The organism is Pseudoalteromonas sp. DSM 26666, assembly GCF_900116475.1.
Classification (GTDB): domain Bacteria; phylum Pseudomonadota; class Gammaproteobacteria; order Enterobacterales; family Alteromonadaceae; genus Pseudoalteromonas; species Pseudoalteromonas tetraodonis.
Genome location: NZ_FPAR01000001.1, coordinates 549,212 through 606,882 on the forward strand (window position 1 = coordinate 549,212; position 57,671 = coordinate 606,882).

44 protein-coding genes and 2 pseudogenes (2 of these 46 running past the window's edge) are annotated in these 57,671 nt (G+C 40.5%); 15 read left to right on the forward strand and 31 right to left on the reverse strand.

The genetic code is table 11. From position 1 onward, the window contains the following. Together BM380_RS02500 and fghA are read left to right on the forward strand one after the other, a co-directional pair. On the forward strand, window positions 1-355 hold the 3' portion of the coding sequence (locus tag BM380_RS02500) for an S-(hydroxymethyl)glutathione dehydrogenase/class III alcohol dehydrogenase (RefSeq protein ID WP_008110499.1). The gene continues 767 nt to the left of window position 1, outside the view; the window shows 355 of its 1,122 coding nt (coding positions 768-1,122); its start codon lies off the left edge, out of view; the stop codon is at window positions 353-355. A gap of 66 nt (window positions 356-421) precedes the next feature. Further along, the gene (gene fghA / locus BM380_RS02505; protein WP_090492700.1) at window positions 422-1,264 is read left to right on the forward strand and encodes an S-formylglutathione hydrolase; all 843 of its coding nucleotides are present in this window, start codon (window positions 422-424) and stop codon (window positions 1,262-1,264) included. Here the strand turns inward: fghA and BM380_RS02510 are convergent. Next, window positions 1,218-1,592, reverse strand: coding sequence for a hypothetical protein (locus BM380_RS02510; protein WP_090492702.1), 375 nt, complete (start codon window positions 1,590-1,592; stop codon window positions 1,218-1,220). The genes fghA and BM380_RS02510 overlap by 47 nt on opposite strands. Window positions 1,593-1,812: 220 nt before the next feature. On the opposite strand from BM380_RS02510, the gene BM380_RS02515 reads away from it, so the two are divergent. Beyond that, on the forward strand, window positions 1,813-2,997 hold the full coding sequence (locus BM380_RS02515; RefSeq protein ID WP_090492703.1) for an acetyltransferase domain-containing protein: 1,185 nt from the start codon (window positions 1,813-1,815) through the stop codon (window positions 2,995-2,997). Between the two features lie 69 nt (window positions 2,998-3,066). On the opposite strand, the gene BM380_RS02520 is transcribed toward BM380_RS02515, so the two are convergent. Continuing rightward, window positions 3,067-4,974, reverse strand: a complete 1,908-nt coding sequence (locus BM380_RS02520; RefSeq protein ID WP_090492705.1) for a beta-ketoacyl synthase — start codon at window positions 4,972-4,974, stop codon at window positions 3,067-3,069. A gap of 128 nt (window positions 4,975-5,102) precedes the next feature. Between BM380_RS02520 and BM380_RS02525 the strand changes: the two genes are divergently transcribed. Together BM380_RS02525 and BM380_RS02530 are read left to right on the forward strand one after the other, a co-directional pair. Beyond that, window positions 5,103-6,113 carry a GlxA family transcriptional regulator gene (locus tag BM380_RS02525; protein ID WP_090492707.1) on the forward strand — a complete coding sequence of 337 codons (1,011 nt, stop codon included), beginning with the start codon at window positions 5,103-5,105 and terminating at the stop codon, window positions 6,111-6,113. 73 nt (window positions 6,114-6,186) lie between these two features. Next, window positions 6,187-8,130 (forward strand): tetratricopeptide repeat-containing diguanylate cyclase, encoded by a 1,944-nt coding sequence (locus BM380_RS02530; protein ID WP_090492714.1) that lies wholly within the window; start codon window positions 6,187-6,189, stop codon window positions 8,128-8,130. Window positions 8,131-8,148: 18 nt separating this feature from the next. Here the strand turns inward: BM380_RS02530 and BM380_RS02535 are convergent. The 4 genes and pseudogenes from BM380_RS02535 to BM380_RS02550 all read right to left on the reverse strand — a co-directional run bounded on the left by BM380_RS02535 (window position 8,149) and on the right by BM380_RS02550 (window position 12,143). Next, window positions 8,149-8,884 (reverse strand): annotated as a pseudogene (locus tag BM380_RS02535) (RIO1 family regulatory kinase/ATPase). A 211-nt stretch (window positions 8,885-9,095) separates the two neighbouring features. Next, window positions 9,096-9,587 carry an MgtC/SapB family protein gene (locus BM380_RS02540; RefSeq protein ID WP_090492715.1) on the reverse strand — a complete coding sequence of 164 codons (492 nt, stop codon included), beginning with the start codon at window positions 9,585-9,587 and terminating at the stop codon, window positions 9,096-9,098. A gap of 16 nt (window positions 9,588-9,603) precedes the next feature. After that, on the reverse strand, window positions 9,604-10,749 hold the full coding sequence (locus BM380_RS02545) for a GNAT family N-acetyltransferase/peptidase C39 family protein (protein ID WP_024601052.1): 1,146 nt from the start codon (window positions 10,747-10,749) through the stop codon (window positions 9,604-9,606). After that, window positions 10,749-12,143 (reverse strand): RimK family protein, encoded by a 1,395-nt coding sequence (locus BM380_RS02550; RefSeq protein ID WP_028835308.1) that lies wholly within the window; start codon window positions 12,141-12,143, stop codon window positions 10,749-10,751. Before BM380_RS02550 ends, BM380_RS02545 begins: the two co-directional genes overlap by 1 nt. 315 nt (window positions 12,144-12,458) lie before the next feature. Here BM380_RS02550 and BM380_RS02555 point away from each other — a divergent pair, with 315 nt between their 5' ends. Next, the gene (locus BM380_RS02555; protein ID WP_013464836.1) at window positions 12,459-12,794 is read left to right on the forward strand and encodes a zinc ribbon domain-containing protein YjdM; all 336 of its coding nucleotides are present in this window, start codon (window positions 12,459-12,461) and stop codon (window positions 12,792-12,794) included. A gap of 148 nt (window positions 12,795-12,942) precedes the next feature. On the opposite strand, the gene BM380_RS18385 is transcribed toward BM380_RS02555, so the two are convergent. From BM380_RS18385 to BM380_RS02585, 6 genes are all read right to left on the reverse strand, one after another. Continuing rightward, window positions 12,943-13,284 carry a hypothetical protein gene (locus BM380_RS18385; RefSeq protein WP_231485830.1) on the reverse strand — a complete coding sequence of 114 codons (342 nt, stop codon included), beginning with the start codon at window positions 13,282-13,284 and terminating at the stop codon, window positions 12,943-12,945. A gap of 154 nt (window positions 13,285-13,438) precedes the next feature. Continuing rightward, the gene (locus BM380_RS02565) at window positions 13,439-13,987 is read right to left on the reverse strand and encodes a dienelactone hydrolase family protein (protein WP_090492716.1); all 549 of its coding nucleotides are present in this window, start codon (window positions 13,985-13,987) and stop codon (window positions 13,439-13,441) included. 104 nt (window positions 13,988-14,091) lie between these two features. Then, window positions 14,092-14,568 (reverse strand): GreA/GreB family elongation factor, encoded by a 477-nt coding sequence (locus tag BM380_RS02570; RefSeq protein ID WP_090493052.1) that lies wholly within the window; start codon window positions 14,566-14,568, stop codon window positions 14,092-14,094. A gap of 102 nt (window positions 14,569-14,670) precedes the next feature. Next, window positions 14,671-15,600, reverse strand: coding sequence for a protein translocase subunit SecF (secF, locus tag BM380_RS02575; RefSeq protein WP_090492717.1), 930 nt, complete (start codon window positions 15,598-15,600; stop codon window positions 14,671-14,673). Continuing rightward, window positions 15,593-17,431: a protein translocase subunit SecD gene (secD, locus tag BM380_RS02580; RefSeq protein ID WP_090492718.1), complete on the reverse strand. Its 1,839-nt coding sequence runs from the start codon at window positions 17,429-17,431 to the stop codon at window positions 15,593-15,595. The genes secF and secD overlap by 8 nt, the downstream gene beginning before the upstream one ends. 107 nt (window positions 17,432-17,538) lie before the next feature. Next, a complete protein-coding gene (locus tag BM380_RS02585; RefSeq protein WP_090492721.1) occupies window positions 17,539-18,000 on the reverse strand; it encodes a hypothetical protein in 462 nt (153 codons plus the stop codon). Between the two features lie 113 nt (window positions 18,001-18,113). On the opposite strand from BM380_RS02585, the gene BM380_RS02590 reads away from it, so the two are divergent. The 4 genes from BM380_RS02590 to BM380_RS02605 all read left to right on the forward strand — a co-directional run bounded on the left by BM380_RS02590 (window position 18,114) and on the right by BM380_RS02605 (window position 24,442). Next, complete coding sequence (locus BM380_RS02590; RefSeq protein ID WP_028835312.1) at window positions 18,114-19,904, forward strand: ABCB family ABC transporter ATP-binding protein/permease; 1,791 nt, start codon at window positions 18,114-18,116, stop codon at window positions 19,902-19,904. A 195-nt stretch (window positions 19,905-20,099) separates the two neighbouring features. Further along, the gene (locus tag BM380_RS02595; RefSeq protein ID WP_090492723.1) at window positions 20,100-22,178 is read left to right on the forward strand and encodes a M13 family metallopeptidase; all 2,079 of its coding nucleotides are present in this window, start codon (window positions 20,100-20,102) and stop codon (window positions 22,176-22,178) included. A 199-nt stretch (window positions 22,179-22,377) separates the two neighbouring features. Then, entirely contained in the window at window positions 22,378-23,091 is a 714-nt protein-coding gene (locus BM380_RS02600; protein ID WP_013464827.1) for a YebC/PmpR family DNA-binding transcriptional regulator, read from the forward strand. A 73-nt stretch (window positions 23,092-23,164) separates the two neighbouring features. Beyond that, window positions 23,165-24,442 (forward strand): protein kinase, encoded by a 1,278-nt coding sequence (locus BM380_RS02605; protein WP_090492725.1) that lies wholly within the window; start codon window positions 23,165-23,167, stop codon window positions 24,440-24,442. 45 nt (window positions 24,443-24,487) lie between these two features. On the opposite strand, the pseudogene BM380_RS02610 reads toward BM380_RS02605, so the two are convergent. The 6 genes and pseudogenes from BM380_RS02610 to glk form a co-directional block, all read right to left on the reverse strand. Then, window positions 24,488-25,612, reverse strand: a pseudogene (locus BM380_RS02610) (sterol desaturase family protein). A gap of 134 nt (window positions 25,613-25,746) precedes the next feature. Continuing rightward, a complete protein-coding gene (gene gap, locus BM380_RS02615; RefSeq protein WP_013464824.1) occupies window positions 25,747-26,751 on the reverse strand; it encodes a type I glyceraldehyde-3-phosphate dehydrogenase in 1,005 nt (334 codons plus the stop codon). Then, window positions 26,748-27,380 carry a bifunctional 4-hydroxy-2-oxoglutarate aldolase/2-dehydro-3-deoxy-phosphogluconate aldolase gene (gene eda / locus BM380_RS02620; RefSeq protein ID WP_090492727.1) on the reverse strand — a complete coding sequence of 211 codons (633 nt, stop codon included), beginning with the start codon at window positions 27,378-27,380 and terminating at the stop codon, window positions 26,748-26,750. The genes gap and eda overlap by 4 nt, the downstream gene beginning before the upstream one ends. Window positions 27,381-27,413: 33 nt before the next feature. Then, window positions 27,414-29,264: a phosphogluconate dehydratase gene (gene edd / locus BM380_RS02625; RefSeq protein WP_029609981.1), complete on the reverse strand. Its 1,851-nt coding sequence runs from the start codon at window positions 29,262-29,264 to the stop codon at window positions 27,414-27,416. 340 nt (window positions 29,265-29,604) lie between these two features. Then, window positions 29,605-30,618: a LacI family DNA-binding transcriptional regulator gene (locus tag BM380_RS02630; RefSeq protein ID WP_008110549.1), complete on the reverse strand. Its 1,014-nt coding sequence runs from the start codon at window positions 30,616-30,618 to the stop codon at window positions 29,605-29,607. Between the two features lie 29 nt (window positions 30,619-30,647). Continuing rightward, complete coding sequence (glk, locus tag BM380_RS02635; protein WP_016899969.1) at window positions 30,648-31,646, reverse strand: glucokinase; 999 nt, start codon at window positions 31,644-31,646, stop codon at window positions 30,648-30,650. A 291-nt stretch (window positions 31,647-31,937) separates the two neighbouring features. Between glk and BM380_RS02640 the strand changes: the two genes are divergently transcribed. Both BM380_RS02640 and BM380_RS02645 read left to right on the forward strand, forming a co-directional pair. After that, window positions 31,938-32,954: a LacI family DNA-binding transcriptional regulator gene (locus tag BM380_RS02640; RefSeq protein WP_013464820.1), complete on the forward strand. Its 1,017-nt coding sequence runs from the start codon at window positions 31,938-31,940 to the stop codon at window positions 32,952-32,954. 285 nt (window positions 32,955-33,239) lie between these two features. Then, window positions 33,240-33,872 carry a trimeric intracellular cation channel family protein gene (locus BM380_RS02645; protein WP_090492729.1) on the forward strand — a complete coding sequence of 211 codons (633 nt, stop codon included), beginning with the start codon at window positions 33,240-33,242 and terminating at the stop codon, window positions 33,870-33,872. A 9-nt stretch (window positions 33,873-33,881) separates the two neighbouring features. Here the strand turns inward: BM380_RS02645 and BM380_RS02650 are convergent, their stop codons facing one another. From BM380_RS02650 to BM380_RS02660, 3 genes are all read right to left on the reverse strand, one after another. Further along, window positions 33,882-34,121 (reverse strand): DUF3955 domain-containing protein, encoded by a 240-nt coding sequence (locus BM380_RS02650; protein ID WP_064663744.1) that lies wholly within the window; start codon window positions 34,119-34,121, stop codon window positions 33,882-33,884. 109 nt (window positions 34,122-34,230) lie between these two features. Further along, window positions 34,231-34,656 carry a GNAT family N-acetyltransferase gene (locus BM380_RS02655; protein ID WP_090492731.1) on the reverse strand — a complete coding sequence of 142 codons (426 nt, stop codon included), beginning with the start codon at window positions 34,654-34,656 and terminating at the stop codon, window positions 34,231-34,233. 27 nt (window positions 34,657-34,683) lie between these two features. Then, a complete protein-coding gene (locus BM380_RS02660) occupies window positions 34,684-35,331 on the reverse strand; it encodes a YidC/Oxa1 family membrane protein insertase (RefSeq protein ID WP_090492733.1) in 648 nt (215 codons plus the stop codon). A gap of 405 nt (window positions 35,332-35,736) precedes the next feature. Here BM380_RS02660 and BM380_RS02665 point away from each other — a divergent pair, with 405 nt between their 5' ends. Then, window positions 35,737-36,690 carry an IS110 family RNA-guided transposase gene (locus BM380_RS02665; RefSeq protein WP_090492735.1) on the forward strand — a complete coding sequence of 318 codons (954 nt, stop codon included), beginning with the start codon at window positions 35,737-35,739 and terminating at the stop codon, window positions 36,688-36,690. 37 nt (window positions 36,691-36,727) lie between these two features. On the opposite strand, the gene BM380_RS02670 is transcribed toward BM380_RS02665, so the two are convergent. The 7 genes from BM380_RS02670 to BM380_RS02710 form a co-directional block, all read right to left on the reverse strand. Continuing rightward, window positions 36,728-36,994: a DUF4177 domain-containing protein gene (locus BM380_RS02670; protein ID WP_058154532.1), complete on the reverse strand. Its 267-nt coding sequence runs from the start codon at window positions 36,992-36,994 to the stop codon at window positions 36,728-36,730. 982 nt (window positions 36,995-37,976) lie between these two features. Next, complete coding sequence (locus tag BM380_RS02685; RefSeq protein ID WP_090492739.1) at window positions 37,977-39,689, reverse strand: alpha-amylase family glycosyl hydrolase; 1,713 nt, start codon at window positions 39,687-39,689, stop codon at window positions 37,977-37,979. A gap of 86 nt (window positions 39,690-39,775) precedes the next feature. Further along, complete coding sequence (locus tag BM380_RS02690) at window positions 39,776-42,181, reverse strand: glycoside hydrolase family 15 protein (protein ID WP_090492746.1); 2,406 nt, start codon at window positions 42,179-42,181, stop codon at window positions 39,776-39,778. A gap of 14 nt (window positions 42,182-42,195) precedes the next feature. Then, window positions 42,196-43,683 (reverse strand): MFS transporter, encoded by a 1,488-nt coding sequence (locus tag BM380_RS02695; RefSeq protein ID WP_090492748.1) that lies wholly within the window; start codon window positions 43,681-43,683, stop codon window positions 42,196-42,198. Beyond that, the gene (locus tag BM380_RS02700) at window positions 43,673-45,532 is read right to left on the reverse strand and encodes an alpha-amylase family protein (RefSeq protein ID WP_090493054.1); all 1,860 of its coding nucleotides are present in this window, start codon (window positions 45,530-45,532) and stop codon (window positions 43,673-43,675) included. The genes BM380_RS02695 and BM380_RS02700 overlap by 11 nt, the downstream gene beginning before the upstream one ends. Before the next feature lie 149 nt (window positions 45,533-45,681). Continuing rightward, window positions 45,682-47,175, reverse strand: a complete 1,494-nt coding sequence (locus BM380_RS02705; RefSeq protein WP_090492751.1) for a tryptophan halogenase family protein — start codon at window positions 47,173-47,175, stop codon at window positions 45,682-45,684. A gap of 114 nt (window positions 47,176-47,289) precedes the next feature. Continuing rightward, complete coding sequence (locus tag BM380_RS02710; protein ID WP_090492753.1) at window positions 47,290-50,085, reverse strand: TonB-dependent receptor; 2,796 nt, start codon at window positions 50,083-50,085, stop codon at window positions 47,290-47,292. Between the two features lie 658 nt (window positions 50,086-50,743). Here BM380_RS02710 and BM380_RS02715 point away from each other — a divergent pair. Further along, window positions 50,744-52,384: an alpha-glucosidase family protein gene (locus BM380_RS02715; protein WP_090492755.1), complete on the forward strand. Its 1,641-nt coding sequence runs from the start codon at window positions 50,744-50,746 to the stop codon at window positions 52,382-52,384. A gap of 53 nt (window positions 52,385-52,437) precedes the next feature. Here the strand turns inward: BM380_RS02715 and BM380_RS02720 are convergent, their stop codons facing one another. Beyond that, window positions 52,438-52,992 (reverse strand): TIGR00645 family protein, encoded by a 555-nt coding sequence (locus BM380_RS02720; protein ID WP_090492757.1) that lies wholly within the window; start codon window positions 52,990-52,992, stop codon window positions 52,438-52,440. Window positions 52,993-53,235: 243 nt separating this feature from the next. Here BM380_RS02720 and BM380_RS02725 point away from each other — a divergent pair, with 243 nt between their 5' ends. Beyond that, window positions 53,236-53,478 carry a hypothetical protein gene (locus tag BM380_RS02725; protein ID WP_016899532.1) on the forward strand — a complete coding sequence of 81 codons (243 nt, stop codon included), beginning with the start codon at window positions 53,236-53,238 and terminating at the stop codon, window positions 53,476-53,478. A 166-nt stretch (window positions 53,479-53,644) separates the two neighbouring features. Here the strand turns inward: BM380_RS02725 and topA are convergent, their stop codons facing one another. Then, entirely contained in the window at window positions 53,645-56,353 is a 2,709-nt protein-coding gene (gene topA, locus BM380_RS02730) for a type I DNA topoisomerase (protein WP_090492759.1), read from the reverse strand. Between the two features lie 253 nt (window positions 56,354-56,606). Next, a protein-coding gene (locus BM380_RS02735; RefSeq protein ID WP_090492766.1) for an autotransporter outer membrane beta-barrel domain-containing protein crosses the window boundary here: on the reverse strand, window positions 56,607-57,671 show its 3' end. It continues 1,647 nt past the right edge of the window; the window shows 1,065 of its 2,712 coding nt (coding positions 1,648-2,712); the start codon falls outside the window, past its right edge — the gene reads right to left on this strand; its stop codon occupies window positions 56,607-56,609.

Here is a 57,671-nt window from a genome sequence, read left to right on the forward strand (position 1 = left end):
GACCGATGGCGGTGTTGATTACTCATTTGAATGTATTGGTAATGTTGATGTGATGCGCTCTGCGCTTGAGTGTTGTCATAAGGGTTGGGGAGAGTCTGTGATTATTGGTGTAGCCGGTGCTGGCCAAGAAATTTCAACTCGTCCGTTCCAACTTGTTACTGGCCGTGTATGGCGTGGTAGCGCATTTGGTGGTGTTAAAGGCCGCTCACAACTTCCTGAAATTGTAGAGCGTTACATGGCGGGTGAATTTGCGCTAAACGACTTTATCACTCATACCATGAGCCTAGAAGAAATTAACGATGCCTTTGATTTAATGCATGAAGGTAAAAGTATTCGTACTGTAATTCATTACTAATACGCTCATTTCACTTAATTACCATCACAAGCCGTTGCTATTAAGTAACGGCTTTTAAGGATTGTTATGTTAGAAAATATTTCAACCGCTAAAGTAACTGGCGGATGGCATAAGCAATACAGCCATAGCGCCTCAAGCACTCGTTGTACTATGCGTTTTGCAGTTTTTTTACCGCCAGGCGCCAGTGAAACCAATAAGGTGCCGGTACTGTACTGGTTATCAGGTTTAACCTGTACCGATGAAAACTTTATGCAAAAAGCAGGCGCATTTAAAAAAGCAGCGGAGCTGGGTATCGCCATTGTAGCGCCAGATACGAGCCCACGTGGTGATAACGTGCCAAACGAAGACAGCTATGATTTTGCACAAGGTGCTGGGTTTTACCTTAATGCCACAAAAGCGCCCTACAACACCCATTTTAATATGTATGATTACGTTGTTAATGAGTTACCGGCACTAATTGAGCAACACTTTCCTGTTACAGATAAAAAAGCAATTAGTGGTCATTCAATGGGCGGGCACGGCGCATTGATGATTGCACTTAAAAACCCACAATCGTACACCAGCGCTTCGGCATTTAGTCCTATTGTTAATCCTATGGCGTGTCCGTGGGGTGTAAAAGCATTTACAGGCTACTTAGGCGACGACAAAACAACGTGGGCACACTACGATACTTGCGAATTAATGCAACAAGCCGAGCAAGCTAACTATTTACCTATGCTGGTAAGCCAAGGTGATGCTGATAACTTTTTAGAAGAGCAGCTTAAGCCGCAAAATTTGGTCGATATCGCTAATAAAAAAGCGTATCCGCTGCAGCTCGAAATGCACGCTGGCTACGATCATAGTTACTTTTTTATTAGTAGCTTTATAGACCAACACTTATTATTTCATCATCAGTTTTTATCGGCTTAGATTCATTACTGTGTAGAGTAGATTTATCTACTTCTACACATTCTTTAAGATTTTTTGTGATCTGTCGGCATTTTCTAATGGTGCCGTCATCTCCTTTTACTAAATCAAATACTGCAGAGTCTATTTTTAAACCAAGCTCGGTAAAAGAAAATCCCTCTTTGTTTACAGGAACAGGCTCTAGTGGGTTTTTATAAGGAGTGGAACGAGCAGGATTATTCATGCTTTGGTTATCATCCGCATTTGAAACAGCTTGCCCATCCAATACAGCACCAAAAAAGGTACAACCATTGAGCATAGTTAATACCGATAAAATGAGTATTTTTTGCATTTTTAGCCTTTTAATACTGTGTACATCATTACGTTCTTGATGTGCTGTTCTGTAAGTGAATATAGTAACCTATCAAAAAAACTAAACTGTAAAAATATGTTAGCAACCGAAATTATAAACAGTGATAGCTCACGCAAAATTACTGCCTTAACATCCTCGCAAATTGATATAATATAACATATAATCAAGTTCATTTTTTCATTCTTGTTAATTGTATTTTATGTCATTATCTTTATCGCAAAGTCGCTTGCATCATATTGATCTATTACGCGGCATTATCATCATATTTATGGTGATAGATCACGGCATGTATTATTGTCTAAATTATTCAGTAACTGATCCCATGACCATACCCGGAACAGATGCGCTTACTTTTTTCACACGCTTCATATCGCATTTTTGTGCGCCATTATTTGTATTTTTAGCAGGCCTCTCTGCCGCTATTACAGAGCATAAATACGCGTGTACTCGTCAGTTTGCTAACGCTTTAATAGTTCGAGGCTTAGTGCTTATTTTATTTGAGTTTACAATTGTGTCATGGTCATGGAGTTTTAATCCTCTTTTCCCGATGTTATATGCTCAAGTAATTTGGGCGATTGGCTGGGGCTTTGTGGTGCTTGGCTTGCTTCGCTTAATAGGTATATACCCTGTATTTATAGCTGGGTTATTACTGGTATTTGGTCATAACTTATTAGATGGTATTACCTTTGAAAGTAACACCATCGCGCATACACTGTGGTCTATCGTTCATCAAAAAAATGTATTAGCACTGCCGTTTGGTTTTTCTATTAGAACGACCTACCCCGTTGCGCCTATTGTTGGACTCATGTGTTTGGCTTATTGTGCAGGTGTATATTATAAATCTCACCATTATAGTAAAAAAGTGATGAATTACGCGTTTATTATGGGTATGAGCTGCCTAGCACTTTATTCAATACTACGCGGCTTTAATTTATACGGTGATATGTCACAGTTTTCTACACATACAGATCCACTGCTGACTATTATGTCGTTTTTAAATCCGACTAAATATCCGTTGTCGTTACAATTTATGTTACTTACTGTAGGGCTTGGTTTAATTGCGCTAAAACTGTTGAGCCACTTAAAGGCTAGTTTTTCGCAAAATTTTCTGCAAGTACTAGGTAAAACCAGCATGTTTTCCTACCTCACTCACTTGTATTTGCTGCATGCTATCAGTTGGCTTTTAATACCTGCTCTTGGATTTAACTTTAGTGATATGACCTATGGTGAAACCCTTGTTGGCTTACCATCAGGGTATGGTATGAGTTATATTGCAACCATGGCGATGATAGCTGTAGTGGTTGTGCTTACCGCCTTACTCGCTAAGCGCTACTTAAACTGGAAATATCGTAATAAAAACAGCCTGATTGCTAAATATATTTAGTTATTACGCTGTTGTTTTTAGTCATTAAAAAAGGCGCTTAAAAAGCGCCTTGCTAACAAGTATGTGTGCTTAGAACATATCTTGATAGGAATTTGTTGTATTGAATATAATTGCTTTTTCAAAGCCTGGCAGCTGAATGCTGTGCTCATCAATAACAATGTCATTTTCATCAATCAGCCCATCACCAAAACGATAAACTAGCGCGTATTGACCTAAATCTGCTTGTTGTTGATAGTGCTGTTGTGCTTCTTTTACCGCTGCATGTTTGCTGGTATAGAGCCCCATCATTTCATCGCCATGACGCTTAGCAAGCATCTGCATCGTTACTTTTGCTGAAAGCACTGTGGCTGTTGCATTATTACCACCAAACCCTTTAGAATTTATAAATGCAATATCCATATCACCACAATCATAGTGACTGTTACGAATATCTAAATGATCTGCATAAACATCATCAGCCACTTTATCTATAGTGGTAATACCCGGCATAATATTATGACTAAATACACCTAAGGCAATGGCAAGCTGATCGCCACTGGCAGGTGCTATAGTATGGCCAACATACGCTTTAGGGGCGGTTACTTTCCAATTATCTATTGCAAATGTTTGCGCTACTTTATGATAAATTAACGACTCAGTTACGCGGTTTTGTGGTGTGCTTGAACCATGGGCTAAAATAAAGCTACGTTGCTGTAATGCCTCTTTACCTAGTAAGCTACTGGCAAGTGCAGCCGATTTTGCCATGGTAATGTAGTTACCAGGCCCAGGTGAAGTAATTGATTTTTTTACTCCATCGGCGTTAACAAATACATCAGGCACACAGCCCATAATGTCTGCACCTAGTTCAAGTGCCAGCGCATCATCCATTAATATAGCCACTTGTGCGCCTTCACCTAAAGTAAAGCCACAGTTTTCGCCAAATGGGCGGCTGCTTCTACGATAATCAGGTTCATCGTCATTACTTAAATCATCTAAGCGGCGCAAACCTTCAATATTAGCCAGCGCACTCATATTGCCAAAGCCTTCAACCACTTCAGGGGTAATCGCACATTCTACACTTGCCACAATTGCAACACGTGTGCGTCCTGCTTGTATATCATTTACTGCTGCGCGCAAGTTATATAAAAAAGTAGCACACGCACCCGATGTAGAAAAAGTAGTCCCTACATTGCCCGTAACATAGGCATTGATAAAATCGGTCGACATTGTATTTAAACCCAGTGCTAGCTGCTTAGTGCTGACGCGATCACCCTGCTGGCGCGCTTTGACTAACCCACCTAATCCTTTATCGTCCATTTGGCCAATAACCGATGCTGAATAGGTACCAATTTTATCAGGCTCAACACTATTCATAATGTATTGCCATTCAAGTCCGGTTGATTTTATTGCATCGGTGGCAGCAAAAATAGTTGCTTGTAAACCACGAGGTTGGTAGCGGCTATTGTACATAATTGACGGATCAAACCCTGTGGGTAGTTGCCCAGCAGATTTAATTGGGTTATCACGAGTAGAATCATGTTTAATATCAAATTGAGCAGCAATAGTTACTTTCACTTTTTTATTTTCAAGCTCTTCTACGTGCCAACTTTCAGGAACTGGCGAAGGTAAATCACGACGGCGTGTTTCAAACACAATCGCATTTTCATCCGATGCGGTTAACGTCATTTTTTGCTGCCATGGTGTGGCATCTACATCAAAATGTTGTTTTTCAATTTTGCGAATTAATGTACCTGCAATAATTTGCTCACCAAAACGTGCTTCTATGTCGCTTTGCTCAACATTATTGCCTTGCATGTCTTGTAGTTGTCCATTCACAACACTCACTAAATTCATTAATGTGGCGAGGCCTAAAAATGTTTCTTGGCGAGCTTGAGACTCTAAGCTATCTAACACGATACGACGATAACCTTGATGAAAAGAAGTACGGCCAGCGGCATTAATGCCTCCCATGCCGACAATGACGGGTAATGCGGTCATAATTTACCTTTAAAAAAACGTGTTATAAGAATATGGAGTCAGTTTAAATGGATTACGCACACGACTTTGTGCTTTAATAGCCAAATATTAAGCATAAAAGGCCAAAAACAACTGGTCGGAGCATTTGAATGAGCAATAACCCAACAAATCCACCATTAAATATAGCTATTGCTGTTTACTCGCATCTACTGGTAACTAGTTTAACCTTGCCAATTGAAATGCTCAGAGCAGGTGAAGCGTTTGCCAAGGGGCACACTAGTAAGCAACACTTTAGAGCGCTGAATATTCATTTAATTGCTAAAAATATGGCTCCTATTGCAACCAGAACAGGTTTAGCCATCGTGCCTGATTGCAGCAGTGATAACGCTCCCTATTGCGATTTAATCATTGTTCCGGGTATTTGGCGTAATCCACGCCCAGTTGTTAAAACGAATCAACCAATAGTTAATTGGCTCAATGAGAGTTTTACCATGGGAAGCCATATTATTGGTGTTGGTACCGGCAATTGTTTACTCGCAGAAGCCGGTTTACTTGATGGTCACCCTGCAACCACTCACTGGCATTATGCCAAGCAATTTTCTCAAGATTATCCAAACGTTAGCTTAAAACCTGATTTTTTTATTACCCAATCAGAGCGCCTGTATACGGTAGCCAGTTTAAATGCCTTAGCTGACGTTATTGTTCATATTATTAGCCAATACTATGGTAAAGAAGCGGCGCAGCATGTTGAGCGGAACTTTTCACATGAAATACGTAAACCCTACGAAGATCAACGCTATTTAGAAGGCGCCGTTAACCGACATGCTGATGAACTTATTGCACAAATACAATTTTGGTTAAAAACTAATTTATCTAGTGAGTTAGATTTACAAGAAGTCGCGGCACAATTTAGCTTAAGTTACCGCACGTTTACACGCAGGTTTCGACTCGCTACAAATCAAAACCCTATAGAGTACTGGCAGCAGCTACGGGTTGAAGGTGCAAAAGAATTACTAGCTTCATCGAATTTATCAATTCAGGAAGTCGCGTTAGAAGTTGGCTATAACGATCAAGGACATTTAACCCGTGTGTTTAAAAAGATATTAAGTCAAACCCCGAGTGAATACAGAAAAGTAGTCAGACGAAAGCTATTTAGTTGAATTAAACCAGACTATTGACACTTTACGACACTCAACTACACTAACTAATAAGTTGTGAATATGAAAATTATATATGCTAACAGCAAAAAAATTCTGTTTATCTGGGTTGCTTTTATTACTTATTATCGTTTCTTGTTATGCTTTTTCTACTGATTCTCGCGGCTTTTATTATACAGACTTTGAAAAAGCAGTGGATCAGGCTATTTTCAATAATACTTCCGTTGCTAAGCAAATAGCTGAATTAACGACTTTAAGGTTGCGATCAGATTACCAACATCTAGGCAACAGTGCATACCTACTTTACAAACATTGTCTCATTACAGAAAAGAACAAAGAGGATGATGCCGCAATAATACAACAACATCTGGCAAGTCAGGCAACCGAAAATAATAGCCATGATCTTCGCGTCGCTAATTTTTTATGCTTAATGCAAGGGAATATAAGAGCGGATGATAGCGAAGATTTTTATAAAGAATTTCACAGCATATACAGTGCGAAAAACCAACTTCATTCGGCTAAGCTATTTTATCTTCTTAGCCATGATTATGCCTATTTCTTAATGGAAAAAGGTTTTTTCAACGAAGCCGTCGCCGTAATCAATGAAGCAATTGACATTACCATATTAAATCAAGATCACGAAGAGCACAACAACAGCCTAGCCACCTTAGCCTTGCTCTATAATGATTTAAATCAAACCGAAATGGCTTTAAAAATAAATCAGCAGGCAATTAATAATGCAGTTAGCGACTATCAAAAAGTAAACTTCTTGCTGGAGCGAGGTTACATACTTATCAATGCTCAATTATATTCACAGGCAATTGATGTTTATCAACAAATAAAGCAGATATCAGCTATCGATAGTCAGCTTGATATTATTATAAGTACAAATTTATCAAATATTTACTTCGAAACACAAGCAATAAGTGAGAATTTAGCGATTACAGCGCACCTATTAGCGGTTGCCGAGAAGTCACAGTTATCACAGCATATTGCCTATGCGAAGGTTGCCCGTGCTTTCGCTTTACTAAGCAGTGGTGAAGCAGCACAAGTAGAAATAGCGAAGACACTGTTCAAAGAGGGATACCAGTGGTTTGAAAGCACAGCTTATGATCCCACGAATGATCCTATTAGATTGATTGGTTGGGCTGAATTACTGAAGCAGCAGGGATTTGTTAGGGAAGCGTATGACTACCTCATTAAAGGTAGTAAACTTAAAGATAAAATAGAAAATAAAGCATTAAAAGACAACGCGCTGTATCTAAATAGTGTACTTGAAAAAGAGCGCTCTGAAAAGCAACTGTTAGAAACCAAGTTACAACTCGACATTAAAGATGCCTATGCTAAAAGCTTAAATGTGCAAAAACAATTTTGGTTTCTAGCTGCCCTAGCACTGGTAGTGCTCATTGTAGTAACAACATTGACAGCAATAAGTATTAAACGGCTGAATAGAGAACTTAAAGAAAAGAACAACGCATTAGAGTATGAGAGTAACCACGATCCTTTAACACAAGCAAAAAACCGTCGTTATTTTTATAATTATTTATCAAACCGACAAACCGTCGATAATTCAAATAAATACACTTTATTAGCTCTTCTTGATATCGACTTTTTTAAAAAGATTAATGACGTACATGGCCACGATGCCGGTGATAAGGTACTGCAAATAATAGTACAAAGAATAAAAGAAAACCTCAGAGCCTGTGATCAGCTTGTTCGGTGGGGCGGCGAAGAATTTTTATTGCACATAAATACGACTCCTGATCAGCAACAAAATCGAGCTATTATCCAGCGTATTCTTTGTGATATAGAAAGAACCCCAATCAAGATCAATGACACAGAGATCACAGTTTCTGTCTCTATTGGTTTTGCAACGCTCGTTGCGACCAATGATCTGGAGCAACATATTAAAGTAATCGATAATTACCTTTACCAAGCCAAAGAGCAAGGCCGCAAAAGAGCAATTGGTTCGCTTAACACGACATGCTCAGAGGCCGTTATTCTACACTCTGAGCTGTAACTAAGTGATTATTACGATCTAAAATACACATTTTTCATGCTGATCTTCTTCTTTCGCGGCTTGAATTTCATCAAGTACCGAATCAACATCAGACAGTTTACTACTGTCTTCAAATAAACCAGTCAACGAGGTGTTTACTGTTAAGTGAACACTTTCAAATAATGCCCACATTTCTTAATCATACTGTGAGGCTAATAAAGCTGGAGCAAATTCACCATAGTAACGGCGCATAATATTAACAACAGGGGTAAACATCGCTTCAGCATTATTATTTGCAGCCACACTGACAGCTGAGAAAATCAATAATAACGGTCCCTTTATCATCAACTAATACATTAAATTCATATAAATCACCGTGAATAACGCCTGCACACAGCATAAGATAAATGTTACCCATCATTTGCCCATACTGTTCAATTGCTTGGTTTTCAAAGGGCGTTACATTAGCTAGTTGAGGAGCAATATTGTCATTGCCATCAGACACCAACCCCATAAGTAAAACCCCATCCATACAGCCATAAGTTGTTGGTACTCTGAGACCGTAACGAGCCTAGTGTCCACCACGAGCTTTTCGTCCTTATTGATATTCGCGGCCTTTTTGAAACTGAGTTTACTAGCTTCTTAATATATCTTTGCACAACGAAACTGCTAACCACATCTAACAATAAACACGTCAGCTTCTTTGCCGCTCATCAGTCGAATAACTACTTCATCAGTTAGGCCATAAAAAGTGTATCCGTTTTGGTATTTTCACTGGTAATCTACTAAGTAAACTTGTTTATCAATCATTGTCATTAAGTACGTTTTATATAATTTTATAAATTATTCCGCACAGCATACCATTTTTATATGCTTACAGTGTTACTGAATTGATTGCTTGCTATATCCAGTTTTTTTAGGTTAATACTATACCTAAAACACTTTACTTCGGTTAAAGTTCTTAATACCACCCTGACGTTAGTCGACTATTTATTTCTATAATAGCGTTTATGATAACTTTTCACTTTAGCATGCACACCTTTACTTAAGCTTTTAAACTTAGCTTCTAGCACGTCAACGCCGTATAAAATACCCACCACAAGCACCGAGAGCTTAATAGCAGCCCCGAGGTTTTCGGTTGCTATCATCACGCCAATGGAGGCCAGTACCCAAATGGTGGCAGCAGAGGTAACCCCGACTACCGCACCGTCTTTTGCGAGCATTACGCCTGCGCCTAAAAAGCCGATGCCGGTAATTATTTGCCCGACTACGCGAGAATGATCAATCACATCCCCTTGTAAATTAAACGCAGTCGATAAAAACAAGTAAGTACCTAAGGTGATCAGTGCAGAAGTACGGATCCCTACAGGTTTGCCACGCAATTGCCGTTCTATACCAATAATAGCCCCACAAAAAGCCGCCGTACCAATAGCTGCCCACGAGTATGGGGCTACATCGATAAAATCTAAAAATGTCACTTAAAATCCTAATCTATTATTTTTTACCAATAGCAACTGCCGTTCTAAGCCTTTGACTACCAAAAGCCGACATTTTACTAAAATCGCTGCGTGCAATTGGCACATATTGACAGTCAATCGCTAATTGATTGTCGTTACCTGGTTCGCAAAACGGGTCATGTACGTACACACAGTGCGCATCTAAATGAGTAACACATACCCAATGCGGTGATTTTTTTCCATCAAACCGATAAGTGCTTATTAGCAGTAACACACTAAAACCTTGGTTTAACCACGTTTCTATATCGGTTAGTTCAACATCTTTATAGGTAACAGGAATATTAGCCGAGGCTATGCCTTCAACAAATTGCTGATGTACTGTCGCCAGCACCGTTTTTTTATTATCACTGCGTACCCCATCTAAAAATAATGGCTCTGAGGTATTAACAATGACCTCACTTTTAAATCCCCGTTTATTTGCAGCCAGTGCCAAACCAAACGGATGACAACCGCCATGTCCCGAGGTCATAAAAATGGTGGTGCCTTCACGCCATAAAGCTAATTCGTGTGACTGACTCAGCTCTGTGCTGTTATCAAGCGAGCCCATTGCCATTAATAATGCCGCAGGCCCACAGGTAAACTCGGTAGTTTGCTGATACCATGGCGTTAAACGCTCAACTTGCAACTCGCTGGTTTGACGGATGTTTTTTTGCATGCGCAAGGCATCACTGTGATCATCGTAATAATCACTGTACTGACCAAAAACACGATACCCTACACTTTTATAAAGCCCTATGGCGCTGTCGTTATTTACTGCCACTTCTAAACGCAAATAAATACGCCCACGCTCACTAGTGGCTTTTTCAAGGGCTTTAAGCAGCGTTTTAGCGATTCCTTTGCCCTGCATCGTCGGTAATACGGCTAACGAATACAAACGCGCTAACCGCGTGCCTTTGTGGCACCACACCAAACCGTAACCACATAATTGCGCATTGTGCTCGGCAACTAATAAAATCCCATGTTTAGCACTAAGCCAGCGCTTTAAACTTCGCGCACTAAGCTTATCGTTACTAAAGCAAGCATTTTCAAGCGCCACTAAGGCGTTTAAATCACTCGCGCTTGCAGGGCGAATACTAATATCCGCCCCTGCAAAAATCGTTATATCAGACAATGCGTTAAGCATTAGCCGCGACCTCGTGCTTCAAGGCGCTGTTTAAACTCATCCATAATGATCATGTATAACTCATCACCTAAGTAACCATCTTCTACTTTGTGATCAATACTTGGGTTATCGTTTACTTCCAACACATACGCACGGCCTTGATGCTCTTTTACATCCACACCGTATAAACCCTTACCCACGGTTTTACATGCTTTTAAAGCAGCATCCAGTACAGCTTTAGGTAATTCAAACGTAGGTAATGTTTCAAAGCCACCCGAGAAAAACCGTTTCGCGTCATGGTTATATATTTGCCAATGGTTACGCGCCATTAAATAACGACACGCATAAATAGCACGACCATTAAGTACCCCTACACGCCAATCGTATTCTGTGTACATGTACTCTTGCGCCAGAACTAACGCACTTAAAGCAAATAATTCACTAAGCTTAGCTTCTAATTCATCACGATTAGCAACTTTATACACGCCTTTTGAAAACGACCCTTCTGGCATTTTTAATACCAGCGGATAAGTAAACGACGCTTCTAGTTGCTCAATTGTGTCTTTTGATTGATCTGCCACCACCACGGTTTTTAAACTCGGTACTTTTTGATAATTGAATGCATCATGTAAGTACACTTTATTACAGCATCGTAAAATAGACTCCGCATCATCAATCACCACTAAACCTAAGCTTTGCGCTTTACTTGCAAGACGGTAGGTTGGGTGATCAATCGCTGTTGTTTGGCGAATAAACAACGCATCAAATTGGGCAATATTGTCTATTTCCTCAAAGCTGAGTGCTTTTGCGTTAATACCATGTTTCGCTGCTGCTTTTATAAAACGGGCTATTGCATCTTTATCACTTGGCGGTACTTTTTCGTTATGATCAACCAATATCGCCATATCCCAACGAAAACGGCGCTCTACTTTACCAATACGCCATTGCGTTTGGGTAAACTCATTTAGCTTTTCAATAAACGCAGCATATTGCTGCTCGCTTAGGGACGCTAATGATCCTTGTTGTAATAGGCCTTGCTCATCAACAAATAAAATAGGTGCCGGATATTGTTTAAATACCGATTTAGCGGCTTTAGCTTGTTGATCATTTCCCGCATGACCAAAATAAACAGCACCATCAATATGCCCAATATTTTGTAATGACGCTTGATTGCTTCGAAGCGCGTTAATTGTTTTTACACTCGGTAATACTTGGTGCTTGCGTGCCTCAGCAAGTAACGAACAGTAATAGCCTTTACTTAAATACTGGCTAGCATCACATAGATTTATTATGCGGGTTTTTGGTTCGTTGCGTTTTGGGTAGTCACGCAAATAGGTGTTAAAGGTAATGACATTTTCAAATGAAAGAGCAAGCGTTTGCTCATTGTTATCAACCACAATTAAGGTTTTAAACACGACTTTTCCTAGTTAAGTCAAAATATACAAAGCAGCCTTGCTAATCAGTTAGCTCAGCGAATAAAACAGCAAATAGAAACACCTATCGCACTAAGTGCAGCATTTAGCAAATCACTTAATACGATAGGTGCTTTAACGAATATCTACTATAAACGTTAGCGCTTAAATTGCTTAAGCGACAGGTGATTTATATGCCCTTTTTTAGATGCGCACAAACGAGATATTTTTAGCGTAAAGATAAAAATTTTTGATGAACTTTTTTATTGCTAATTTGTGTTTTAAAATAGCCAAAATTTAATACTAAAAGTGATCATCATGTCTCTTCCCGCTTGTCCTAAATGCCAATGTGAATACGTTTACGAAGACCAGCAGCTGCTTATTTGCCCAGAATGTGCCTATGAGTGGAACCCGAATGTTACTAATGACGAAGACGCTATTTTAGTGAAAGACGCAAACGGCACTTTACTTGCTGATGGCGACAAAGTAACCGTAGCTAAAGATTTAAAAATTAAAGGTAGCTCACAAGTTATTAAAATTGGCACCAAGGCCTTAGTAAGACGTGTACTTGATAAAAAAGATCATGAGCTTGACTGTAAAGTAGATGGCATAGGTGAAATGATGGTGACGGCTAAATTTGTTAAAAAAGCCTAAACCCATTGAAATAAACAATTAAATACAGCAAGAACCTGTGTAATCTTGGCGCTTTATTGCATTAACAAACTGACATCCACTTTAACTAATTGATTTTAAGCGCCTTTTAAAAAATTGAAAATCTAAATTCAGTTCTCAAAGTGGTGTGTTAGTTGTCTAGTATTACTACTTCTGCTTTGTGAAAGTGTGTTTTTGCGCTTTGCAAAACATCGGCAGTAAACTTTGAGTTTGGCACTGGTATATCAATAACATTGCCACTTTTACAAAATAAAGTAACGGTATTTGACGCTAGCTGTATTTTAATTATCGCCCCTTTGGGAATAAGCTGCATTCTACTTTTATTATTATTGAACCAGTGAGGTTTTTTGCAAAGTAGAACGTTTTCTCCAATATCAGAAAAAACACGCTCAGGCCTAAAGGTTAAGTACTTTATAATTAAAGCCGTGAGTAAAACACCCGTAATTGTGACGGTAAAAATCCCTATCTCCATAATATTCCCTTAAATTTATGTCCTTTATTTAACTGCTTATCCATTAATGATTATCAGACTCAAGCAAATCTTATAAGTTCACGCTATAAATGCCTTAGTTGTGATTGAGTGAAACCAGCTAACATCGAGTTATAAACACCCCTTAACTAGTTTATTATATTAGCTTATTAGATAACACAGTTAATGTTTCATCGTAAGCGCGTTGATTAAAATTATTCGAATGCGGGTTCATAAAACCATGCAAATAATCAACACACTTAGCGGAAACATTAGGCTTTGTTGCCAACTTAGTCTGAAGTGCTTTTACATCAAAATGTTGCTCATAGTGAGGAAAAATTAACTCTATTTCAAATGCCGGGTTTAGCTCAGTATGGTGCCTAATTTGCGAGCTGTAAAAACAAATGCCCTTAGTTATCGTTTTAATCGCCGGATGTGAAGACATTGACCAAATTGCCGATGCGCCAACACTAAAACCAATCAATATGATGTTACCAGCGAGTGGTTTAATCGCTTTTTGTAAAATAGCGACATACTCATCAAGGCCAATATGCTGACTAAAATACTCATAGGCCTGCTGTTCACTGTTAAATGCCATATCCACCCCGCCATAGGGATCGACAATAGACTGAGCGTTTAGTTCTTCAGCTAATGCTTTTAAAGCCGCTGTTTTACCAAATATATCACTAACCAAAACTAAGTTCATAAACGGCTCATCTCTAATTTTATTCTATAAGTTTCAGGCAATTATTTAACAAAGAGGCCTACGAGATGCTGCGTCTCAGCGTAAGAGACAAATAAATACTACATTCAAAGCACTTTAACCACATCGTAACTATGTTTTACATCACCGAGTGTTAAACTAACTTCATCATCGACTTGTTTACCTAATAACTGTTGGCCTAATGGTGCACCAGAGGTAAGTACTTGAATAGTTGTGCCTTTAATATCAACGGTTAATCCACCAGCTGCAGGGCCTAAATAAAACCATTTTTGTGTGCCTGCATCATCTTCTAAACACACCAATGAACTGACTGCTATTGTGCCTGTAACGGCGTCGTTGTAGATGGCTTCAAATAGTTGTATTTCTTTATAACACTCATTCACCCGATCAGCGTGACCTTGCGCTAAATACGCAGCTTCAAGCCCGAGCGTATCATATTGAGTTTCTGCAATACTTTCTTCGTGGGTCGCGGTATCGTGGGCTGTTTTAGCTGCAATTTTCGCAGTATTGAGCTGCTCTTCTAAGGCAAAACGCAGGTGCTCTGTAACATGGGCTTTATTCATTTGGAAATTCACTAAATACGGTAAAAATAATTTTGCCATTTTAGCATTGTTGCTACACCTAACACTATCCCTTTGCTGTGTAACAACAATACTGATTTAAGCCTATGGCATATCCATTAATGCCTGCGTTTGCTGATCCACTTGCTTATCGTAGTTTTTAGCACTTAACCCAAGTAGCTCGGGTAATGTTGCAGCAATACAAATGGACGATAACGTGCCTACGACTATTCCTGCAAACAGAGCAATTGCAAATCCCTGCAGCGGCGCCCCTGCTAACAGCCAAACACTTGCCACCGTTGCGAGCGTAGTCCCGGAGGTAATAAGCGTACGAGTTAAGGTGCTTTTAATAGCACTGTTGATAATACTGCTTGGTTTGAGTGTGATGTTTGTTGGTATGCGCAACAGCTCGCGCACCCTATCTCCAACTATTATTGAGTCATTTAGTGAGTAGCCAATAATCGCCAACAAACTGGCTAAAACAGTTAGGTTAAACTCTATTTGTAACCATGAGAATAAGCCAACCACCAGCACTAAGTCATGAAATAAAGCCACCACAGAGCCTAATGCCAAACGCCATTCAAAACGAACAGCTAAATAAATCATTACCGCGACCATCGCAGCAAATAATGCTAAGCAGCCTTGTTCAAATAGTTCATCACCCACTTGAGAGCCAATATAAGCCGATGATAAAACCTCAGCATTTATAGTTGGGTTTTGGCTAATAGCCGTTTTCCAGTCATCGTTATTGCTTGTATTATTGGGGCCTTGTGTTAGATGAAAATGATTATTGCCCTGTGCTGTTAGCTCAAATTCACCCTGATGATTTTTTGCAATAAATTGCTCAAGCTGTTTTAGTTCAACACCTTGGCTGGTGGTAAACTCTGTTAAGTATCCACCCGTAAAATCAAGGCCAAAGTTTAGCCCTTTTTGTGCAATGGTGAATACCGACAACAACACAAATATGGCGCTGATCAGCATGCCTGTATAACGTATACGAGACCCTGCCTCACATTTTAAAAAAGAATTAAGCATACGCGTTTACTCCTGCTTTTTTACCCAGCTTTAAATATAAGCTTTGGCTTAAATATTTCGATACATACACACCAGTAAATACCGATGTGATAAGTCCCAGCGCCAGCGTTATAGCAAAGCCTTTTACAGGGCCATAACCTATGCCATATAAAATAATCGCGGTGATCATCGTGGTAATATTGGCATCTAAAATCGTATTCGCTGCCTGTTTATAGCCCTCTTGTATCGCTTGATATGGAGGGCGTCCTTTGCGGCGCTCTTCTTTAATGCGTTCAAATATAATCACGTTAGTATCAACCGCCATTCCTATGGTTAGCACCAAACCTGCAATACCAGGAAGTGTTAAAACCACCCCAGGTAATAATGACATTAACCCCACTAAAGACGTTAAATTTAAAACTAACGCAACATTTGCAATAAGCCCTAAACGACGATACCACAGCGCCATAAAGGCAAGCGTTAACCCCATGCCTAACATTAACGCCGCCAATCCATTGTTAATGTTGTCTTGACCAAGGCTTGGACCAATAGTTTGTTCATGTACTATGGTCACTGGCGCCGAAAGCGATCCTGCACGAAGTAATAGCGCTAAATCGGCAGCCGCTTGCTGGTTTTGCATATTGGTTATACTAAAGCGCGAGCTTAAATGCTGGGCTATATTCGCCACATTAATGACTTCGCTTTTTTTAACCACTTCACCTTTAGCATTTTGTGAATACTCTGAATAGAGCGTTGCCATCGGCTTGCCTATATTCGCCTTAGAAAACGCCGACATAGCATCGCCACCTTGGCTATCTAGGCTCAGTTGTACTAAAGGTTTACCCCAGTCATCACGGCCAATATTGGCATTATTAATGTGCTCACCAGTAAAAATAGGCACAGGGTCGAGCTTAATAGTCCCACCCGATTGCAAATTAAATGTTTGCCCGCCAATCTCTTTAAGTTGATAAAATCCAAGTGACGCGGTAGCACCAATAATACGTTTTGCCTCGGCTGGGTCTTGGACGCCGGGTAGCTCAATGCGAATGCGCTGCTTACCTTGGCGCTGTGTAACCGCCTCGGTAATTCCTAACTCTTCAATGCGTGAGCGAAGCGTAGTGAGTGTTTGGCTCATGACTTGTTTATCAAATGCGCTGCGCCCTTGCTCAGAATAACTCACTTTAACGACCTGTAAGTTGCCATGAGTTGATGTGGTTATAGTTAGATTTTCAAAGCGGCTTTTAAGGTCGCTAATAACTGAGGTTAGCTTTTCGGCTGCATTTTCTAATGCACTTATTTCAAAGCCTTGGTTAGTTTGCTTTGCTTTAACACCATAGGCTTTTTGTTTAACAATGATGGCTTTCGTTTGCTGGTAAGCACTGAGTAATTGCTCATCAATGGCTTTATCTAAATCAACATCAAGTACAAACAATACCCCGCCGTTTAAATCAAGACCCAGCTTTATGGGCGATAAACCAAACTCTTGTAACCAAACAGGGCTGGTTGCATGTTCTACAATTTTAACTTGTGTATTTGGGTAATTCGATTTTATAGCCGCTTGAGCTTGGGCACTTTGCGTAGGTGTATTTAAAAGCACATTAATTGTTGCTTGGTTTTCTACCCCTTGGCTGACCTCAAACCCTTGGCTATTTAAAAAGCGCACTATGTTTTCAGTACTTGGTATTGCTTGTGTTTTAACCTCAGGAGCGGCACTAATATGCAACCACGATTTATTCGGGTATAAATTAGGTAAGGCGCTTATTGCTAGTAAAACCAATACAATCATCATGGCTACATAGCTTAATTTAAATTTAGCCATAAATGGCTTTTTTTGTTTTTTTAGACTTAACATCTTTGTTCCTTATTACTCGGCATAGCCCAGTAACGTACCTATTAGGTACAATTAATCTGCAGGTCAAAACACAAAGCGTTAAAACCAATTAAATTAAATAAGAAACATTAAGCGTGGTAGGTGGTTACAGCGGTGTATAACAGGTTCGCATCTTTCCAGCCGCTCAAGCGCGACTTTTTACTTTTAAATACCCAGGTATACCAAGGCTGACTTATGGTGACTGCTTGCGGTCGCAAAAAAATATGCCTACACCCATTTAGGGCAAAAAACTCATGCACTACATCGTATTCAGGATCGCCCTGCGCACTGTGTAAAAATAAAAATGAGTTATTGGCTGTTAGCCTAGGTTGATGCGCAGCAAACTCAGAATGCTTTGAGTTTTTATGCTGTAAATTACCTAGCGACTTTAACGGTGTGGGAGCGTTAGTTAAGTTTTCGACATTAACAACATGGCTATAACTGCTTTGGTTACTGTTTAATTCGTGCTTTACGCCCATAGCATGGCTTTGCACACTAAAGAGTGCAGCAAAAAACAAGCAAGTAGCTAAAAAAACGCGAAATTTAAACATCTGTCATTTAAAACTAAAATAAAGGATAGCTAGTATATAAGGGCAGCTAATTAAAATACAATAGCCAATATTAAGCTAATTCATTTATATAAAAACAAATACTGAGATCCTCGATGCGCTCCAGACAAAGTTCAGTAAAACGCCCCGACGCTATGAATTTAAAACAAAGCATTCAAACTCTTTGGCCTTATATCACTAAATTTAAAGGCCGTGTGCTGATTGCCATATTAGCGCTAGTCGGTGCTAAAGGCGCGACATTGCTCATGCCATGGGCTTTAAAAGAAATAATTGATGCGGTTGATAAATCAATTAACCCGCTACTCCTCGTCCCAACCTTATTACTCGTTATGTACGGCGCACTGCGATTTGCCAGCGTGTTTTTAGGTGAAGTACGCGATGCTGTATTTTCTCGAGTCACCGAACATGCCATGCGTGATATTGGCCTTAAAGTATTTAAACATTTGCATTCGTTAGATTTAGCCTTTCATTTAGACAGGCAAACTGGCGGTATAAGTCGAGACATAGAGCGCGGCACCAGTGGTTTGAGCTTTTTAATGCGCTTTTTAATGTTTAATATTGTGCCCACGTTGTTTGAAATAATGACCGTGGCGATTATTTTTGGCACCTTGTTTTCTATTTGGTTTGCGCTGATCACCCTGCTTGCTGTGGCTATTTATATCTTTTTTACCGTGACAGTTACCCAATGGCGAAACCGCTTTATTCGCGAGTCAAATGCTGCCGACAACCAAAGTAACACCCGCGCCATCGACAGCTTATTAAATTACGAAACCGTTAAATACTTTAATAACGAAGAGTATGAAGCTAAAACTTACGATACGTTTTTAGCAACCTGGGAACAAGCACGATTAAAAAACAGACTCTCGTTACTGGCGCTAAATTCAGGGCAAGCACTCATAATTGCCTGTGCAATAACCGCATTAATGTGGCTTGGCGCAAGCGAAGTTGTCACGGGCGAGTTAACGATTGGTGAACTGGTGATGATCAATGCGTATATGATTCAACTCTTTTTACCGCTCAACTTTTTAGGGTTTGTGTATCGCGAAATACGCCGTGCCCTCACCGACCTTGAAAACATGCTCGGCCTGCTTAATACACAACCTAAAGTGGCGGATGCTCATGAGGCTAAAGAATTGGTCATTAAACAAGGTGAAATTAGCTTTGATAAAGTAAGCTTTCACTACGACAGTAAAAGGCCTATTTTAAAAAGCATTAGCTTTAATGTTGCTGCCGGCTCAAAAGTCGCGATTGTGGGTGCAAGTGGTGCAGGAAAAAGCTCATTAGCCCGATTACTGTATCGCTTTTATGAGCTGTCATCAGGCACTATTAGCATAGATAAACAAGCAATTAATACAGTTACTCTTGCAAGCTTGCGTAAAGCCATTGCGATAGTCCCCCAAGATACTGTGCTGTTTAATAGCACCATCCGTGAGAATATTGCCTATGGCAGACCCTCAGCAACTGAAGATGAAATAAATAAAGCAATTAACATGGCGCACTTAACCGACTTTATAAATAGCTTAGACAAAGGCGATAAAACCCTCGTGGGTGAGCGTGGGTTAAAAGTCTCAGGGGGTGAAAAACAACGGATTGCCATTGCCCGTGCTATTTTAAAGCAATCACCCATCTTAATCTTTGATGAAGCAACCTCTGCGCTCGACTCTCATGCAGAGCAAGCTATTTTAAAAGCAATGCGTGAAGTGGCAAATGATCACACCAGTATTGTTATTGCACACCGACTTTCGACCATAACCGATGCAGACTCAATTATTGTTTTAAAAGCTGGTGAAATTATTGAACAAGGCAAACACCAAGAACTACTAAATCAAAACGGTGAATATGCCCGTATGTGGGCATTACAGCAAAAGCAGTCAAAGGCGCAATAAACTAAGCCGCTCAAGAACGATTGAAGTAGTTGAGTGTTTTTTGCTATTTTCGATAGTATTTTATTCATCTTATCGACCGGTACGGTTATTCACCTCAAAAGGTTTGTTTGCAGTGAAGTTATCAATACAATCAAATAGCTATTTTTATAACAAAAATATAACGAATTAAATAACGTGAATTCATAGGGGAAAGTAATGAAAAAAAGTTTAATTGCAGCGGCACTCGCCGCTACATTTATTACCGGCTGTTCAGAGCCACAAACAACAAAAACTGAGCAAGTCGCAGCAGTCGCTGAAAAACCACAAGCAACTGAGCAAGCTGAATTAGGCACTTTTGGGGTTGATTTAACTGCCCGCAATGAAGCTGTAAAACCAGGCGATGACTTTTTTATGTATGCCAGCGGTTCATGGTACGACAACTACGAAATGCCAGCAGATAAAACACGCTATGGTGCGTTTTCTGCGTTAGCTGAACGCAGTGAAGAGCGTGTAAAAGAAATTATTGAAGACATTGCAGCACGTGAAAATTTAAATGCAGAAGAGCAACTAGTTGCCGATTTTTATAATTCGTACATGGATACCGACACGCTTAATAAGCTTGGTGTGACTCCCATTAAGCCATTGCTTAACGATATTAATGCTGTCGACTCAACTGATGACTTAGCAAAAATCTTTGGTAATTCATGGCTCACAGGTGTTAGCGCCCCAATTGGTGGTGGTATGTGGTTTAACCGCTTAGATCCTAATAAATACGAAATGTCGTTAGGTGCTGGTGGTTTAGGCTTACCTGATCGTTCATATTACCTTGAAGATGCAGAGCGTTTTGTAAAAACTCGTGAAGCGTATGTTGCACATATTGCCGACATGCTTAAATTTGCTGGTGTTGAAAATACCACTGAACGTGCACAAGCAATTTTAGCGCTAGAGACAAAAATTGCAGAAGGTCATTGGCCACGTGAAAAACGCCGTAATCGTGACATAACGTTAAACCAAATAAAACGCGACGAGTTAAGTACCCAGTACCCTGGATTTAATTGGGATTTATACTTTGCGCAAACAGGTTACAAAGTACCGCAGCTAAACGTGTCGCAGCCTGAACCTGTAAAGGCCATGATTGATTTAATCAACAACGAAGATATAAGCGTATGGAAAGACTACCTAACATACCATGCAATTAATGGTAACGCTGGGCTGTTGTCAGAAGACATATTTAACACCAGCTTTGCTTTCTTTGGTAAAGAGTTAAATGGTCAGCAGGAGCCTCGTCCGCGCTGGAAACGTGCGATCAGCCAAATGTCAGGCACTAGTTCACTAGGCTTTGCGATTGGTAAAATTTATGTAGATCGTTACTTCCCTGAGTCATCGAAGCAGCAAATGTCTGAGCTGGTTGAAAACTTACGCACAGCCCTTGGCGAGCGTATTGATAACCTAGATTGGATGGGCGCAGAAACAAAAGTAAATGCGCGTGCAAAATTAGCGGCGTTTGTGCCAAAAATAGGTTACCCAGACGAATGGCAATCTTACGAAGGCTTAAGTATTAGCAAAAATGATTTAATGGCTAATGTAAAAAATATGCGTGAGTTTTTCCAAGCCGATAGCGTTGAAAAAGAGCTTAAGAAAACCGACCGCAATCGCTGGGGTATGACACCACAACGTGTAAATGCTTATTACAATAGCTCATTTAATGAAATTGTATTCCCTGCCGCTATTTTACAACCGCCGTTTTTCGATCCAAATGCAGATCCTGCGGTAAACTACGGTGGTATTGGTGCCGTGATTGGCCACGAAATGGGCCATGGCTTTGATGACCAAGGGTCAAAATCAGATGCTAACGGCATACAACGTAACTGGTGGACTGACGAAGACCGTGCTGCTTTTGATGCTAAAGCCGACAAACTGGCGGCTCAGTACAGCAAATATGAGCCAATTCCAGGTAACTTTGTAAATGGCCGCAACAGCTTAGGTGAAAATATTGGTGATGTAGGTGGTTTAGCCATGGCTTATCATGCCTACAAGCTAAGCCTAAATGGTAAAGAAGCCCCTGTGATTGATGGTGTAACCGGCGATCAACGTTTCTTCTTAGCGTGGGCACAGGTATGGAAAGAGAAACGTACTGAGCAAAGCATGTTAAATCAATTACGTGGCGGTACGCATGCGCCAGGTCGCTTTAGAGCACAAGCTCCTCGTAACCACGACGCTTGGTACAAAGCATTTGATGTAAAACCAGGTGATGAGTTGTACTTACCAGAAGAAGAACGTGTTCGTATTTGGTAATCCCCTGACAACCCTTCATAGATTGTAAGGTATTAAACAACCCGCTTCGGCGGGTTGTTTTATTTTCCATTCATAATAACTGTTCCCCCCGTTACTTAGTAATCAATCTCAATACTTACTAGCCCTGCCCGGCATTTACCTTTAGAATATGGGCTTGCAAATTTTTTCAATTATTTATACATATTAAGGCGAAACGCAGATGGGAAGAGCTTACCAAAACAAAAAAGATTCAATGGCTAAAACTGCGGGTGCTAAAACTAAAGTTTATTCAAAATACGGTAAAGAAATTTATATTTGTGCAAAAAACGGCGGTGTTGATCCAGACGGTAACCTAGCACTGCGTCGTTTAATTGAACGCGCTAAAAAAGACCAAGTACCGGCTCACGTAATTGAACGCGCCATTGATAAAGCTAAAGGCGGCGGCGGTGAAGACTATGCAGCTACGCGCTACGAAGGTTACGGCCCAGGTAATTGCATGATTATTGTTGACTGTTTAACCGACAACAACAAACGTACCTTTGCTGATGTGCGTGTGTGTTTTACTAAAGCAAACGCTAAAATTGGCGCACAAAACTCGGTATCACACTTATTTGATCACCTTGCTATTTTTGTATTTGACGGTGACGACGATGAAACCGTTCTTGAAGCGCTAATGATGGCTGACGTTGATGTAACCGATGTAGAAGTAGAAAACGGTAAAGTGACCGTATTTGCTCCACACACTGAATACAACAATACGCGTACCGCACTTGAAGAAATGGGTGTGACAGAGTTTGACGAAGACTTAATTGCCTTTGTACCCCAAGTAGAAGCCCCTATTGAAGGCGAAGATGTAGAAGTGATGGAACGCTTTTTAGCCATGCTTGAAGATTGTGACGACGTACAAAACGTGTACCACAACGCACAATTTTAAACGTTAAAGCTTAATCGTGTTTAAAGGCCAACTTAGTTGGCCTTTTTATTGATTTTAAAATGGATTATTAATTTTGAATACCCTTTCACAACTTCGCAGCGGCCAATTACTTGGTGCAAAACACCTGCAATTAGTTGAAGCACTAAGCCACTTTCCAGAGGAAATTTTTACCCTCGCGGATACCCTTGAAGTCTTGGATTTATCTAATAACAATTTATCTGATTTACCTGATGAATTTGCCTGCTTAATAAAATTAAAACGACTGTTTTTATCGTTTAATCAGTTTAAACATATACCTAAAATACTTGCTAAGTGCCCTGCTTTGATCATGGTTGCATTTAAAGGTAATCACATCACTGAATTTGCAGATCACTGCCTGCCTAAAGCGATTGAATGGCTTATTCTTACAGATAATAAAATAGCTAAGCTGCCTGCAACATTTGGACAATACACTGCGCTTAAGAAGCTGGCATTGGCAGGTAATCAGCTCAGTGAGCTACCAATAAGCATGGCAAACTGCCATAACCTGGAACTAATTAGGCTCTCTGCAAATCAGTTAACTCAAATTGATGATTGGCTATTTGAACTACCAAAGCTGACTTGGCTTGCATTTGCAGGTAATTGCTTTAATAAATCACAGTGCCTTACCCAATCAAATTTAGCCAATAAACCACTGAGTGACTACTCGCTCAGTAAAGTAATAGGCCAAGGCGCATCAGGGATTATCCATCTTGCTTATTCAACGAATAAAGAGCCGGTTGCTGTTAAGTTATTTAAAGGGACTATTACAAGCGATGGTTATCCGCTGGATGAAGTTAATTGCTGCTTGCAAGCGCTTGAGCATCCAAACTTAATTAAAGTACTGGCTTACATTGAACAACAGCAACAGCTTGGTTTAGTGATGGAGTTAATTGATACAAGCTTTACAAATCTAGGCTTACCGCCGAGCCTTGATACCTGTACTAGAGATATATTTGAAAGCGATTGCCACTACTCTACCCACGCAATTTATGCCATAGCGCAGCAAATGGTTAGCACTGTGGCCCACTTGCACCAGCACAATATAAGCCATGGTGATATATATGCGCACAATACCATGGTTGATCCGCACGCGCGTGTGCTGTTTGGAGATTTTGGCGCGGCCACTGATCTTACTATGCTCAGTGACTATCAACGTCAACAAATGCAGTTAATAGAAGTGCGAGCTTTGGGATGTTTAATCGAGGATTTACTCACAACCTGCCAAGAGCAAAACGCTGAAGTCATGCACTTACAGCATATTGCGCAGCAATGCATGAGCGAAAATATCGCACAGCGGCCAACACTTAGCGCATTAGCTGACTTTTTATAGTGGTTATGCGGCCATTAATATTATGGCCGCAAGCTAGAATGAACACTATTTTTGTTTTTTAAACGGGTAAATTTGTTGCTTTAGCATACCTACAGGCATGTAATCACCCACAACCCCCTATTCTTTAGGCCACTCTGCTTGCCCTTTTACTGCAGACCCAAACAAATAATCTAAAAACGAAAAATGGGCTGCATAATTTCTATCAATTGCGGCTTTATCGGATGCGTGATGCCAATGATGAAACTGCGGTGTAACCATAAAATACTTTAACCACCCAAATTTTACATTTACGTTAGCGTGATTAAATACCGCTTGAAAGCCTACAATAATCACGTACAAACTAATAATTTGCTGTGAAAAACCCAGCACAAATATAGGCGTTAACACTAAACTACGGGTAACCAGTATTTCTAAAATATGCTGACGAGAGCCTGCGAGCCAATCCATTTCTTTGGCACTGTGGTGCACACCATGAAATCGCCATAAAAAGGGGACTTCGTGATACGCACGATGTGTCCAATACTGCATTAAATCAGCCACCAAAATAATTAAAAATAGCTGCAGTATAAACGGCATTTGCGCTATGTAACCTTGTAATGTGCTCGACACCGCCCAACCAAAACCATAATGAACAAAATGATTAGTAACCAGTAATACAAAGCCCACTATTAGATGATTGACAAAGAAATGGTTTAAATCCCCGCGCCATTCACTACGCAGTATTTTTTGCTCTTTTCGATGCGGAAGTAGTTTTTCAATTAAAATAAAAATTAAGGTTGAGCCTAATAAGTCTAATATAAACCAATCTAAGCCAATATAAGGGGTGTTATCTGCAAAGTCATTCACTTCAACATTCGGGCCGCCAAAGCCAATTGCCAGCAAAATAAAAAACCACGCAGTCGCCCCCAAGCGCTTATTGGTATTTCGTACAAAATTAAGTAAGCCCAGGCTTCCTGAAATAATAAGGGCAACAAACATAAGTTGACGTAAAAACTCGACGCTATAACTTTTACGCAATTCTGGAGTCGTTAAATATTCAGGGAAGTGGAATGCAAGCACTCCCAAGCAACTTAATATCGCCAAAAAGCAAGCAATGTAACCGCTGATATTACCCTCACCAATTTGCAGGTGACTGGTGCGAAATATTTTTTTAGTGACGTGTTTTAGCATTATTTTCCTTAATATAATATGCAGTCCCTATTCTAGTGCGCATATTCTAGCAAATTTTGGGCTAACTAAAACACAAAAAAAGCCACGCAATGCGTGGCTTGGCTGGATAAAGCTAAATTAACTACACGGAAAATTTATAAATAGGCACCCAGCGCTTTAACTTGATCTAACATGCGGTTTGAGAAACCCCATTCGTTGTCGTACCACGCCATTACTTTAACTAATTTACCATCAGCACGTGTTTGCGTTGCATCAAAAATAGATGAAGCTGGGTTATGGTTAAAGTCGATAGAAACAAGCGGCAGCTCGTTGTACTCTAAAATACCTTTCATTGGCCCTTCTGAGGCTGCTTTAACCACTTGGTTAATTTCTTCAATGCTTGTGTCACGTTTAGCAATAAACGTTAAATCAACTAACGACACATTAATTGTAGGTACACGTACCGCCATGCCATCTAGTTTACCGGCAAGTTCAGGTAGTACTAAACCAACCGCTTTTGCAGCGCCCGTTTTAGTTGGGATCATAGATTGAGTCGCACTACGCGCGCGGTATAAATCTGGGTGGTATACGTCAGATAAGTTTTGATCGTTGGTATAAGCATGAATAGTAGTCATGCTACCTTGTTCAATCCCTACCGTATCGTTTATTGCTTTGGCTACTGGCGCTAAACAGTTAGTTGTACACGACGCGTTTGAGATGATATTGCTATCGGCATTAATTACATCGCTGTTTACACCGTGCACTACGGTAGCATCCATATCTGTACCAGGTGCCGATACCACTACTTTTTTAGCACCGGCTTCAATATGCTTATTAGCCGCTTCGCGTGACGTGAATAACCCCGTACATTCAAGTACGATATCAACGTTTAGCGCTTTCCACGGTAAGTTAGCAGGGTCGCGTTCTTGCGTTAAGGTGATCACATCATCGCCAATTAACATGGTGTTGTCTTTAAGCGTTACTTGCTGTGAAAAACGACCATGTACTGAGTCAAACTGAGTCAGATGAGCATTTACATTGGCTGGGGCTAAATCGTTAATAGCCACAATTTTAATTTCATTATTTTGCGCTGATTCATACAGTGCACGTAATACATTACGACCAATTCGGCCGTAGCCATTAATTGCTACATTAATCATTTTTGACTCCTATTAACTTCACATGCTTGGCGAGCAAGCGTTTCAATAGCTTGCCAGTCTTTATTTTCAATAAGTTGCTTATCTAACATCCAGGTACCACCTACACAAATAACATTGTTAAGTGTTAAGTAATCAGGTGCGGTTGCTAAACTAATGCCACCGGTTGGACAAAAAGTAATATCAGGTAATGGGCCGCCAATAGATTTAAGCATAGCAGCACCGCCTGCAGCTTCTGCAGGAAAAAACTTTAAGAACTTAAAACCATGAGCAGCTAAGTTCATCACTTCGCTTGGGGTCGCTGCACCGGGTAAAAATGGAATAGTAGACTCTTTTGCCAGCGCTAATAATTCATCGCTAACACCTGGGCTCACCATAAAGTCAGCACCCGCTTCTACTGATGCGTTAAAGCTTGCTTTATCAACCACAGTACCTGTACCAACATAAGCTTCGGGCACTTCTGCTTTCATTAGTTTTACAGCCTCAGCTGCAATGGGTGTACGCAGTGTAATTTCAAGTGCTTTTAGGCCACCGTTATATAACGCTCTTGCAAGTGGTGCTGCATCTTCTAATTTTTCGATTACCACCACTGGCACTACCGGTGCCGATGCTAAGATTTTTTCAATACTCATTACTTGTTCCTCATTACCCAATATGGCTAATTATTATTCAAGTCCAAAAGCACTTGCACCTAAATCGGCACTGCTTACTATGTTTCTAAATCCAGTAAATAATTCACGACCTGTACCAAACGTTTGGCTTGCTTGGCTAATTTGTAGCTCACGCTGTGCAAGCTCTTCATCGCTAACATGCAGTTTTAAAATACCATTTGGCGCATCTAGAGTAACAATATCGCCTTCATGAATTTTAGCAATAATCCCACCTTCAACCGCTTCAGGTGCTAAATGGATTGCCGCTGGTACTTTGCCTGATGCGCCCGACATACGACCGTCGGTAACAATAGCCACTTTATAGCCCTGATCTTGTAATGTTGCCATTACCGGTGTGAGCTTATGAAGCTCAGGCATGCCTTTGGCTTTTGGCCCTTGCTCTTTAAGTACAGCAATAAAATCTTGGTTAAGTTCGCCACGGCTATAGGCATCCTGTAACTCACCTTGTGAGCTAAATACTTTAGCCGGTGCCGACACCACTTGATGAGACTCTGCAACCGCAGAGACTTTAATAACCGCTTTACCTAAGTTACCCGTTAGTAGCTGTAAACCACCTTGCTTACTAAATGGGTTACTTACTGGGCGAAGTACTTCTTCATCATGTGAGTTTTCTGGACACGCTACCCATTTAACTTTGCTTGGGCCGTTCGCATCACTCATAATCAAGTTATCGTCTTTATCGAGTAGTGGCTCACACATGTAAGGTGCAAGGCCTTCGCCTAAAATAGTGGTTACGTCTGTATGAAGGTAACCAGCACCTGCTAATTCACGCATCAAGAAGCCCATGCCGCCGGCTGCTTGAAAGTGATTAACATCTGCAGAGCCATTAGGGTAAATACGCGTCAGTAATGGAACAACCGCTGATAAATCAGACATGTCTTTCCATGTAACTTGAATACCGGCCGCTTTAGCAATCGCCACAATATGGATTGCATGATTGGTTGAGCCACCTGTTGATAACAAGCCAACTAAGCCGTTAATAATGGTTTTTTCGCTGATCACATCCGCTAAACACGGGCCATCTTTGTTTTCAGTAAGCTGCTTAAGCATGGTTTCAACCGCATTACCGGTTAAGCCATCACGCAGTTCTGTGTATGGGTTTATAAACGAGCTACCTGGTAAGTGTAAGCCCATTATTTCCATTAGCATTTGGTTTGAGTTAGCGGTACCATAAAACGTACAGGTACCCGCACTGTGATAAGAAGCGCTTTCAGCTTCTAGTAGCTCTTCACGAGATACCAGTCCTTGTGCAAACTTTTGACGAACACGTGCTTTGTCTTTGTTTGGAATACCTGATTGCATAGGCCCTGCTGGTAAAAAATACACAGGTAAGTGACCAAATGATAAAGCACCAATTAATAGGCCTGGGACAATTTTGTCACATACACCTAAACAAAACACACCATCAAACACGTCATGCGATAACGAAACCGCAGTAGACATAGCAATAACGTCACGAGAAAAAAGCGATAGCTCCATGCCATCACGCCCTTGCGTAACACCATCACACATCGCAGGTACACCGCCAGCAACTTGCGCGGTGGCGTCAAATTTAGTGGCAATGCTTTTAATTAAATCGGGGTATTCTTTGTAAGGCACATGTGCAGATAACATGTCGTTATATGAATTGATAATTGCAAGGTTTGGCACCTCGTCTGCTTTTAAACGCGCTTTGTCATCGCTGCTACACGCAGCCATTACATGAGCAATATTGCCACAGCCTAATCCAGCACGAACTCTTGTTTGTTTTTTTGCGTGCGAAATACGATCTAAATAGGCTTGACGGGTTTGTTTACTGCGCTCAATAACGCGATCTGTGACTTCTTGAATTCGAGGGTGCAACATAATTTTACTCATCTCTATTCGTTAGAGGATAAAGGCTCAGTAACAATTATAGACTCCACGAAAATAACTGTACTGAGCATCTTTGACTTACCCGTTCAAAGGTACGCTACCAGGGAGCCTCTCACAACAACCCTGACACCGGTGTCAGGGTATTAACGCATGACATTGACACCGGTGTCAACCCTGAGTCATAAAAATAGCCAATTTTTTTAACATGTACAATAAATAAACGTGAATTTTTAGTGAAATACCAGCAAGCAAATAATGAAAATTAAAAATACAGACAAAAAAAAGCCCGAGTAAGCGTCACTCATACTCGGGCTACTGTGAAAAAAGGGTTTTATTTTACGGCTGCAGTTGACTCTCGCGTGATTAATTTTGCTTCTAAAATCACTTTATATGGCGACTCTTGCGGCTCAATAATATGGGTGATCAATTGCGTAACGGCTTGTTTTGTCATTTCTTCTACAGGTTGCGCTATGGTGGTCAGCCCAGGCCAAATGTGGCGCGCTATTGGTGCATTATCAAACCCAGCGATAGAAATATCATCAGGTACACGTAAATTACGCTGCGTGGCTAATTTGAGCACTGCCGCTGCCATGTAGTCATTTGATGCAAATACAGCGGTAGGACGTGGCGATAAATCTAAAATACTACGCGCACTGTCTACCCCTGAATGGTAACTAAAGTTACCCTCTTCAACTAAGCGTTCGTTAAATTCAATGCCATGAGTTGTTAATGCGCGCCTGTAACCTTTAAAACGCTGCTCAGTGGCACTGTGATCTGGGTGACCTTTAATAAACGCGATAGACGTATGTCCTAGGTTTATTAAATGTTCGGTAATTTCAAACGCACCCTGCTCGTCATTGCTGGTCACAGAAATAGAATCATCATCTAAAATTGCAGAAGCGACTCGAGCATAAGGGATTTTTTTCGACTTTAAAAAATCTACCAACTCGCCAAAATCACAAAATGGCGGGGTTAATACTAAACCGTCAAGGCGTGATGACTGCAATAACTGCTCAATATTGTTAATGAGTGCATCGCCCCTGAGCTCACAAGGATGAATAAGCAAGTTATAGTTGTTCTCTTGGCAGGCAGCCAGTGCGCCTGTTTGCACACGGGTGATATAACTTTTACTAGGGTTATCGTAAATGCAACCAATGATAAAGCTGCGATTTTGTGCAAGGCCGCGTGCAATTGGGTTTGGGGTGTAATCTAGCTCTTTAAATACGGCTAACACTTTTTCGCGTGTAGCTGCACTGACATTAGGCTCATTATTGAGTACTCGCGATACGGTTTTTTTAGAAACACCTGCATGACTGGCAACGCTGTTTATAGTGACTTTTTTCATCTATTTATTTCCAAACCTATGCAAAGCGATTAATCCTGTTGGCTCGTATGCAAACACGCGGCAGCTCCAATTAATGGGATGTTGTCTTGTGTTACTAACGTCACCGGAATTTGACCTGTGTACTGCGACATAATACCTTTTTGCGAAAAGCGCTCAATAAAACGACTTTCAAGTAAACGAGCTTGCATGCGTGGTAAAATTCCACCGCCAATATAAAGGCCGCCTAAGGCGCCGTAGGCCAATGCTAAATCGCCCGCAACACTGCCAATCCAGTCACAAAATTGATTAAGCGTTGCATCACACACTTCACATTCACCGCTATTGGCTAAGCTGCTAATTTGTGCGGCATCTAAATTTTTTGCAGCCACCCCTTTAACCGCAGCCATGGCTTTATATAAATGAGCAATGCCAGGGCCCGAAAATACCGTTTCTACCGATACATGAGGGTGATCTTTTTTAAGTTCTTGAATAAGTTGAGCGTCGAGTTGATTAACGGCTGCTAACGAAATATGCCCGCCTTCTGAACTCATCACCGCGCACGAATGTGCGGTTCTAACTAAGCATGCTGCACCAAAACCAGTGCCTGGACCCATTACACCTATATTGGCAGACTCATCCGCTTGACCAGGTTTAACAGTGACATTTTGTGAAGGGTCTAAATACGGTGCTGCGTAGGCAAAAGCAGCAAAGTCATTTATAACGCTTAATTGAGCAAGGTCAAAGTGGTGTTTAAAATCATTAACGCTAAAGTGCCAACCTAAATTAGTTAAATGAACTTGCCCTGCATTTATAGGGCCTGCTACTGCAAGGCATGCGCGTTTAGGGGTTATATGAGACACTGTTGATAAGTAGTACTCGGTAGCACTTTCGAGCGATCCATAGTTAGCACTGGGAAAAGTATGATTATGCTCAATGGTAAATTGATTACTTGATTCGTCGAACCCAGTGATCAACGCAAAACGAGCATTTGTGCCGCCAATATCGGCAACCAGAATAGGATCAAAGTGTGTGCTAGAGTGTAAACCCATAGTGTTATCTCTTTTGTTTAAGTAATGAGTACTTATTATTTTAATGGGGTATCATTGATACTTATTTACTTTGAGCTATCACCTCAAAGCAGCTATCACTGTAAAAAAATGCTACCTTTAATAATAAAGGTAGCTAATACGTTTTGACAACAAAATGATAAAACGCCCTTATTGTGACACCGGTGTCATGAAAAAATCAATAAAAAAATGCCTTTATTGACAAATAAGCTTGAAAAAAATCACTAATAAACGAGAATATCCCCTTATTGTCCTCTTAAGTAAGTAATCGTGATGAAAGGTAAAGCCACCTCGTTTGATATAGCCCATTATGCTGGGGTGTCTCAATCTACAGTTTCCCGTGCTTTACGAAATAGTCCACTGGTAAATGACGAAACACGAAGACGTGTTCACGATATTGCTAAAAAACTTAATTACAAAGTAGACAAAAACGCCAGTAACTTGCGCACTCAACAAAGCAGTACTTTAGCATTGCTGTTGTTTGAAGACCCGACCTCAGATGAATCACAAATCAATCCGTTTTTTTTAGCCATGCTGGGCAGTATTACCCGTGCCTGCGCAAAAGAAGGTTATGATCTACTTGTTTCATTTCAATCAGCCAGCGCTGATTGGCAAGCAGACTACGAAGACAGCCATCGAGCAGATGGAATAATCTTATTAGGCTATGGCGACTACATTGATTTTCAACCAAAATTTAATACCTTGCTTGAACAAAACACTAAATTTGTTTGCTGGGGAGCAAGCGTTGATAACCGCCCTGATTTAACTATAAGTTGCGATAATTATGGCGGTGGTAAACTTGCCGCTGAGCATTTACTGGCGCATAACCGAACTGATTGTGCATTTATTGGCGATGCCTCTGATCACAGCCCTGAGTTTTTTGCCCGTTTTAATGGCTTTAAAGACGAACTGCAGCAAAACGGTGTCACCTTAAATGATCGTAAAATTGCCAATGCAATTTCTACCGAAGAATCTGGCTACCATGCTACTCGATCTTTAATTGCTAATAACATTACTTTTAATGCACTTTTTGCTGCCAGCGATTTGATTGCCATAGGCGCAATACGCGCGCTAAAAGAAGCCAATATTAACGTGCCAAAAGATGTAGCCGTAATCGGCTTTGATAATATTTCTATTGCCAGTTACATTAATCCGCCGCTGACAACCATAGAGCAAAACACCACTATAGCGGGGCAAATGTTAGTTGAAAACTTACTTAAATTAATTCGTGGTGAGCAAGTACAAAGTACCCTGCTGCCACCGCGTTTAATTGCGCGCGGCTCAAGTTAACTCATTGCGTGAGGCCATCCTTTAAAAAGTAGCAAAATCCCCCTCCTCTTACCCTTATATTTATTTGGGCTTTATTGGCTTAATTGCGGTCATTTGTCCTTGCTGTTTTTACCAGCAAACCAAAAGCGTTCTCTAGATTAACAGCCTATTCACACCTTGCTATCACATTAGTTTTTTTAATCTGAAAGTGGCTGTTTTTAATGTGATTTTTCACTCGTCAATGCACTATTTTATCTCTACAATCGCACTTTTATTTTTGCTCTTAAAAGTTTAAGTGACTATTTCATGCTACTCACTATTGTTTACATCATCGGAATTACAGCAGAAGCCATGACCGGTGCACTCAGCGCTGGGCGCAGAAACATGGATTGGTTTGGGGTTATGCTAGTAGCCAGTGTCACAGCGATTGGGGGTGGCAGCGTACGCGATATTTTACTTGGCAATTACCCGTTAACGTGGGTAAAGCATCCTGAATATTTACTGATCACATGCGTGGCGGGTATTGTTACAACTTGGCTAGCAAAATGGGTGGTTAAATTTAAAGGCATATTTATGCGTTTAGATGCCTTAGGGCTTGCCGCATTTAGTATTATTGGCTGCCAAGTTGGGCTTAATATGGGTTTGCACTATGGTATTTGTGTGGTCGCTGCTATTGTGACCGGCGTATTTGGTGGATTATTGCGTGATTTAATTTGTCGCCAAGCACCACTGGTATTACACCATGAACTCTACGCAAGCGTAGCGCTGATAGTTGCGTGTTTATACTTAGCACTCCATCACTACAACATTGACGACAATATCAGCGTGGTTGCAAGTTTAGTAGTAGGCTATTTAATTCGAATGGCATCGGTACGCTTTAAATGGCGCTTACCGACATTTAACTTATTAGAGCCCGCTAACTTAAATAATGAGCAATAACAACAGCGGTTAATGCCCACCTCCACTAGCGCTTTTAAAGAGCCCGAATACTTTTCGGGCTAATAAACTGGCCACAAAAAATAACCCCAAAGCAAAACACAGTATGCTCAAGGGCATAAACAAGCTTTCATGTAGAACACCATTATGATCAACATATTGATACAGACTGTGCTCTATCAGCATAAAACCCGTGCCAAGCAATAAAAAGCAAACACTCAATGTGGCTGTTTTGTTTGTAAAAAAGCGCATAATCTATCCATAACTATTTTATTAAATTGTCGGGATAGCAGTTTGAATGAGCGAATATTAATCTACAGTGACTGAGCAACATTAATTTTTAAAATAAAAGTCACGCTCATTAAACTAAGCTTTTAGACATATAATAAAACCTGTCGTCTTCTTTATCTATGCTGAAACCTGAACGTGTGTAAAGCTTGTGCGCAGGGCTTATTTTAAAAACGCGAAGCCTAAGTTGCATAGCACCTCTGTGTACAGCTAAACGAGAACACTCACTAATTGCTGCAGCACCAATACCCATATTTTGAAACGCAGCATCTACTTGTAAGTCAGGTATATAGCAACCCTCATCATCGAAAGCCAAGCGCATTGCACCCACTAAATCGCCATTTAACAAAACATCCCAATTTTCAAGGTCTGAAATTTGCTCACATATTTTAAGTTGCTGCCAATCAACACCATAATACTCATAATATCCACGCATGTTGGTGTAGGTTAACTGTGCAGAAGCCATTAAATCGGCTGTGGGTTGATAACACATATTCATTATTGCCATTCCTTTGTTTAGCGACTTTTACAAAGCATGCTGCGGCTGATGGTTTTTAAAATACTTATTTACTAATAATGACTGCAATAAGCTAGTACTACTTGATGTAGCCCAGTATAAGCCAATTGCAGAAGGAAAATTAACGAGAGTAACCACACAAATAATTGCGGGAATTAGGAACAATAAAGTGCTGGTTTGTTCTGCGCTACCTGGCATCATCATAGATAAATATGTAATAGCCCCCACTAATAACGAAAGCGCAATATCAGGCTTTGCAATACTGGTAATCCAAGCAAATTTACTATTCAATACAATTTGTTGCAGAGCCTGAAAAGTTCCAAGGCCAAATACCCCTTGGCTTGCCATATTAATCACACTTTTTTTATCTATAAATTTAATATTGTGCTTTTTATACAGCGCCATAGTTAATTTTGCGATTTCACTGGGCTGGTCTTTATAGTTGCTTTTTATGCTATCTAGCTCAGGTTTTAGGGCGGCAATTGCTTTTTTATTTCTAACCATGTTAACCATAGCAACAAGGTTAATCGGCATTAAAACTAATCGTCCAATAACGGTAAACAAAATAATTGCAACCGCTTGGCTTACGCCCACTTCTTGGGTAAAAAAGGTGATTGATTGCACAATAAAATCAGTAAATAAATTCCAAATTTCCATTTTAGTTTTCCTTTTAATATTATGTATTAAAAGTAACCACCATGACATATTATGTCAACAGTTTATTTTTAAACTAAAATCAACTCGCTATGTTTAAGGGCCAATTAGGCTGTGTTGCTCCTTAATGTTATGTGGAGTCGTTCACTAAAACGGGTGAGGAGCAGTGTCCTGCTTTAACGACTTGTATGGATAATAAACCCATAAATTAATACTTTAACCTAGTTCGGGTAATGTGAGGCCCAAGCTTTGGCTGCAACCAAAGCCTTTTATACAGTAGTTCGATTGAGCGTAGGCTCCTCTATTGAGAGACCAGTAACAAGTTAGAACGCTGTATAAACTCCAAGCATTAAACTCGGATAGTCAACGGGGCCTCGAGCCCGAATAGCAAGGCAGAGTCAGCTTATTATGAATACAATAAATAATCAAAATGAAATTAACGTCGGTGTCGATACAGGTAAAACACAACTCGATATTTATATCAGGCCTTTAGACATTTACTTTACTGTAGAAAATAATCAAAGTGGCATTAAACACGCCATTCAAATCTTAAAAAAACACCCAGTAACACGCGTTACTATTGAGGCAAGTGGACGTCTTGAACAGCCTTTTATCATAGCCTGCGCTGAGGCGAATATTCCATTCGTTATTGCTAATCCCGTGAACATAAAACGCTTCGCAGGCGCTATCGGCCAAAAAGCAAAAACGGATAAACTTGATGCACAACTTATTGCTCACTTTGGTGAAGCGATTAAACCGCCTTTATCATCTTTAAAGCCAGAGCAAATGCGCTTGATGAGCGATTTACTCTCGAGAAGACGTCAGTTAATGGATATGCAAACGATGGAGAAAAATCGCTCTCAAATAATGCCAAAAACACTATCGTCACTCATAAAACCTATCTTAACTGCACTGAAAAACCAAATAGATAAAGTCGATTTAAAACTTCAAAAACTGATTGAAGAATGTGACGAATACAAAGCAAAAAATGCCATTATCCAAAGTGTGCCAGGTGTTGGCTATGTGGTCGCATTTAACTTGCTTAGTGATATGCCTGAGTTAGGTTATGTGAACAACAAAGAGGCCGTTTCTTTAGTGGGTGTAGCCCCATTTAATCGTGAAAGTGGCGTGTATCAAGGTAAGCGAATGATACGTGGCGGCCGACCTAAAATAAGAACTGCCATGTACATGGCGATGATGTCAGCCATTCAGTGCAACTCTAAATTTAAAGACCTTTATCAACGCATGGTTAAAGCAGGAAAGCCTAAAAAGGTAGCCATTATTGCGTGCATACGAAAGCTGGTAGTGATCATAAATTCTATGGTGAGGGATGGTGCCATGTGGGATCCTAAAATGGTTTAAAATTAGGAATTGACACCATAGTCACTTGTTATGTTACTTAATTAACCTGAACTGGCCTTTTAAAAATATAGTTTTTACCCTCAATATGAACCAATTCCCAGCCATCTTCACCATATTTTGAAAGAAGCTCTTTTTGCGTATTAGAATATTCCTTTTCGATTTCTCTTAGCTCTCTACCAATAAGCCCATTTTTAAATGGATTTACATTTATAGTTTTGTATTCCCATTTCACCGGCTTAATTGATGTACTTGTACAGCCTGAGATTAGACAGAGTGTTAATAAAGCTCCGATGCTTAATTTCATAAATATCCTTATCTAGTAACATAACTTTTAAATAAGGGGCGCATACATGTGGGCTATAATGCGAAGCAGCCCACGTGTATGCGTCCCAGCGAACGAAGTGAGTGATTTAATTTTTTTGTTAGGTGCGAGCTTATTCATAGACCCCTTGCTTTGTAATCAAACATTTAGGGCAAAAAGCCTTTCCTTTTAATGCCAATTCATTACAGCCAGCAAATTGACAATTGTTAGTTGAATAACCATTGTACTTTTTAAGTAACGCACTTATGTGTTTCCTCAATAGATGATCTTTGCTGACATCAGTTGGAGAGTCAATTTTCACAGCAAATAGTGACTGTACTTTGTCGAAGTGATCAACTAGCCAATGTTGAGAACAAGTTGAGCATTTGAGAATAGATTGCCAACCATTCCCATAACTTTGCATCTCAGGCATTGAATTGAAGTAACTATCATTTCTCCAGCCAGTAACTCTTATATCCATGCTTTGACACTGACATTTCACTTGTAGCACCTAACAATTTTATAGTGCGCTCGTCGCGTACATTTCTGCCAGCGTCACGCTAATATATTTATTAATTACTTTTTTAACAAATAACTTAACTCATTGCCAGCTAAAATTTTTTCTTGCTACTAAATATAATAAGAAAGAAGAAAGTGCGCTCGTCGCTCATCTTCTTGAATATGGGAGCACAACAACCATTCTGTATATAAATACAGTATAGTTATTGAGTATATAAAAACGCGTTCCCCATTTTTAAATTATATCGCTGATTATATGTTGGTACGTCAGTATTCATTATGCACCGTGGACACCTACCTGAGGTGGATTGCATCTTATATTCATTTTCATGATAAGCGCCATGACGCCAGAAGAAGTTAAGCAACTTATGACTCATTAAAATGCGCTATAACTTGGGGGTAATGCAATTAAAGCATGTTCATAAAAGGGGCTTACGTATGTTAGCCCCTTTTATGTGTATTTTATTTATAGTGTGTTATTCAGTAACAACAAACCATAGCCAGCGAGTTGTTCGCCATTGAGGTCGTGTTGCCAGCTAGGCGTTAACCCCTGACGTTTTATACCGCTGATGCTTTGCGGGTTAGCGGTTAAGTTAAGTACAAACATACTTTTACTGCCGTTTAACTCGCGGGTTATTTCGACAAGGCCGTTGTTATGCTGTGTTAATTCATAACGACCTTTAATACCCAGTTCTGGGCGCTGTTTTTTTAGTGCGATTAAGTGCTGATATAAACGCCACAGTGAATTAGATTGTGCTTGTTGCGTTTTTACATTGCGATCAGCAGCATTAATTTGCTGTGCTAAATATTCAGGCCACCACTGGGTGTAGTTATCACCAAACAGTTCAGCCTGCTCAACCCAACTTGTTTGAGCTTGAGTAAAGCCAGCTTGGTTGCTGTTATTCCACTGCATTGGCGCGCGTTTATACACATCGTGACCTGTGCCACCTTGTGTTAGGCCAATTTCTTCACCGTAGTAAATATACGGTGTACCAGGGGAGCTAAATAACATGGCGGCGGCAAGTTTTGCTTTATCGTCTTGTTCAGCTAGTTGATAAGCCACACGTTCTTGGTCGTGATTAGTTAAAAACGGTGCAAAAAAATCAAGTGGCGCAGTTGAGTCAATACGTTGCTGTAAATTTTGTTTGAGCACATTGGCATCAACGGTGCTCACTTGTTGATTAGACTGCATGGTGCCAAATTGCGCTTCACCACTGGCATTGGGTTTTAATAAGCCCAGTATTTTATAGCCCACTTCAAAATCAAAGCCTTGATCGAGGCCTTTACCTTCGCCAAAGTATTTTGCCGCCACAGGAATGTCTGCCCATGCTTCACCCACTAAATATGCCTCAGGGTTTACGCTTTTTACGTATTGCCTAAAGTGCTGCCAATATGCAATGGTTTCGTCGGTATCGGCTTGCGCATCTGCGCCACCTTCCATTGCAAAACGTACTGCGTCTAATCTAAACCCTGCAACGCCTTTATCAAGCCAAAACTTAGCCATTTTTTCCATTTCGGCAACAACATCAGGGTGGCGTAAGTTCAAGTCAGGTTGGCTGGCTCCAAACGCACCATAGTAATACTGCTGACGTGTTTCATTCCAATGCCATACTGCGTCGGGTTGGTCGTTATTACTCCAAGCATGCCCCCAACCACTTCCTGCTTTTGGCATATCGTCGCGCCAAATAAAGTAATCTGCATAAGGAGCTTGTTGTTTTGCTGAACGCTGAAACCATTCATGGTTACTTGATATATGGTTTATAACTAAATCAAGTATGACTTTCATGCCTTTGTCGTCAGCAGCTTTTATAAAGGCTTCAAACTCGGCCATGCTGCCGTAGTCGTTTTCTACTTGGTAAAATTCAGTAAAATCATAACCATGATACGACGGTGCTTCAAACATCGGGGTTAACCACAATGCGTTAACACCAAGCTCTTGTAGATACGGGAGCTTTTGGGTCATACCATTAAAATCGCCATGGCCATCAGCATCGCTGTCGTAAAAACTGCGGGGCCAAATTTGGTAAAAAATGGCGCTTTCCCACCAAGGGCTTGCTTGTTGTTCAGTATTTAGTAGCGATGTTTCGGTGTTATTCGTGTTGTTATTTAATGATGGTGCGCTTTGGCAGCCTGTTAGCATGATTGCTAATGCTAATGCGCTCAAGGTAAATGTTTTCATTTCAGCCTCGTTATTATTGTAATAAATAACATAGCCGTATTTTACTACGGCTATGTTAATTAACCTGAACTGCGGGTAATTTGCGGTTATTTTAGTGCTTTAGTTACCACCGGGTAATGATCCCATACTTGTTTGTCGCTTAATGAGCGCACTAGCTTTACGTATTCCGCATGTGTCCACGCCAGTGGTGTGGCCGAGTTTGTACCCTCGCCTAACGTGTAACCCGCTTTATTAACGCCTACGCCATCCCATACTTGTTCTGGTAGCATCATACCTTCGTTAGCAAATTGCTCTAGCCCTTTTACATAGCTATTTTTAATAGCCTGCTGTTTAGTTGCATCTAACGTATTATTGGCATTCGCGGCGGCAATTTCGTAATGGCCTCGTTCACCGGTAAAAAATGGCCAAACTCGCCCACGTTGCCCTGGGCTGTTTTTACCACCTTGCGCATAGTTAGCGCCAGTTACTTCATCTTCACCGTACCCGTCGTTACCATAGCGGCGGTAGCCTGCAAATATGCCGCTGCCGTCAGTAAACTCAAAGCTGTATTTAACTTGTAGGTTATCGGTTAGGGTTTCGTCATCATATTCTGGCAGTGTTTTGACTATGCTAGGCGCTAGTGCATCACGCACGCCATAGCGAACCAGTTCTAAAAATCCACCATCGAGTATTTGCTTTTTATTAAACCCTTCACGGCCATTATTAGCGTTAATTTTAGTATTTGAATTGGCGTCTTTGTCTTGGCCAATGCGAATAAAATATTCACCATCAGAAGCGCTCGACTCTAAATTACCAGCCGTTGTAAACATTAATTTTTCAATATCATTGTTATAACGCTTAGCTGTATTTAGGTAACGTGCTGCATTGGCATTATCACCTGCTAGTTTAGCGATATCGGCTGCAGTAATTAAACCAGCAACAACCGCGGCGGTGGTTGATGGCGAATACCCTTCTTGCTCTTCCCAGCGCTCTTGCTGAGTGGCTGGCGGCGTTATTTGTGTATCGTTCCATAGAATGTTTGCACGGCCACCCTCAACTAAAAAGTCTGCCGCGGGCTTTAACATACGGCTATACCAATCGCTCAGCTCTGCATCTGTTAAAACATCAGCTTGATGAAGTTTCCAAGCAAGCATGAGTGGCATTGCTGTTTGGTCTAGCTGTACGCCTACCCATTCAAGTTCGCCATCTACGTGTGTTTTTTGTAAAAACCACCCTGTGTCGCCTTTGTTTCCCGGGGTTTTGCTGTTTACTTGTACTTTTTCAAGGTATTCAAATGCGGTTTTGGCTGTTGCGGTATCGCCCATTGCCATAAATGCCATGGCAACTTGATAAAAGTCGCGCACCCATACCGCTTTGTAACCAGTAGAGCCTGTTTTAGCCGATACGGTTTCGCCCCATGGGTTAGATAGTGAGGCAATAAGTGCGCCTGCATGAGTTTTATCTTCTTGCGCTTTAAGTACCATGGCACTGGTGTAAAGTAACTTGCCGTTATCTGCTGTTTGTTCGCTCATATTATTTAGCGGTGCAAGGCTTTGCAGGTAGTCTTGCCAACCAAGCGCTTCGCCTTTACCGTTGTAATTATCAAGCACCGCTTGGTAACCTTTGGCTAACGTAGCTTGCCCTTGTTTAAAGCTGATTTGTTCGCTATTACCAAAGCTTAGGGTTAAATCGAACTGGCTGTTTTCACCAATTTCACCCAGCTCTGCAAGTAGGCTAACATTACCCGATTGTTCACCGGTATTTTTATAAACCTGAGTAAGCTGCTGAGTTGTTTTCAGCTGATTTAAACCATCGCTCACACCTGTAAAACCAACACTTGTTTGTTTAAATGGCTGCGCACCTTGCAATGAAAGGTAGCTGTTGTCTTGCCATGCCAGCAATCCTTGTTCTGTTGTTTTAGCAAAATCATCAAGGCCGTTATTATCAACATACGGGTTAACGCTTACGTATGCCTTAACGCCTTCAAGCTGGGTATTAAAAATACTGCGTACAAATAAGCTTTGACCGTCTGGATCGGTAAATATATGTTTTTCGAGGCTAAAGCGACCTTGCTTATCTTTGCTTACTACTTTGTATGCTAATGATAACGGGCGGCCTTTATCATCTTTGTATAAGTAATCAATGGTAACGTCTAAATCGTCAGCTTCGGTGACTGTAAAATCTTTTCCGACTACAACAAATTGCATGTCTTTAATTTGCGCTTGATGAATAAGCCCGAACATGGTTTCGGTGATCATCCCTTTGGCAATCGAAAACCATACTTTTGACACTTTACCTGTAGGTGCTTCGTCACTGTAATGGCCATTTTGGTATTGCTCAAAAGACGTTCCTATCCCAGTTTTGCCTGCGTATGCCCAAAATGGGGCTTCGCCTGGTGCGCCTGGCGCACTCACTGATGTTCGCGCTACTGCACTGGTTTGCGTATTTTGCACGCCACAACCTACAAGGCCTGCGGCCAATATTGTCGCGGTAATTAGGTTATATTTTTTCATTTTAGCCCCTTAAATTAAGACTGTTTAACACGCAGTACGGCAACCGCTGCAAGTACAAAAGACACAGCACCTAGCATCAATGCGTAAATAGGTTGATTTTGGAAAAAGTGACGGAGTATCAGGCCAAGTACACTGGCGGCTAATAATTGTGGGATCACAATAAAAAAGTTAAATATTCCCATATACACACCCATTTTATGACTCGGTACTGAGGTACTTAACATGGCGTAAGGCAACGACAAAATAGACGCCCACGCAAAACCAATACCTATCATTGGCCAAATAAGTAAGCTCGGTTCTTGTATAAACATAAAGCTCGCCAAACCTAACGCACCTAAAATAAGGTTAAGTGCATGCGCTAGTTTTAAACCAACACGCTTAACGATGATCGGGATACATAAAGCCGCCAATGCAGCAAAACCGTTGTAAGCCGCAAATAAAATACCCACCCAGTCTGCACCATTGTTATACGCCGCTGAACTTGTGTCGCTGCTACCATAATGAAAACTGGTTACCGCTGAGGTGGTGTAAATCCACATGGCAAATAATGCAAACCAGCTAAAAAACTGTACCCAAGCAAGTTGTTTCATCGCCTCTGGCATGGTGAACACATCGTTAACGACTTGGTAAAAGCCACCGCTGGTGTGGCTTTTTGCTTGTAGTGCGGCTGCAATAAATTGAATTACGCCAAAGCTCACTAAGCCAGCTGCTAATAGGTACAGCTCTTTTTCTAGGTTTAATCCAGTGACTAAACCAAGTACGGCAAGCCCTAACACGGTAAATACACTGCCGCCTTTACTAAAGTTAATTTGTGCACAAAGCGTCTGTTCAACTTGAGTTTGCTCTTGTTGATTAAATGCGGCCAATTCTTCAGGTGAATATTCTTTGGTGGTTATAATTGTCCAGCCCACTGCGACCAGCAATACAACTGCACCAAAGTAAAATGAGTACTTTACTGAATCAGGAATTTGCCCTGCAGCGGCGGTGTTGGCAATATCAAACCAGTTTGTCATCATCCAAGGAAGTGCAGAAGCAACCACGGCGCCTACGCCTATAAAAAAGCTTTGCATTGCATAGCCCGTAGCACGCTGTTTGTTTGGTAGGTTATCGCCTACAAGGGCGCGAAATGGTTCCATGGTGACGTTAATCGATGCATCCATGATCCATAACATGCCCGCTGCAATCCAAAGTGTTGGTGAGTTTGGCATAATAAATAACGATAATGTGGTTAAAATAGCGCCGTATAAAAAAAACGGACGACGGCGACCTAATTTGCCCCACGTCTTATCACTCCAATAACCAATAATTGGCTGTACAATTAACCCTGTGAGTGGTGCTGCTACCCACAAAATTGGAATATCGTCTACATTCGCCCCAAGGGTTTGAAAAATCCGACTTACGTTACCGTTTTGCAGTGCAAAGCCAAATTGAATGCCTAAAAAGCCAAAGCACATGTTCCATATTTGCCAAAAGCTTAAGGTTGGTTTGTTATTATAATTCATGGTCAGCCTTATTTGTTAAAACGGCACTACTGAGTGCATCAAGGGTCAGTGTAAAGGTGGCGTTTTGTTGATCGTGATTAACCAAAATACCGTTATGCGCCTCTAACAGGTCATTTAACGTTGAAGGTTTGAGAGTTAAAGCTTGGTGCGGGCTAAGTGTAACGGTAACCGTTTGCGTTTTTTGGCTAAAGTTACTCAGCACCCATAATGATTGTTGGCCTAAGGTACGCACAAAACCAACCACGCTGTCACTCCCCGTGATCATAAGTTGCGCCATATCGCCGGCAACAATCGCTGGTAAATCGTTAAGTGCCATAATTGAAATGTAATATTGGCGTAATTGCGCTTGTTCAGTTGTTAACTGACCGCCATCAAATTTACCGTTGTTCATCCACGCTTGGTGAGCAGGAACACCAATATAGTCAAAAATACTGGTGCGAGTCGGGCTACCAAACCCCGCGTTTTCTGAGCCATCTTCACCGACATCTTGTCCAAAATAAAGCAAGCTTGGCGAGCGACTGATTAGGTGAGAGACCACCATTGCAGGCTTGCCCAATGCGGCATCGCCGGCAAAATCAGGACTTGCGATACGTTGTTCGTCATGGTTTTCTAAAAAGTGCAGCATATGTTGCTCTATGTCAGCCACTTTTTGCTGAGCATTAAAAATACTACTTGCGGCTTGCTTGCCTTGCATTATAGCTTTTAAGGTGTCGTAAAAGCCTACTTTGTCATACAAGTAATCCATTTTACCTTGGTGAATATAAGTTCGGTACATCAATGGGTTGTACACTTCGGCAAGTAAAAATGCATCGGGTTTATGCATTTTTATCGATGAATTTAAAAAGCTCCAAAATTCAACCGGCACCATTTCAGCCATATCATAGCGAAAGCCATCCACGCCTTTATCTAACCAATAAAGCGCAATATTTCTAAATTTATACCAGCTATTAGGTAACTCTTTATCTTGCCAAAAGGCATAATGTGCACGGTAGTCTTGGTTTTCTAGCGCCTTAGGTAAAGTTGGAAAATCTAGGCTACCATCGGGTTTAACACCGTAGTTTACTTTTACTGTTTCGTACCAGTCGTTTATATTAGGCTGTGGAGAGCGTGCACCGTTTCCTGTCCATTTAGCCGGTGTTTCATTAAATTTACCATCAGCTAAGGGATGAGAATTTCCGCCAAGCACTTGATAACTGTCGCTCGAAGGCACTTGAAATGACTCACCAGGTACATAATAAAAGTTATTATTAACATCATAGTCTTTGCTGGTATCGTCTTGTTCACCAAAGTCTTTAACGCCATTAGGTTTAGCCGTTGAGTGGTAATCACGTGCAACGTGATTGGGCACAATGTCTATTATCACTTTCATATCATGATCGTGGGTACGTTCAATAAGCGCGCTAAACTCTTCGAGCCTGTTCGTTACATTTACCGCCAAATCAGGATTTACATCGTAATAATCTTTAATTGCATAGGGCGAGCCTGCACGCCCTTTAACCACATCTGGATCATCCTGACTAATACCATATTCGGTGTAATCACCCACTAAGGCATGATGTAAAACGCCGGTATACCACACATGCGTAGTACCCAACTCTTTAATACCTTTAAGCGCAGCATCGTTAAAATCAGCAAACTTACCCACGCCATTTTGCTCTTTAGTACCCCACGGAATATTAGCTGTTTGCGTATTACCAAATAAACGAGTAAACACTTGATAAACAACTGGCTTTACAGGCTCTGTCTTATTTACAACCGTTTTTGCTTGCGTGCTTTCATTATCATCACTGCAGCCTTGCACAACTAATGTGCTTGATAGCAGCAAGGGTATGTAAAATCTTTTTTTCATTGTGTGTGTCATTTTTATTTCAGTGTTGTCATTGGTTTATACTAAAGCTAACTGTAGTTTGGTTACAGTTGCTGCATACGTATTCACAGCTATATTCAGACCCTGTTAACCCAAAAATTAAACTGCCAGCATGAAACTTTTTTGGGGGCTTACTTTGGTTTTAAACTACTTAAAAATACGGTGTGACTTGGCAGTTGCTCTACCGTTGAATTTATTAATGTTTTTAAATTACTAAATAACTCGGCTAATTGCTCATTGGTTAATGAATCTGCTAGTGCACCGTAATCATCGGGTAATAGGCCTTGACCTATCATGACTTGTTGCCACGCCACTTCGGCAAATAACTCATCGTTTTCGCGCACTACTTTGCCCGTTTGTTTAAATAAATCCATTTTATGCGCTAACGATTGCGGAATTTCCATTTGCTTACATTGACGCCAAAATGGAGTATCTTCCCGCTCAGTTAGCTTATAGTGCAAAATAATGAAGTCACGAATATGCTCGATTTCGGTGATGCTTTGCTTATTAAATTCTGTTACTAACGCATCACTAACCCCATGGTGAGGAAATAACTTAATTAAACGCGTCACAGCACTTTGTATTAGGTGAATACTGGTTGATTCAAGTGGCTCTAAAAACCCACTCGATAAGCCAATGGCAACGACGTTTTTATGCCACTGTTTTAAACGACGACCCGTTTTAAACTTAATTAATCGGGGTTCAGTAATAGGCTCTGCAGGAAGATTATTGAGTAATAATTGTTTTGCATCGTCATCAGATATATAGCGGCTACAATATACTAAGCCATTCCCCATTCTGTGCTGTAATGGAATTTGCCACTGCCAACCGGCACTGTGCGCAATTGAACGTGTATAAGGTTTTAATTCATCATTTGATGCTGTTTGTACTGCAATGGCGCTATCGCAGGGTAAGTAGTGCGACCAATCTACAAACCCAGTATTGAGTGTTTGCTCAATCAATAAGGCACGCAAGCCCGTACAATCTAAAAATAAATCGCCACTGATACTGCTGCCATCATCAAGGGTTAGGCTCTGAATATTGCCACTGGTTGGGCACTGCATGACCTCATTAATTTTAGCATCTAGATGTTTTACCCCCCGCTCTGTGGCTAAGTGCTTTAAAAACTCAGCATACAAACTGGCGTCAAAATGATACGCGTAGCTTAATCCTGGTAACGACGTGTTAGAAATGGTATTCAGTGGAGCAAATTTATTGTTTTTCGCAGCCTGATAATTTAATGAAAAATCCCAAAAATCATCTTTGTTGCCTTGCGTTTGGCCTTTAAGCCAAAAATTATAAAAGTCACAAAAAGGAAAGTTTTTACCCAAAGTGCCAAACGCATGCATATAACTGTGTGCTGAGCTTTTCCAGTTTTCAAACTCAATACCAAGCTTAATCGTCGCGTTAGTGGCATTTATAAAGTGTTGTTCATTGATACCCAATGCATTATTTAGCTGCATTATAGGGGGAATAGTGGCTTCCCCTACGCCCACTGTGCCAATGTGAGTTGATTCTATTAGGGTAATATTAATTACTTTACCTAATACTTTATTTAACAGTGCAGCGGCTATCCATCCAGCTGTACCACCGCCTGCAATGACGACGTGTTTTATTGGTTTCATATGTTTGTCCACGTTTTGCTGTGTATTAAAGCCGCTTAAATAATTTATTAGGCAAAGTCACTATAAAAAAGCCCCTGTAAAACAAATCACAAGGGCTTTTAAAAACAACTTAAATTATAGCTTGTAACTTACACCGAGTAAGTAAGTACGGCCATAATCTTGGTAGTCACGCACTTGCAGCGCATTATCGCCTTGCAATGAAGTAAACGCTTCTTCGGTAATGTTTTGAATTTGGAATGTCATCGACAAATTTTCAAAACCAGCAATACCAGAATCAGCAAAATCATAGCCTACTTGCGCATCCCAAATAGTCTCACCAAGTATATCAACTTGTTGTGTTGCAAAACCTGAACCGTAGATATCACCTTTAAAGTCACTACGCTTACGCATGCTAGTACGTGCTTGGAAACCATTGCGTTCGAAGTACACAGTTAAACTATCAATTTTGTCTGACAAACCTGGTAGTTCGTAATCGTTTCCGTTTTGATCTTGCAAGTCTTGCTCAACGCTGGTGTGGCTGGCAATTAAACCAAAACCTTCTAACGATTCATGTAATACGCTGAAAGGGAATGATAATGAAAGCTCATAGCCCCATAAATTACCATCACCACCGTTGACTTTACTTGAGCGAGTTGCTGTATTTCTATCCGCAGGTGGGACTTCACCCGTTGCTGGATCTTCTTTACCAGTTACATCTACATCGTAACGCTCATCAAAAATCCATTGGTCAATGTCTTTATAAAATAACGCTGCTGAAAAGTACCCTTCTGCATCAAAGTAGTTTTCGTATGTTAAGTCAAAGCCTGTTGCTTCTTTTGGTTCAAGCTCTGCATTACCACCAGAAATCGACCAGTAGTTACCATTTTCGTCTGGCTTTTCGCTGTTATAACTTGTTTCAATAGATGCATGCATTTCATCAAGGCGAGCACGAGAAATTGTTTTAGCCGCACCAAAACGAATTGTTTGCTCTTGGTCGATTGCAAAAGATAAGTTCAAGCTTGGCAATACATTTGAATAGTCGTGGCTAATGTCGGTAGGTGACGCAACCACTAAACCATTAATATTCGATGCTTCAAAGCCTTGCGAAGATTGCTCAGTGCGTACATAGCGTATACCCACATTACCTGTTACCGGTATGCCACCAATCTCTGCATTAATATCTGCTTGAATAAATGCAGCGGTAACTTCTTCTTGTACCGTCCACGAACGGGTTAAATGTTTTTGATCCGTTAAGCTTTCTTGTAGTAGATCATAATAACCATCATTTACTAGGCCATTAGTGTCATATGCAATCATATCCCCCATGCCAATAAAGTCTAAACTTGCTGAGCCTAAACGGTATTGCTCTGGCACTGATACCATACCTGGGTTATCTAACGAGAAATCTTTTAAAGTCATGAAGTAACCTTCAGACTGTTTTACTTTCTCACGGTCGCGGTAAGATAAACCAAAATTAATACGGCTAAAGTATTCGTTTTCAAGTACTTTACTGGCCGCTAGCTTAAGCGTTGAAAGCTCATCGCTAATTTCTGGGGCATTAATAAAGCCATCTTGTGCGGTATTTTGATAAGGTGTGTCATTTAAGCCGTACTTATTATTAAGCGCAGCACTGCTTCCCCACGATAATGGGCCACCTAATTGAATTAGGTCATAGTCGCTGTAATCAAGCTGATGAGTAAATTGTGCACCTGTATTTCCGCCGTCAAATGCATACCCTATGTTATCAGCAACACCATTTGAATCGCCACGGCCGGTACCAGAGTAGCTTTCAATACTCCAAATCGTACGATCTACTTCTGAGCGGCTGGCATCAAATTCAACTGACCACTCATCGTTAATATCGTATTTAGCGTTAAAACCAAATTGTGATAGCTCTGCTTTACGCTCTTCATAGTCATTTCGCACAACTACGCGCTGACCTTCGGTTACTGCACTGGTAATAAAGCCAGACTGCTCATCAACAGTAACACTATTTGGGTCGATGCTACCTTGACCCCAAGCGAAAGGTACTTCAATACCACGTAAGATTTTTTCATCGTTGAAATCTACATATAATGCATCAAACGTCATGTTTAAACGGTCATTTGGCGCAGCTTCAACAACAAACATAACTGAGTCACGCTCAAGGGTTGATGATCGTACGAAAGGTTTAGCGCCGCCTAAAATTGAATAGTTTTGTCCATCATTTCCTGTAAACTCAGGGTAACCCCAAGAATTCCAACGCTTTTCTTGGTTTGGTGAGCTCATAGTATTGTAAGCAAATGCAACACCTATGGTGTCATCTGCAAACTGATCTATGTATGAAACGGTACCACGAAAACCTTTGTCATCGCCATCTGGGTTTAATTTATCAAAGCTAGTTTGCTCATACTGACCATTAAACATGATCACTTGCTCACCTTTACTTAAAGGCTTTACCGTTTGCATATCAATTACACCGGCAATACCTTCTGCTTCAATGCTAGCACTTGGCGTTTTATAAACAGTTACACCGCTCATAATTTCTGACGGGTAAAGGTCAAACTCAACACCACGGTTGTCACCAATAGATACCTGCTCACGGCCATTAAAGGTGGTTGCACTTTCGTTTTCACTAAAACCACGAACACTTACACGACTAGCACGACCATCAAGACGTTGTGCTGTTAAACCTGGTAAACGTGCGATTGACTCTGCAATAGATGAATCTGGAAGTTTACCAATATCTTCTGCAGAAATTGACTCAACAACCTGTGTTGAAAAACGCTTAGTATTAATTGATTCAACAACACTACCGCGAAAGCCTTTTACTTCAATGATTTCTACATCATCATTTTTTATTGTTTCTTCTTGTGCCGCAGTGGTGGCAAAGCTTGATAGTCCAGCAGCAGTTAATGCTAGCGTTAGTATACTTGGTTTGAACATAGCCATAATGTTTTCCCGTTACCCATAATGTGATACCCGCTTACTTGCTTAAGTGATAGTTAAGCCTGCGAGCTTATTTTGTTGTCAGGATGAATACTAACGCTCGTATTATTTTATTAACAACTTTATGCATACGTATTCAAAGTTACACCACACGCATTAAGTTAACATTAAATTTACACACTATTTTATAAGTGACTGTTTTATTATGAGTTATTTTAGTGCAATTAGCATTTATAGCTTTAATGATAGTCATTATTTATTTTTTGATAAAATAAGTGTGTCATTAAACATAAATAAAGTGACACGACGCTATTTTATTTTCTAATTTATTATTATGGAGGACATTTATTTATGTACAATTGGTAAGACCAATATTAATAATCACCAATTTAGTGCACCCCCTTATTTTTAAGCACCTAAATAACGCAAACAATAAATTAACAATTTAACAAACCAAATTGGTAAAGAGATATTCAATAAACCGGCGTTAAAATCGATGAAATAAGCGATTGATTTAACCTCTTTTAATGACCTTAAAACGGTGCATACGTATGCAGACTTTTTACAGTATGACGGGCTTCAAGTATGCTTTTTCAAATAAACGAGGATTAACACCTCTAAAAAAGAACAACACAAAGACAGTGTGAAAACGGAGAAAGGCATGGCCCAAAAGCAATGGTATAAAGGTGCGGTTATTTATCAGGTTTATCCGCGTAGCTTTCAAGATAGCAACAACGATGGCATTGGTGACTTAAAAGGGATAATTAATCGCATTGATTACATTAAAAGCTTAGGGGTGGATGCTATCTGGATCTCACCTTTCTTTAAATCACCTATGAAAGATTTTGGTTATGATATTAGCGACTATCGCGATATCGACCCGCTTTTTGGTAACTTAGATGATTTTGATGAGCTCATTGCGCAAGCACATCAACGCGATATTAAAATTATTATAGACCAAGTGCTTAGTCACACCTCAGATCAACACCAATGGTTTATTGATAGCCGTGAAGATTTAACCAACGATAAAGCTGATTGGTATGTGTGGGCTGATGCTAAAGAAGACGGAACAGCACCAAACAACTGGTTATCAATTTTTGGTGGCGGTGCATGGCAATGGGAGCCGCGTCGTGGACAATACTACTTACATAACTTTTTCACGGAACAGCCTGATCTTAACTTTCATAACCCTGATGTTCGCCAAGCTGTACTAGACAATGTTGAGTTTTGGCTTAAAAAAGGCGTTGATGGTTTTAGGTTAGATGCAATTAACTTTTGTTACCATGACGCACAGCTTCGTGATAATCCTGCAAAACCAAAAGAAAAGCGTCAGGGCCGTGGTTTTAGTGAAGACAATCCGTATGCTTTTCAGTATCACTACTACAACAACACACAGCCTGAAAATATTGAGTTTATGCGTGACATTCGCACCTTACTCAATAAATACCCAGGAACCGTGTCACTGGGTGAAATTTCATCTGAAGATTCATTAGCCACCATGGCAGAATACACCCAAGGCGGCGATAAATTGCACATGGGTTACAGCTTTGAGCTACTAACTGATGACTACTCGAGTGAATATATAAGAAACACCGTTACTACACTTGAACAACGTATGACTGAAGGCTGGCCTTGCTGGGCATTTAGTAACCATGACGTAGAGCGCGTTGCAAGCCGTTGGAGCGAAACGGGTGAAGTAAACCCTGCGCAATGTAAGATGTTAACCGCCCTATTGGCCTCGTTACGTGGTAGCGTGTGTATGTATCAAGGTGAAGAACTCGGGCTCGGTGAAGCAAGCGTTGCGTTTGAAGATTTACAAGACCCATACGGCATTACGTTTTGGCCAAACTTTAAAGGCCGTGATGGTTGTCGTACCCCAATGCCTTGGGAAAACCTTGATAGCTCACATGCCAATGCTCACAATGCGGGCTTTAGTGAAGTAAAACCGTGGTTACCTGTTGATCAACAACATAGGCTGCAAGCAGTTGCTGAACAAGAGAATGATTCAAACTCAATATTAAATGCGTACCGTGAATTTATGGCATGGCGTAAAAACCAGCCGGTATTACTTGAAGGTGATATTGAGTTTTTACAAACCGAAGAGCCAATCTTAGCGTTTTACCGTACTCTAGACGATGAAAAAATGTTGTGTGTATTCAATTTGAGTGCTTCACAAGCAAAACTTACTATTAATGCAAGTGTTGAAAATGAACATAGCGACCTTTCTCATCACAACGCAAAGCTTGATAATGAAACACTGACAATTGAGCCATTTGGTTGTTATTACGCCCACTGCAGTTAATATTTGCATTATTATAAAAAACCCGAGCACTGCTCGGGTTTTTTTAGCATTTTTTAATGGCTAATTGTTTTACTATTTAAGTAATCAGTAAATGCAAACAGTACACCCGACACAACAAAGGTAACGTGTATCAGCACTTTCCAGAGTAATTCATCATTTGAATGAGATGCAGAGCTTATAAACACTTTTAGTAGCTCAACGGCTGAAATGGCGACTATTGCACTAATCAGTTTCATTTTTAAACCAGAAAACCCTACTTTTCCCATCCATACGGGACGGTCTTCATGATTTTCGATATTAAGCTTAGAGACAAAGTTTTCGTAGCCACTAAATATAATAATTAATAAAAGTCCAGCTAACAAAGCGGTATCAACCAAAGTTAATATACCCACCAACAACTCTTGATTACTGGCAGTAAACGTTGCGATCCCCATCAAATACAGCTGTTTAAAAAATTTTATTAGTAATAAAACCACAGCAAATAGTAAACCGACAAAAAATGGGGCTAATAACCAGCGTCCTTTGAATATAAACGACTCAAGAGCATGCTCTACTTTATGAACAGGTTGTATTTTTTTATTTATATTATTTATATGTGGCTCTGACATAAGAACACCTAAAAATTAAAACGCGACATTAGCCTAAATTTAGCTGTAACACAATTAGTTAAGGTTAAACACTTTTACGCGATACGCTCATCTTGACGATAAAAATATTTCGTTTCCCTTTATTTTATATTCGATTAAAAATCAATATACCAACAGAGATGTTCTGGCTTGGTTACACTTGTTTTATGTAGGCATTGTATGAATACATAACTCGATTGTTACTCCATTTTTAGGAATAAGAAAATGAATAAAGCATTACTCGCGTTAATCGTTGCACCATTTTTCGTTTTATCTGCTGCTAATGCAGTGGCAAACGATGCTACAGACGCTTCAGCTGAGACGATTCAAGAATTCACAGAAATGTGTGTTAGTTGGGCTAAAGAAGACGACGTAAGCAATGAAGAGCTTTATAACTATGTTTTAAAGTGTGTGAATGATGAACTAACATCTGAAGGCTATAACAAAGTCACTGCTGTTAAAATTTAATGAATAATTATGTGAATTGAACCTAAATTGGTTACATTTTTTAATCCTGTAAAGTAAAAAATCAGATTAGAAATGCCATTGCGATAGGTTTGATTTGACAAAAAAACCGGAACTGTCACAGGCTGTGCATTCCGGTTTTTTATTACTTAAAGCGGTGAATAATTAATTATTCATCGTCTTTTTTTACTTTTGCTTTCGCTTTACTTTTAGCAGGCGCTTTTTTAGCGGCGGCTTTCTTTTTAGGCGCGGCTTTTTTCTTTGCCTCTTCTACCCATTTACCACCTTCGTAGTGTGCCGTCCAACCAGTTGCTTTGCCATCAACCTCAGTCATTACATACTGTGATTTATTCTTACGACTGTAACGCACAACAGCAAGATTACCATCAGGATCTTTAGCTGGTGCATCAGCTAAGTAGTAAAACTTAGGCGAAATACGCTCTCTAAAACGCTGTAACTCTTCTACTTTGGGGGCGCGTGTTTCTCGTGATTTAGGGAACGTATTTGCTGCTAAGAAAATACCTGCAGCACCGTCACGTAATACAAAATAGGCTTCAGACTTTTCACATTCTAATTCAGGAATATGAACGGGATCTTCTTTTGGTGGCGCGGCTTCGCCATTTTTTAATAACTTACGTGTATTTTTACACTCGTCATTGTTACAGCCAAAATACTTACCAAATCGACCTGATTTTAATTCCATATCAGCGCCACATTTATCACATTCAATAATAGGGCCGTCGTAACCTTTAATTTTAAACGTACCCTCTTCAACCACATGCCCATGACACGCTGGGTTATTACCACACACGTGTAGTTTACGGGTTTCATCGATAAGGTATGAATCCATCGCTGTTTCACAAATTGGACAGCGCTTCATTTGCATTAATGTTTCTGTTTCAACGTCTTCAACATCAGCTGCAACCGCTTCATCACCCGACACTAAGTTCATAGTGGTAGTACAGCGCTCTTTAGGTGGCAGGTTATAACCAGTACATCCTAAGAATACGCCCGTTGAAGCAGTACGAATACCCATTTTTCTGCCACACGTTGGGCAGTCAATGTCGGTTTCTACCATTTGATTAAGACGCATACCGCCTTCATCGGGTTCACCTTTGGCAATGTTTAACTGGGTTGAAAAATCGGCATAAAACTTATCAAGTACCTGCGTCCAAACACGCTCACCTTCGGCGATATCATCTAAACGGCCTTCCATTTTAGCGGTAAAATCGAAGTTCATTAAATCGGTAAAGTTTTCAACAAGGCGATCGGTGACAATCTCCCCCATTTTTTCAGCGAAAAAGCGACGATTTTCTACTCGTACATAACCACGATCTTGTATCGTTGATATAATAGAGGCATACGTAGATGGACGACCAATCCCACGTTTCTCAAGCTCTTTAACTAAGCTTGCTTCACTAAAACGAGCCGGTGGCTTAGTAAAGTGCTGCTTAGGATCAAGCTCAACTAACGTGAGCACCTCGCCTTGCTTAACAGCAGGCAGCGATTGATCTTCTTCATTCTTTTTACGTACTGCCGGTTGCACTTTAGTCCAACCATCAAAACGTAAAACACGTCCTTTTGCTTTCAATGTAAAATCGTTGGCAGCGACCGTTAAGGTGGTTAAATCGTACTCAGCTGGCACCATTTGACAGGCCACAAACTGACGCCAAATAAGCTCATAAAGCTTTTTCGCATCGGCATCCACACCTTCAACATGCCCAGAAAGCACTGATACGCTAGAAGGACGAATCGCTTCGTGCGCCTCTTGTGCATTACCTTTAGAGCTATAGTTAATCGGATCAGCAGGTAAATACTTGGCGCCAAACTCATTGGTTACGTATTCGCGACACATTTCAACCGCATCTTTCGATAAATTAGTTGAATCGGTACGCATATAAGTAATATAACCCCCCTCGTATAAACGCTGGGCAAGCATCATGGTCTTTTTAACGCCATATCCTAATCGGGTACTTGCTGCTTGTTGCATTGTTGAAGTAATAAATGGCGCACTTGGACGGCTCTTACTTGGTTTCTCTTCAACGCTGACAACTTTATATTCGGCATTCTCAAGGCTTTTAACTGCTGCTGTAGCTTGTGCTTCATTTACAGGCTTAAATGGCTTGTCTGCTTGTTTAGCGACTTCTAAACGTAGGTCAGACTCGCTATTTTTAACATCGGCATGAATGTCCCAAAATTCTTCAGGAATAAATGCTTTAATTTCACGTTCGCGTTCAACTAATAAACGCACTGCAACAGATTGCACTCGACCCGCTGATAAACCACGCGCTACTTTAGCCCATAATAGGGGCGATACCATAAAGCCAACAACACGGTCTAAGAAGCGACGGGTCTGCTGTGCATAAACCATGTCGGTGTTTAACTCACCTGGGGTTTCGAATGCTTGTTGTATTGCATTTTTAGTGATTTCGTTAAAAACAACACGCTTATATTTTTCTGGCTCGCCACCAATAATTTCTTGAAGGTGCCAAGCAATAGCTTCCCCTTCTCTATCCAAATCCGTTGCGAGATAGATTTGATCAGCATTTTGGGCAAGCTTTTGTAATTCTTGAACAACCTTTTCTTTACCCGGCAATATTTCGTAATGTGGCTCCCATCCTTTTTCAGGATCGATTCCCATTCGCGCGACTAAGTTAGTGTAGTCACGTTGCTGTTTATACGCTGCTTTCTCATCAGGTGGCATTTTACGCACCTCAGCAGGCGTTTTGCTTGCTGGTGCTTTGTTTTTGCCAGAACCTGAAGTAGGTAAATCTCGTACGTGTCCAATACTGGACTTAACGATAAAATCATTACCTAAGTATTTATTAATTGTTTTAGCCTTAGCAGGTGACTCTACAATTACTAGCGATTTGCCCATAGTTGCCTATTTCTAACCTAGTTTTTTAAATGTGTTTAGCCGACTCATGCGGCGCGAATATTTATAGGTATATCTACAAACACTAGTTCTTACAAGCTTTTAATACAAACTTTTCAGTATTTACTGAATAAACAAACAATTTCTGTTGTAAATTTAATCAAACCAGTGCTTTTTGAATAATTGATGTGGAATATATAGAATAGAAACAAAAATGCCAACCTTATTGGTTGGCATTTTCTATGCTTTATTAATTTTAAACCTTAGGCTCGTCTAAAATCGACATCACGGTATATTGAGTTTTCACTCCACCAGGGGTCACAAATTCGATGTATAAAAAGCCAGAATCAACATCATTTGGCTCAGCCTCTTTTGTAATATTTACTGAAACAGAGATAGGCACTTGTTGCGCAGTATTCACAACGGTGTAATCTGTTAACCCTCTTAACACACCATTGTCGGCAGTGACAGTAACTGTAGTACCTGCAGGCAATGGATTATTATGAATATCACTGAAGAAGATAGTCACTGAAATCGCGCTGTAAGGTGTGGAATTGCTAATATCAATAAGGTTTATGTCACACATACCCGCCATATCGGAAGCTTCTAAGCGAATACCATCACTTAAACTACAGTCATCTAAAGCCGTTACAGCTCTAATGTAAGGTGTACTTCCAGACATCACTAACTCTGAACGATCGCGTACATTTACTGTTTCACGCGTACATGCATTTGCAGCAAGCGCCTCGTCACTACATAACAAGCCATTGTAAATGCCATCGCCGGAATCAAACTGACCATTATTTAGTGCACCAGAGCGCTCCACATACCACTCATCTTCACCGCCATTAGAATTTACAGGGTTCGCAGGTGCGGGTAAATTTCCGTCAAAAATACCGTTTTCATTAAAATCTATAAATGCTTCAGGTAAATCTTGTAATGTAGAATCAAACTCGTTTTGATTAAATTCACCGTTAGCAGATACATCATTAAATGATTCTTCACCCACTGAGTATGCTAGCAAGCTTACACGACCACCTAATGGATAATCTATTGGCGCATTACTTGGCGCATCCGCAAGTGATATCGGGTTACCGCTACTATCAAGATAGGTAAGTAGATTGCCGTTTGTGTCTAGTTGTGACTCTCTGATACCTAATGTACAAGGTGCTGCTTGACCAAAAAAACGGTCACACTTATCAGCCACAGAGTTTTTATAAATGCTGTAATGATAAGGAATTGGGTTTTGGCTACGCCACTGCGCTTTACACACACCATCTATGGTGCGACAAAGTAATAAAGGCGTAAACTGTTGATCATC

Excerpts from the sequence above, each read along its gene's own strand:
- fghA (WP_090492700.1), top strand. The coding sequence starts at position 422 with ATGTTAGAAAATATTTCAACCGCTAAAGTAACTGGCGGATGGCATAAG.
- BM380_RS02510 (WP_090492702.1), bottom strand. The coding sequence starts at position 1,592 with ATGCAAAAAATACTCATTTTATCGGTATTAACTATGCTCAATGGTTGT.
- BM380_RS02515 (WP_090492703.1), top strand. The coding sequence starts at position 1,813 with ATGTCATTATCTTTATCGCAAAGTCGCTTGCATCATATTGATCTATTA.
- BM380_RS02520 (WP_090492705.1), bottom strand. The coding sequence starts at position 4,974 with ATGACCGCATTACCCGTCATTGTCGGCATGGGAGGCATTAATGCCGCT.
- BM380_RS02525 (WP_090492707.1), top strand. The coding sequence starts at position 5,103 with ATGAGCAATAACCCAACAAATCCACCATTAAATATAGCTATTGCTGTT.
- BM380_RS02530 (WP_090492714.1), top strand. The coding sequence starts at position 6,187 with ATGCTAACAGCAAAAAAATTCTGTTTATCTGGGTTGCTTTTATTACTT.
- BM380_RS02545 (WP_024601052.1), bottom strand. The coding sequence starts at position 10,749 with ATGCTTAACGCATTGTCTGATATAACGATTTTTGCAGGGGCGGATATT.
- BM380_RS02555 (WP_013464836.1), top strand. The coding sequence starts at position 12,459 with ATGTCTCTTCCCGCTTGTCCTAAATGCCAATGTGAATACGTTTACGAA.
- BM380_RS18385 (WP_231485830.1), bottom strand. The coding sequence starts at position 13,284 with ATGGAGATAGGGATTTTTACCGTCACAATTACGGGTGTTTTACTCACG.
- BM380_RS02565 (WP_090492716.1), bottom strand. The coding sequence starts at position 13,987 with ATGAACTTAGTTTTGGTTAGTGATATATTTGGTAAAACAGCGGCTTTA.
- BM380_RS02570 (WP_090493052.1), bottom strand. The coding sequence starts at position 14,568 with ATGAATAAAGCCCATGTTACAGAGCACCTGCGTTTTGCCTTAGAAGAG.
- secF (WP_090492717.1), bottom strand. The coding sequence starts at position 15,600 with ATGCTTAATTCTTTTTTAAAATGTGAGGCAGGGTCTCGTATACGTTAT.
- secD (WP_090492718.1), bottom strand. The coding sequence starts at position 17,431 with ATGTTAAGTCTAAAAAAACAAAAAAAGCCATTTATGGCTAAATTTAAA.
- BM380_RS02585 (WP_090492721.1), bottom strand. The coding sequence starts at position 18,000 with ATGTTTAAATTTCGCGTTTTTTTAGCTACTTGCTTGTTTTTTGCTGCA.
- BM380_RS02590 (WP_028835312.1), top strand. The coding sequence starts at position 18,114 with ATGCGCTCCAGACAAAGTTCAGTAAAACGCCCCGACGCTATGAATTTA.
- BM380_RS02595 (WP_090492723.1), top strand. The coding sequence starts at position 20,100 with ATGAAAAAAAGTTTAATTGCAGCGGCACTCGCCGCTACATTTATTACC.
- BM380_RS02600 (WP_013464827.1), top strand. The coding sequence starts at position 22,378 with ATGGGAAGAGCTTACCAAAACAAAAAAGATTCAATGGCTAAAACTGCG.
- gap (WP_013464824.1), bottom strand. The coding sequence starts at position 26,751 with ATGATTAATGTAGCAATTAATGGCTACGGCCGAATTGGTCGTAATGTA.
- eda (WP_090492727.1), bottom strand. The coding sequence starts at position 27,380 with ATGAGTATTGAAAAAATCTTAGCATCGGCACCGGTAGTGCCAGTGGTG.
- edd (WP_029609981.1), bottom strand. The coding sequence starts at position 29,264 with ATGTTGCACCCTCGAATTCAAGAAGTCACAGATCGCGTTATTGAGCGC.
- BM380_RS02630 (WP_008110549.1), bottom strand. The coding sequence starts at position 30,618 with ATGAAAAAAGTCACTATAAACAGCGTTGCCAGTCATGCAGGTGTTTCT.
- glk (WP_016899969.1), bottom strand. The coding sequence starts at position 31,646 with ATGGGTTTACACTCTAGCACACACTTTGATCCTATTCTGGTTGCCGAT.
- BM380_RS02640 (WP_013464820.1), top strand. The coding sequence starts at position 31,938 with ATGAAAGGTAAAGCCACCTCGTTTGATATAGCCCATTATGCTGGGGTG.
- BM380_RS02645 (WP_090492729.1), top strand. The coding sequence starts at position 33,240 with ATGCTACTCACTATTGTTTACATCATCGGAATTACAGCAGAAGCCATG.
- BM380_RS02650 (WP_064663744.1), bottom strand. The coding sequence starts at position 34,121 with ATGCGCTTTTTTACAAACAAAACAGCCACATTGAGTGTTTGCTTTTTA.
- BM380_RS02655 (WP_090492731.1), bottom strand. The coding sequence starts at position 34,656 with ATGAATATGTGTTATCAACCCACAGCCGATTTAATGGCTTCTGCACAG.
- BM380_RS02660 (WP_090492733.1), bottom strand. The coding sequence starts at position 35,331 with ATGGAAATTTGGAATTTATTTACTGATTTTATTGTGCAATCAATCACC.
- BM380_RS02665 (WP_090492735.1), top strand. The coding sequence starts at position 35,737 with ATGAATACAATAAATAATCAAAATGAAATTAACGTCGGTGTCGATACA.
- BM380_RS02670 (WP_058154532.1), bottom strand. The coding sequence starts at position 36,994 with ATGAAATTAAGCATCGGAGCTTTATTAACACTCTGTCTAATCTCAGGC.
- BM380_RS02685 (WP_090492739.1), bottom strand. The coding sequence starts at position 39,689 with ATGAAAACATTTACCTTGAGCGCATTAGCATTAGCAATCATGCTAACA.
- BM380_RS02690 (WP_090492746.1), bottom strand. The coding sequence starts at position 42,181 with ATGAAAAAATATAACCTAATTACCGCGACAATATTGGCCGCAGGCCTT.
- BM380_RS02695 (WP_090492748.1), bottom strand. The coding sequence starts at position 43,683 with ATGAATTATAATAACAAACCAACCTTAAGCTTTTGGCAAATATGGAAC.
- BM380_RS02700 (WP_090493054.1), bottom strand. The coding sequence starts at position 45,532 with ATGAAAAAAAGATTTTACATACCCTTGCTGCTATCAAGCACATTAGTT.
- BM380_RS02705 (WP_090492751.1), bottom strand. The coding sequence starts at position 47,175 with ATGAAACCAATAAAACACGTCGTCATTGCAGGCGGTGGTACAGCTGGA.
- BM380_RS02710 (WP_090492753.1), bottom strand. The coding sequence starts at position 50,085 with ATGGCTATGTTCAAACCAAGTATACTAACGCTAGCATTAACTGCTGCT.
- BM380_RS02715 (WP_090492755.1), top strand. The coding sequence starts at position 50,744 with ATGGCCCAAAAGCAATGGTATAAAGGTGCGGTTATTTATCAGGTTTAT.
- BM380_RS02720 (WP_090492757.1), bottom strand. The coding sequence starts at position 52,992 with ATGTCAGAGCCACATATAAATAATATAAATAAAAAAATACAACCTGTT.
- BM380_RS02725 (WP_016899532.1), top strand. The coding sequence starts at position 53,236 with ATGAATAAAGCATTACTCGCGTTAATCGTTGCACCATTTTTCGTTTTA.
- topA (WP_090492759.1), bottom strand. The coding sequence starts at position 56,353 with ATGGGCAAATCGCTAGTAATTGTAGAGTCACCTGCTAAGGCTAAAACA.